48 protein-coding genes and 1 pseudogene (2 of these 49 running past the window's edge) are annotated in these 57,671 nt (G+C 63.9%); 12 read left to right on the top strand and 37 right to left on the bottom strand.

Translation table 11 applies throughout. The features are described from left to right. The 6 genes from AC1RU4_RS09765 to AC1RU4_RS09740 form a co-directional block, all read right to left on the bottom strand. On the bottom strand, positions 1-1,134 hold the 5' portion of the coding sequence (locus AC1RU4_RS09765) for a CaiB/BaiF CoA transferase family protein (RefSeq protein WP_492890880.1). The gene continues 78 nt to the left of window position 1, outside the view; 1,134 of the gene's 1,212 nt are visible here — the first part of the coding sequence; it begins with the start codon at positions 1,132-1,134; the stop codon falls past the left edge of the window. A 94-nt stretch (positions 1,135-1,228) separates the two neighbouring features. After that, positions 1,229-2,266 carry an amidohydrolase family protein gene (locus AC1RU4_RS09760; RefSeq protein ID WP_492890879.1) on the bottom strand — a complete coding sequence of 346 codons (1,038 nt, stop codon included), beginning with the start codon at positions 2,264-2,266 and terminating at the stop codon, positions 1,229-1,231. A gap of 50 nt (positions 2,267-2,316) precedes the next feature. Next, positions 2,317-3,783 carry an NAD-dependent succinate-semialdehyde dehydrogenase gene (locus AC1RU4_RS09755; protein WP_492890878.1) on the bottom strand — a complete coding sequence of 489 codons (1,467 nt, stop codon included), beginning with the start codon at positions 3,781-3,783 and terminating at the stop codon, positions 2,317-2,319. A 181-nt stretch (positions 3,784-3,964) separates the two neighbouring features. Continuing rightward, the gene (locus AC1RU4_RS09750; protein ID WP_492890877.1) at positions 3,965-5,686 is read right to left on the bottom strand and encodes a GMC family oxidoreductase; all 1,722 of its coding nucleotides are present in this window, start codon (positions 5,684-5,686) and stop codon (positions 3,965-3,967) included. Between the two features lie 204 nt (positions 5,687-5,890). Further along, entirely contained in the window at positions 5,891-7,378 is a 1,488-nt protein-coding gene (gene tcuA / locus AC1RU4_RS09745; RefSeq protein WP_492890876.1) for an FAD-dependent tricarballylate dehydrogenase TcuA, read from the bottom strand. A 37-nt stretch (positions 7,379-7,415) separates the two neighbouring features. Continuing rightward, positions 7,416-8,348 (bottom strand): NAD(P)-dependent oxidoreductase, encoded by a 933-nt coding sequence (locus AC1RU4_RS09740; protein ID WP_492890875.1) that lies wholly within the window; start codon positions 8,346-8,348, stop codon positions 7,416-7,418. Between the two features lie 142 nt (positions 8,349-8,490). Here AC1RU4_RS09740 and AC1RU4_RS09735 point away from each other — a divergent pair, with 142 nt between their 5' ends. Further along, positions 8,491-9,999: an aldehyde dehydrogenase family protein gene (locus tag AC1RU4_RS09735; protein WP_492890874.1), complete on the top strand. Its 1,509-nt coding sequence runs from the start codon at positions 8,491-8,493 to the stop codon at positions 9,997-9,999. A gap of 89 nt (positions 10,000-10,088) precedes the next feature. Continuing rightward, the gene (locus AC1RU4_RS09730; protein WP_492890873.1) at positions 10,089-10,877 is read left to right on the top strand and encodes a shikimate dehydrogenase family protein; all 789 of its coding nucleotides are present in this window, start codon (positions 10,089-10,091) and stop codon (positions 10,875-10,877) included. Between the two features lie 52 nt (positions 10,878-10,929). Here the strand turns inward: AC1RU4_RS09730 and AC1RU4_RS09725 are convergent, their stop codons facing one another. The 3 genes from AC1RU4_RS09725 to AC1RU4_RS09715 all read right to left on the bottom strand — a co-directional run bounded on the left by AC1RU4_RS09725 (position 10,930) and on the right by AC1RU4_RS09715 (position 14,524). After that, a complete protein-coding gene (locus tag AC1RU4_RS09725; RefSeq protein WP_492890872.1) occupies positions 10,930-11,766 on the bottom strand; it encodes an enoyl-CoA hydratase/isomerase family protein in 837 nt (278 codons plus the stop codon). A gap of 3 nt (positions 11,767-11,769) precedes the next feature. Next, complete coding sequence (locus AC1RU4_RS09720; RefSeq protein WP_492890871.1) at positions 11,770-12,588, bottom strand: SDR family oxidoreductase; 819 nt, start codon at positions 12,586-12,588, stop codon at positions 11,770-11,772. Between the two features lie 289 nt (positions 12,589-12,877). Then, positions 12,878-14,524, bottom strand: coding sequence for a sigma-54 interaction domain-containing protein (locus AC1RU4_RS09715; protein ID WP_492890870.1), 1,647 nt, complete (start codon positions 14,522-14,524; stop codon positions 12,878-12,880). 224 nt (positions 14,525-14,748) lie between these two features. Between AC1RU4_RS09715 and rpoN the strand changes: the two genes are divergently transcribed. Then, positions 14,749-16,314: an RNA polymerase factor sigma-54 gene (gene rpoN / locus AC1RU4_RS09710; protein WP_492890869.1), complete on the top strand. Its 1,566-nt coding sequence runs from the start codon at positions 14,749-14,751 to the stop codon at positions 16,312-16,314. Positions 16,315-16,724: 410 nt separating this feature from the next. Here rpoN and AC1RU4_RS09705 read toward each other — a convergent pair whose 3' ends face one another. The 9 genes and pseudogenes from AC1RU4_RS09705 to AC1RU4_RS09665 all read right to left on the bottom strand — a co-directional run. Continuing rightward, on the bottom strand, positions 16,725-18,197 hold the full coding sequence (locus AC1RU4_RS09705) for a 3-hydroxyacyl-CoA dehydrogenase NAD-binding domain-containing protein (protein ID WP_492890868.1): 1,473 nt from the start codon (positions 18,195-18,197) through the stop codon (positions 16,725-16,727). Then, the gene (locus AC1RU4_RS09700) at positions 18,190-19,692 is read right to left on the bottom strand and encodes a 3-hydroxyacyl-CoA dehydrogenase family protein (RefSeq protein WP_492890867.1); all 1,503 of its coding nucleotides are present in this window, start codon (positions 19,690-19,692) and stop codon (positions 18,190-18,192) included. The genes AC1RU4_RS09705 and AC1RU4_RS09700 overlap by 8 nt, the downstream gene beginning before the upstream one ends. Next, positions 19,689-20,855, bottom strand: a complete 1,167-nt coding sequence (locus tag AC1RU4_RS09695) for an acyl-CoA dehydrogenase family protein (protein WP_492890866.1) — start codon at positions 20,853-20,855, stop codon at positions 19,689-19,691. The genes AC1RU4_RS09700 and AC1RU4_RS09695 overlap by 4 nt, the downstream gene beginning before the upstream one ends. Continuing rightward, positions 20,855-21,559 (bottom strand): SDR family NAD(P)-dependent oxidoreductase, encoded by a 705-nt coding sequence (locus AC1RU4_RS09690; RefSeq protein ID WP_492890865.1) that lies wholly within the window; start codon positions 21,557-21,559, stop codon positions 20,855-20,857. The genes AC1RU4_RS09695 and AC1RU4_RS09690 overlap by 1 nt, the downstream gene beginning before the upstream one ends. Then, positions 21,552-22,325, bottom strand: a complete 774-nt coding sequence (locus AC1RU4_RS09685; RefSeq protein ID WP_492890864.1) for an enoyl-CoA hydratase/isomerase family protein — start codon at positions 22,323-22,325, stop codon at positions 21,552-21,554. Before AC1RU4_RS09685 ends, AC1RU4_RS09690 begins: the two co-directional genes overlap by 8 nt. Before the next feature lies 1 nt (position 22,326). After that, positions 22,327-23,943 carry a class I adenylate-forming enzyme family protein gene (locus AC1RU4_RS09680; RefSeq protein WP_492890863.1) on the bottom strand — a complete coding sequence of 539 codons (1,617 nt, stop codon included), beginning with the start codon at positions 23,941-23,943 and terminating at the stop codon, positions 22,327-22,329. A gap of 12 nt (positions 23,944-23,955) precedes the next feature. Further along, complete coding sequence (locus AC1RU4_RS09675) at positions 23,956-24,735, bottom strand: enoyl-CoA hydratase-related protein (protein WP_492890862.1); 780 nt, start codon at positions 24,733-24,735, stop codon at positions 23,956-23,958. A 45-nt stretch (positions 24,736-24,780) separates the two neighbouring features. Beyond that, entirely contained in the window at positions 24,781-26,016 is a 1,236-nt protein-coding gene (locus tag AC1RU4_RS09670; RefSeq protein ID WP_492890861.1) for a CaiB/BaiF CoA transferase family protein, read from the bottom strand. Positions 26,017-26,128: 112 nt separating this feature from the next. Beyond that, positions 26,129-27,034: pseudogene (locus AC1RU4_RS09665) on the bottom strand (acetyl-CoA C-acyltransferase); the annotation flags it as partial. 183 nt (positions 27,035-27,217) lie between these two features. Between AC1RU4_RS09665 and AC1RU4_RS09660 the strand changes: the two are divergent. Further along, positions 27,218-27,535: a carboxymuconolactone decarboxylase family protein gene (locus AC1RU4_RS09660; protein ID WP_492890860.1), complete on the top strand. Its 318-nt coding sequence runs from the start codon at positions 27,218-27,220 to the stop codon at positions 27,533-27,535. Between the two features lie 204 nt (positions 27,536-27,739). On the opposite strand, the gene AC1RU4_RS09655 is transcribed toward AC1RU4_RS09660, so the two are convergent. The 3 genes from AC1RU4_RS09655 to AC1RU4_RS09645 all read right to left on the bottom strand — a co-directional run bounded on the left by AC1RU4_RS09655 (position 27,740) and on the right by AC1RU4_RS09645 (position 30,389). Continuing rightward, entirely contained in the window at positions 27,740-28,291 is a 552-nt protein-coding gene (locus AC1RU4_RS09655; RefSeq protein WP_492890859.1) for a carboxymuconolactone decarboxylase family protein, read from the bottom strand. 63 nt (positions 28,292-28,354) lie between these two features. Next, positions 28,355-28,993, bottom strand: a complete 639-nt coding sequence (locus AC1RU4_RS09650; RefSeq protein ID WP_492890858.1) for a 3-isopropylmalate dehydratase small subunit — start codon at positions 28,991-28,993, stop codon at positions 28,355-28,357. Position 28,994: 1 nt separating this feature from the next. Beyond that, positions 28,995-30,389 carry a 3-isopropylmalate dehydratase large subunit gene (locus AC1RU4_RS09645; RefSeq protein ID WP_492890857.1) on the bottom strand — a complete coding sequence of 465 codons (1,395 nt, stop codon included), beginning with the start codon at positions 30,387-30,389 and terminating at the stop codon, positions 28,995-28,997. 188 nt (positions 30,390-30,577) lie between these two features. On the opposite strand from AC1RU4_RS09645, the gene AC1RU4_RS09640 reads away from it, so the two are divergent. Beyond that, positions 30,578-30,976, top strand: a complete 399-nt coding sequence (locus AC1RU4_RS09640; protein ID WP_492890856.1) for a Zn-ribbon domain-containing OB-fold protein — start codon at positions 30,578-30,580, stop codon at positions 30,974-30,976. Between the two features lie 52 nt (positions 30,977-31,028). Here AC1RU4_RS09640 and AC1RU4_RS09635 read toward each other — a convergent pair whose 3' ends face one another. From AC1RU4_RS09635 to AC1RU4_RS09610, 6 genes are read right to left on the bottom strand one after another with little or no spacing between them, the layout of a single operon-like run. Next, complete coding sequence (locus AC1RU4_RS09635; RefSeq protein WP_492890855.1) at positions 31,029-31,895, bottom strand: oxidoreductase; 867 nt, start codon at positions 31,893-31,895, stop codon at positions 31,029-31,031. A 41-nt stretch (positions 31,896-31,936) separates the two neighbouring features. Then, entirely contained in the window at positions 31,937-33,442 is a 1,506-nt protein-coding gene (locus AC1RU4_RS09630) for a sugar ABC transporter ATP-binding protein (protein ID WP_492890854.1), read from the bottom strand. Beyond that, positions 33,439-34,545 (bottom strand): strictosidine synthase, encoded by a 1,107-nt coding sequence (locus tag AC1RU4_RS09625; RefSeq protein ID WP_492890853.1) that lies wholly within the window; start codon positions 34,543-34,545, stop codon positions 33,439-33,441. The genes AC1RU4_RS09630 and AC1RU4_RS09625 overlap by 4 nt, the downstream gene beginning before the upstream one ends. Continuing rightward, on the bottom strand, positions 34,542-36,665 hold the full coding sequence (locus AC1RU4_RS09620) for an ABC transporter permease (RefSeq protein WP_492890852.1): 2,124 nt from the start codon (positions 36,663-36,665) through the stop codon (positions 34,542-34,544). The genes AC1RU4_RS09625 and AC1RU4_RS09620 overlap by 4 nt, the downstream gene beginning before the upstream one ends. Positions 36,666-36,674: 9 nt before the next feature. Continuing rightward, the gene (locus AC1RU4_RS09615) at positions 36,675-37,679 is read right to left on the bottom strand and encodes a sugar ABC transporter substrate-binding protein (protein ID WP_492890851.1); all 1,005 of its coding nucleotides are present in this window, start codon (positions 37,677-37,679) and stop codon (positions 36,675-36,677) included. A gap of 47 nt (positions 37,680-37,726) precedes the next feature. After that, positions 37,727-38,776 carry an ABC transporter permease gene (locus AC1RU4_RS09610; protein ID WP_492890850.1) on the bottom strand — a complete coding sequence of 350 codons (1,050 nt, stop codon included), beginning with the start codon at positions 38,774-38,776 and terminating at the stop codon, positions 37,727-37,729. Positions 38,777-39,645: 869 nt separating this feature from the next. Between AC1RU4_RS09610 and AC1RU4_RS09605 the strand changes: the two genes are divergently transcribed. Beyond that, positions 39,646-40,611 carry a Bug family tripartite tricarboxylate transporter substrate binding protein gene (locus tag AC1RU4_RS09605; protein ID WP_492890849.1) on the top strand — a complete coding sequence of 322 codons (966 nt, stop codon included), beginning with the start codon at positions 39,646-39,648 and terminating at the stop codon, positions 40,609-40,611. Positions 40,612-41,173: 562 nt separating this feature from the next. Here the strand turns inward: AC1RU4_RS09605 and AC1RU4_RS09600 are convergent. Next, positions 41,174-42,871, bottom strand: coding sequence for an aldehyde dehydrogenase family protein (locus AC1RU4_RS09600; RefSeq protein ID WP_492890848.1), 1,698 nt, complete (start codon positions 42,869-42,871; stop codon positions 41,174-41,176). Between the two features lie 78 nt (positions 42,872-42,949). Here AC1RU4_RS09600 and AC1RU4_RS09595 point away from each other — a divergent pair, with 78 nt between their 5' ends. From AC1RU4_RS09595 to AC1RU4_RS09570, 6 genes are all read left to right on the top strand, one after another. Beyond that, on the top strand, positions 42,950-43,708 hold the full coding sequence (locus AC1RU4_RS09595) for an SDR family oxidoreductase (RefSeq protein WP_492890847.1): 759 nt from the start codon (positions 42,950-42,952) through the stop codon (positions 43,706-43,708). A gap of 622 nt (positions 43,709-44,330) precedes the next feature. After that, complete coding sequence (locus tag AC1RU4_RS09590) at positions 44,331-45,845, top strand: malonate--CoA ligase (protein ID WP_492890846.1); 1,515 nt, start codon at positions 44,331-44,333, stop codon at positions 45,843-45,845. Next, positions 45,842-46,654, top strand: a complete 813-nt coding sequence (locus AC1RU4_RS09585) for an enoyl-CoA hydratase (protein ID WP_492890845.1) — start codon at positions 45,842-45,844, stop codon at positions 46,652-46,654. The genes AC1RU4_RS09590 and AC1RU4_RS09585 overlap by 4 nt, the downstream gene beginning before the upstream one ends. A 34-nt stretch (positions 46,655-46,688) precedes the next feature. Further along, entirely contained in the window at positions 46,689-47,435 is a 747-nt protein-coding gene (locus AC1RU4_RS09580; protein WP_492890844.1) for an SDR family NAD(P)-dependent oxidoreductase, read from the top strand. 94 nt (positions 47,436-47,529) lie between these two features. Further along, positions 47,530-48,396: an isocitrate lyase/PEP mutase family protein gene (locus AC1RU4_RS09575; RefSeq protein ID WP_492890843.1), complete on the top strand. Its 867-nt coding sequence runs from the start codon at positions 47,530-47,532 to the stop codon at positions 48,394-48,396. A gap of 304 nt (positions 48,397-48,700) precedes the next feature. Beyond that, complete coding sequence (locus AC1RU4_RS09570; RefSeq protein WP_492890842.1) at positions 48,701-49,144, top strand: PaaI family thioesterase; 444 nt, start codon at positions 48,701-48,703, stop codon at positions 49,142-49,144. Positions 49,145-49,192: 48 nt separating this feature from the next. Here the strand turns inward: AC1RU4_RS09570 and AC1RU4_RS09565 are convergent, their stop codons facing one another. The 9 genes from AC1RU4_RS09565 to AC1RU4_RS09525 all read right to left on the bottom strand — a co-directional run. Next, on the bottom strand, positions 49,193-50,353 hold the full coding sequence (locus AC1RU4_RS09565) for a CaiB/BaiF CoA transferase family protein (RefSeq protein WP_492890841.1): 1,161 nt from the start codon (positions 50,351-50,353) through the stop codon (positions 49,193-49,195). Between the two features lie 25 nt (positions 50,354-50,378). Further along, complete coding sequence (locus AC1RU4_RS09560) at positions 50,379-51,284, bottom strand: NAD(P)-dependent oxidoreductase (RefSeq protein WP_492890840.1); 906 nt, start codon at positions 51,282-51,284, stop codon at positions 50,379-50,381. Positions 51,285-51,371: 87 nt separating this feature from the next. After that, positions 51,372-52,337 carry a Bug family tripartite tricarboxylate transporter substrate binding protein gene (locus AC1RU4_RS09555; RefSeq protein ID WP_492890839.1) on the bottom strand — a complete coding sequence of 322 codons (966 nt, stop codon included), beginning with the start codon at positions 52,335-52,337 and terminating at the stop codon, positions 51,372-51,374. Between the two features lie 82 nt (positions 52,338-52,419). After that, positions 52,420-53,385, bottom strand: coding sequence for a Bug family tripartite tricarboxylate transporter substrate binding protein (locus AC1RU4_RS09550; protein ID WP_492890838.1), 966 nt, complete (start codon positions 53,383-53,385; stop codon positions 52,420-52,422). Positions 53,386-53,540: 155 nt separating this feature from the next. Continuing rightward, a complete protein-coding gene (locus tag AC1RU4_RS09545; RefSeq protein WP_492890837.1) occupies positions 53,541-54,500 on the bottom strand; it encodes a Bug family tripartite tricarboxylate transporter substrate binding protein in 960 nt (319 codons plus the stop codon). A gap of 333 nt (positions 54,501-54,833) precedes the next feature. Beyond that, positions 54,834-55,121, bottom strand: a complete 288-nt coding sequence (locus AC1RU4_RS09540) for a hypothetical protein (protein WP_492890836.1) — start codon at positions 55,119-55,121, stop codon at positions 54,834-54,836. Between the two features lie 301 nt (positions 55,122-55,422). Further along, positions 55,423-56,937, bottom strand: a complete 1,515-nt coding sequence (locus AC1RU4_RS09535; RefSeq protein ID WP_492890835.1) for a tripartite tricarboxylate transporter permease — start codon at positions 56,935-56,937, stop codon at positions 55,423-55,425. 2 nt (positions 56,938-56,939) lie between these two features. Beyond that, on the bottom strand, positions 56,940-57,398 hold the full coding sequence (locus tag AC1RU4_RS09530; protein WP_492890834.1) for a tripartite tricarboxylate transporter TctB family protein: 459 nt from the start codon (positions 57,396-57,398) through the stop codon (positions 56,940-56,942). A gap of 168 nt (positions 57,399-57,566) precedes the next feature. After that, on the bottom strand, positions 57,567-57,671 hold the final stretch of the coding sequence (locus tag AC1RU4_RS09525) for a hypothetical protein (protein ID WP_492890833.1). 267 nt of this gene lie beyond the right edge of the window; only the last 105 of its 372 coding nucleotides appear in the window; the start codon falls outside the window, past its right edge — the gene reads right to left on this strand; it ends in the stop codon at positions 57,567-57,569.

The raw sequence follows: 57,671 nt of genomic DNA, 5'->3' as shown, positions 1-57,671 counted from the left end.
GATCGTATCCGCTCCTATCGCACCGGCAGGCTTACCCATGGCCGCCGGAGATGCGGAGAAGGTGATCGGCGACCGGATCGATCGAATCTGGCCCTTGGTCGGATGTTCCACGTTCTGGATCAGTCCGACCTGCCGCAGATGCGGGTCATCGAAGATTTCGGAAAGCTGCAGGACCGGCGCGACCGGAACGCTGGCTTCCCGCAGTTTTTCAAGCCAGTAGGCCGTTTTCTGCTGTCCGATCAACTCGCCGAGCAGGCCGTAAAGAACCTCGTAATTCTGGCTCCGAGCGTTCTGGGTTATAAAGCGGGGATCGCTGGCCAGATCCGGGCGCCCGACGATGGCGAAAAAGTCGCGCCAATTCTTGTCGTTGTAAGGCAGGGCGCAGACATAGCCGTCCTGCGTCCGATGCGGCTTGCGTAGCTGCGACATCACGCGAGCATAGCCGATGCTCTCGTTGTCGCCAAACGTCCGGTCGGCGAGATGCTCGATCATGACGAACTGCACCATGCTCTCGAACATTGGCACTTCGACTTGCTGGCCCACGCCTGTACGCTGCCGGTGCAGGAGTGCTGCCAGCAGCGAATAGGCCATCACCAGACCGCAGACCTTGTCCGCGATCAGCGTCGGGAAGAAGCGCGGCTCGCCGACCATATGCGCCGCCAGATCGGCGACCCCCGACAGACCCTGGATCAGGTCGTCATAGGCGGGGTCATCGCCATAGGGACCGTCGGCTCCGAATCCGTATGCGCCGCAATAGACAATGTCCTTCTTGAGCGATTGCACGCGCTCGTAGCCGTAACCCAACCGCTCAATCGCCTTGGGGCGCATCGCATGAACGAAGGCATCGGCACCGCCGATCAGGGCGTCGAGGACGGCGCGCCCTTCGGGTTTCTTGAGGTCGAGGGCGATATGCGTTTTGCCGCGATTGAGCGTCAGATGGATCGGCCCCATGCCGTGATCGCCGTGCTTGCCGACGAAACGCATAATGTCACCCTGCGGCGTCTCGATCTTTAGGACCTCCGCACCGAAGTCTGCCATGATCTGCATCGCATAGGGTCCCATGACCACGGCGGTCAGGTCGATGATCCGAATGCCATGCAGCGGGCCCGGTCGGAAGGACGAGGTATCGTTCATTTTGATGCAACCCGTGTCGTAGGTAGCGTTTTTGCTGGTCTCGTGTCGATGTCCGCGATGCGGCGCAAGCCCTGTGCCACTGAGGACTGCGAGCTTATGCGATCGCAAGCAGGTTGTCGGACATGTCCAGTTCCGACAAGTCGATCGAGTACGCCTGCGCAGCCGTCCGGTAGAACAGGTTCGCCCTCTCCTCGTTTGAATATGGCTGTACAATGGATTTGAGAGCGTTCCAGAGGGGCACGAAACCGCAGGATCGGCTGTCCGGGGGATAGTTGCTCTCCAGCATGCAGCGCCTGGCTCCGAAGGCTTCGATCGCGACCTCCACCCATGGCCGCCAGGCCTGCGCCAATTCGCGATAGCCGATCGGATCGCCGCGCTCCTGGAAGCCGAACTGCCAGATGGGCATGCCCATGCCGCCGATCTTGCACAGGACATTCGGACGTCGCGCCGCCTCGCGGAGGCCGCAGGCCCAGGTCTCGAAAACCTCCTCTCGGGATTCTCCCTGCAAGCCCATCGGCACCGTCATGTGGTTCACGATGATCGGCATATCCGGGAAAGCGTCCGCAATACGGACAATTTCGGGAAGCTGGGCGTGGAAACCTGTCGCCTCGAAGGACAACCCTCGGGAGGAAAGCTCTGCGAGACCGTGGCGGAAGCCGGGATGCTCATAGATGCCGCTAGGGGGCCGGCCGGTAAAGAAATAGCGGTAAGCGCTCTCGTCCGGATGCTCCATGACGATCTGCCGCATGCCCCGGAAGCGCTCCGGAGCGGTCGCCATGGCGCGATCGAGCAGGGGCGCGACGTCGGTGCCGAGGCGCAGGTCTGCATAGCCGACAATCGCCGCACAGACCCGGATCGGTCCGTAGGCGCCGCTGGCGCTCATGGCCGCTACCCCGTTCGCGAACTCGATTTCACCTAGAGGCCGAAGGGCAACCGGTCCCGATTTTCGCATGAAGGCTTGCGTCTCAACGTAGACCGAGGCGACGATCCGGTGGCCGGCGCGCGCGTCCTCAAGATAGTCCTCGAACATGTATCGTACCGACGGCAGATCGAAGAGATGATGGTGCGAGTCGATGATGGGAATGCCGGGGTCCAGTATCGGCTCATCCCGCCCGTCCAGGCGCTTGTTCATAATCGCGTCGCTCCCTGTCCTTCTCTTTTGTGCCGGTCTCCGGCGCCCGGTCAGATCCGACCTCTCCGGGTCGTTACCGTCTTGAGGATGGTGTAGGAATCGAGGGATTCGTCGCCGCCTTCACGGCCGATCCCGCTTTCCTTGTAGCCGCCGAAGGGCGCGTCCGGCCCTGGGCTGCTGAAGACGTTGATCGCAACCGATCCGGCCTGGAGCTCGCGCGCCATCAAATCGGCGGCTTCCGAATCGTTCGTGAAGGCATAAGCGGCGAGACCGACCGGCAAGCTGTTCGCGAGATTGATCCCGGCATGGAGATCATCCATAGCTACGCAAGCAGCGATTGGACCGAAAGGCTCCACGCTCATGACGGCGGCGTCGAGCGGTACGTCGGCGAGGATGGTCGGCGCGAAGAAGAAGCCGTTGTTGCCGATGCGCGCGCCGCCCGCACGCAGCGAGGCGCCATGGGCGACGGCATCCTCGACGAGCGAGGCCATGGCGTCGAGGCGACGTCCGTTGGCCACCGGCCCCATTTCCACGCCGTCCTCGAAGCCGTCTCCAACCTTAATCGCGCGCGCGGCGCTGGCGAATTCCTCAATGAAGTCGCTATAGATCTCGCGATGGACGATAAAGCGCGTGGGCGAGACGCAGAGCTGTCCGGCCATGCGGAATTTCGATTGCGACGACAGGCGGGCGACGGCGACAGGATCAACGTCGCGGTCGATGAGGACCGGCGCGTGTCCGCCCAGTTCCATGAGGACGGGCTTCATGCCTTCGGCCGCGAGCTTGGTGAGATGCTTGCCGACCGCAACTGACCCGGTCAGCGTGATCATCCGGATCACCGGGGAGGCGATGAGCCGGCTCGAGACCTCGGCGGGATTGCCGAAGACGACGTTGATCGCCTCGGGCGGCACTCCGGCGTCGAGGAAGCACTGGACATAGAGGCAGGCCGTCGCCGGGGTTTCCTCCGCGGGTTTCACCACGATTGAGCAACCGGCGGCGAGAGCGCCGCTGATCTTGCGGGACAGGGCACTGATCGGCACGTTCCACGGCGTGAAGGCCGCCACGGGCCCGACAGGCTCGCGAACGACGAGTTGCTGCAGGGGCGGGGTGGTAGGAACGAAACGGCCATAGCTGCGCAGCAGCTGTTCACAGTCCCATTCGAGGAACGTCGCCGCGCGTTCGACCTCGCCCCGCGCATCCGGCAGCGGTTTGCCCTGCTCCAGGGTGATGACCCGGGCAATCTCCTCGGTACGAGCGCGCACCAGCTCCGCTACGGCACGGAGCAGGCGCGACCGTTCTGCGGGAGGAACCCGCCGCCAGATCTCGAAGCCCTTCTGCGCGGCGGCCAACGCCCGATCGATGTCTTCGGGCGTGGCCCCTGGGACATTGCCGAGCACGGCTTCCGAGCTCGGGTTGCGGGCCTGTGCACAGGCGGGCCGATCGTCGATCCACTTACCGTCTATCAGCAACGCCGGCTGTGGATAAATGGAAATACCTTCCAGCTGCAGGTTGTTCGACATAACTTTCCGAAATTCGCTCATCAATCTTGGCGTCCCTATCGCGGATCATCCGGCGCCGCCGCGTCATCGGCGACCAAGTGAAGGTGCGCAAGGCGCGTGCCATGACTGCCGCGGCGCGGGAGCGCCCGCGCAAGTATCGCGCGCAAGTATCGAGACCTGGGGGCGTGGGATCGTTCCCGTCCTAGGCGTTGGCCATTGACGCTGGCCTCGCGGCGATCACGTCCTGCCGGATCATGTCCGCACCCTTCTCACCAATCATGACGGTCGGCGCGTGGGTGTTACCCGAAGTGACGACCGGCATGATCGAGGCATCGATCACTCGAAGTCGGTCGATGCCGCGAACCCGCAGGCGGCTGTCGACCACCGCCATCGCATCGTTACCCATCTTGCATGTCCCCGCCGGATGGAAAGCGCAATGCCCCTCGCGCTCCATGTAGTCGAGCAGTTGCTCGTCGGTGGTGATGTCATCGCCGGGCAGAATTTCACCCCGCAAGCGTGGCGAGAGCGGTTCCGTAGCGAGAATCTTCCGCAGCAGCCGGACGCCGGTGATCGAGGCCTCCACGTCTTCCGGATGCTCCAGATAGCAGGGATGGAAGGCCGGGGCCTCGAACGGATCGGGCGAACGCAGGTCGATATGTCCGCGGGAAGCGGGACGCACGCGATAGACCGACGCACCGACGGCGTCGTAGTCATGGACCGCCACATCCCCCGACGCGGTGAAGGCAAAGGTCATCGGCCGGAAGCTGAGCTCCAGATCTCCATAGTCAAAGGCCGGGTTGCTCTTGACGAAGGCGGCTGCGGTCGAGGAACCGAGTGCGAGGTATCCTCTCTTGGCCGTCAGATATTTGACTCCCTGCCAATACTTCCGCCAGCCGAGGAGGTCGCGATTGTACGAGCTGTCCGGCGTCGCGCGCACCTGCATGCGGACGGAAAAATGGTCCTGGAGGTTCCGGCCAACCCCCGGAGAATGCATGACCGTGTCGATCCCATGCGTCTGCAGCGCCTTGCCGTCTCCGATCCCCGACAGCATCAGGATATGGGGAGAACTGAGTGCGCCGCCACACAACACGACCTCGCGCTCGGCAGCGATGCTCGACCGCCGGCCGTTCTGTATAACCTCCACGCCGCGCGCTTCCCGCCCCTCCAACAGGACGCGCGCCACATGCACGCCGCTGCGTACCGTCAGGTTGCGCCGGCTTTCCACGGGCCTGATGAAAGCGTCGTAGCTGGTCTGGCGGACGCCGTTGCGGATCGTGAACTGAAGCAGTCCGACGCCATCCTGGTCACCGGTATTCAGATCGTCGAGGCGCTTTATCCCAATACGCTCTGCCGCGGCGATGAAGTCCCCGATCGCGGGGTGGATCAGCACGGGGTCGCTGACCGTCACCGGGCCATCGACGCCATGGAAGGCATTCGCACCCCGCGTGTTGCGTTCGGACCGGATGAAATAGGGCAGTACCTCCTCCCAGCTCCAGCCGATATTGCCAAGCCGCGCCCACTGGTCGAAGTCGCGGCGGTCGCCGCGCACATAGACCATGCCGTTGATGGCGCTGCTTCCCCCGAGGACCTTGCCCCGCGGCCAGTAGAGCTTGCGGTCACGCAGGGTGGGGACCGGCTCGGTATAGAAATTCCAGTTGTAACGTTCGGACTTGAACATCCGGGCCATCCCGGCCGGCGCGCGGATCCAGAAATCGTTGGCTTCGGGACCAGCCTCCAGCAGCAGGACGCGCCTGCCGGGGTCGTCGCACAGCCGCCGGGCGACCGCGCACCCCGCCGATCCGGCGCCCACTACGATGTAGTCGTAACTCTCCAATCCACCCTCCATGCACGTCTCATCAGTCTTTCGCGCAAAGCTGACGGCTTCGATCTGGAGAGCAGCAACCGTCGTGCCAGCGACGACCAAGTAATTCCGAAGTTCATGTAAATTGATACCCCCAGCCTCATCAACGCATCGGCAACCGGGCGGTCGCGGTCGGCGACTGCGTTGGCCTTAGACGTCATGCGCCCCGCTTGGCATCGGCGCCCACCCAGACACGTCGGCGGCCGTCAAGGCAGGCTCCCAACGGCCGACTTTCGAGGGTCGAAGTGCCGATACGCCGTCCTATCTTCACCCGGCGGCGAAACGAGCTGCTCCCATGCCCGCACGGCGACCGAACACCGCTCCGGAGGTAAGGCCGGAGCCGCCGGGGTAGCCATTGAAGAAGACCCCCCCGACCATCTCACCGCAGGCGAAGAGACCGGGAATCGCACCCTCCTCTCCTTTAAGTACAGCACCGGTGGCGTCAACCCCAACCCCACCATACGTGAAAGTGATTCCGCCGGTAACTGGATAGGCGCGGAATGGCCCGTCGGTGATGGGTTGGGCCCAGTTCGATTTTGGGGGTACCAAACCTCGGGTAGAACAGCCATCCTTGATGGAGGGATCGAAGTTGACGCTGCCATCAATCGCTACATTATAGGTGTCTATCGTTCTGCGGAGCGCTCGCTTGTCTCGCACGCCTTCAATTTTCTCTATGAGTTCATCTAGTGAATCTTCCTCGATGAAATGTGCGTCGTAAAATGTATAATCTTTATGAAGTAGACTAATACATTTACTATCAAATATCTGCCAAGCACGATATTCTGGCTGGTTCATGATCTCACGGCCGAATTGCGCGTATGTATAATTTCGGAAATCCAATCCCTCGTCGACAAACCGCTCGCCATTCACGTTGACCATAATTCCGAGAAAATAGCATATCTTGCGATACAGCTTGCGATCTTTGTGAGGAAGATTGAGGTTTCCATATTCCGGTGCGTGGTAGTCCATGGGTGCAGAATGGCAGCCACCAAAGAATCCACACGGCTCGGCACCAAGATCGAACGCCATTCTCAAGCCGTCGCCGTTATTGTGTGGGGTACCGCGGACGCGGGCGTTCTCCCAGCCGGGGCCGATATATTTCGCTCGCATGGCCGGATCGGATTCGAACCCTCCGCAGGCGAGAATGACCGCTCCAGCAAGTATCTCTCCCTGATTTGTGCGAACTCCGACGATCCGCCCGCCGTCTACAATCAAGGCTTCGGCGGCGCAATTGAATCGGGTTTGCCCTCCGAGTTTTTGGAAGGCTCTCAGTTCGGCTTCCACCAGCCCCGGGCCTTCATCATGAGCCTGGAGAGTGAGCCCACCCCAAAAAACGTGCCTGCCATTCTTCACGGAGGACTGGTGCGAGTACATTGGCTCAAAATGAATCCCGTGCCCCGCAAGCCATGAAACCGTGCCGTAACTCTCCGCAACTAGAATTTTCTGCTCCGGGCTCTGCGGACAACCTCCGTTGAATGCCTCGAGGTCGGCTGAGAACTCTTCGGCAGTATAGGCTCCAAAATCCGTCACAGGCAGCCGATCATCATTGGAATTTCCCAGCAAAGGCAGAAGGTCACTGCCGCCATTGTAGACGAAGCGCATTGCGCCTGCGGTGTATTTGCTGTTTCCGCCGACCAAATCCCGCCCTGCCTTTTCAATGATAAGAACATTTTGACCGGCCTCCAACGCGGAAATACCGGCGCAGAGTGCTGCATTTCCCGAACCCACGACCACAATGTCCCATCGATGTTCCATACATCTTCCTCCTCAACGCTTCCCAATGGGTTATTTCCTATACGGCCGCCCGTGCCAGCGCTGCGCGCAGCCGCTCGGGTTCCACCGCCACCGACACGCCGGACCGCTCCAGCTGCAGCTTCAGATATGCACGCGAGTCCTGATCCCGCATTCCCTTGGCTATGGCTTCGGTCATCTCCGCAAAGGTCAGATCGCACAGACGCGTCGACACGCCGACCTCCCGCGCCAGCTCGGTCGCGAGCATCACATCCTTTCGCGCCAGATGAAGGGCGAAGGCGGGCGGTTCGTAGATTCCGGGAAGGAACTGCTTGGTCAGCATGTCAAGCGGCGACTGCTTGCCCACGACGCCGAGACGCAGTGCCTCCCACAGGTCGAGCGCGTCGACCCCGCATTTCGCGGCCATCGAGAAGACCTCGGCCTCGGCGAGCATGATCGTATAGCCCAGGACGTTATGGGCCAGCTTTATGACGGTGCCGGTCCCCACATCGCCGACATGGCGCGGGTGCTTCGAGAAGTCTTGGAGCAACGGCAGACAGCGGTCGAACGTCGCCTTGTCGCCGCCGACCCAGAGGACGAGTTCCCCGGACGCGGCGCCGGCCGGGCCCCCGCTTACCGGAGAGTCGAGGAACGCTCCCGATGCGCCGGCCAGGGCGTCCGCGAGGCGAAGCGCCAGCGCGCGCGAACTCGTCGAGAGGTCGAACACCGCGAGCCCGGGGCGCGCGTTCGCCAAGACGCCGCTCGGCCCCAGAAAGACATCCTCGATCTGCGGCGGCCCGGGAAGGGAGGTGAAGAGGACGTCGACGGACCGAACGACTTCGGCGATGCTCGGCGCGCCGCGCGCTCCGGCCTCCAGCAGAGGGCCCATGGCCTCGGGTTTGGCGTCGTGAACGAGAAGCGCTCCATGCGTCTTGAGAAGGTTGAGCGCCATTCCCGTTCCCATCCGGCCCAACCCGATGAAACCCGCCCTCATTTCGTATCCCCCCTTGGAAATTCACGTTCCGCATGAGCAATCGCGATGCCACCGTTGACCCGCCCGTTCGTCGGTTGTGGCACGAGGCTTGCGACCGCAGGCTCCGTGGGCACCCTAGGAGCCCGTCCCCGCGGCACGACACATGAAACACGCAGAGCAGGCTCCCATGCTTACAGTTCCCACCGAGATTCCTGGCGCCGCGCAGGCGTTCGACTGGCTCAAGGAGCCCAAGAAGTTGCTGATCGGGGGAGATTGGGTCGAGGCGTCGTCCGGCAGGCGGTCCGAGTCCGTGAACCCCGCCACCGAAGAGGTGTTGACCTCGGTGTCCTCGGCCGAGGCCGCGGATGTCGACGCCGCTGTCAGGACGGCCAGGGCGGCGTTCGAGGGCCGCGCCTGGGGTGCAGCGTCGCCCCATGCCAGGACGCGCTGGCTTTTGCGCATCGCCGATCTCATCGAGGCCAACGCCGTGCAGATCGCGGTTCTGGAGACGCTCGACAACGGCACGCCACTGTCCTCCGCTACGCGCTGGGTCGCCTCGGCGGCCGAGACCTTCCGCTACTATGCGGGCTGGACCACCAAGATTTATGGAACGACCAATCCCTCGGATCCGTCGAAGTTCATCTATATGCTGCGCGAGCCGATGGGGGTCTGTGCCCTCATCAACTCCTGGAACGCGCCCTTCACGATGGCCGCGACCAAGATCGCGCCCGCGCTCGCCTGCGGCAACACCGTGCTGATGAAGCCGGCCGAGCTCACCTCCCTGACCACGCTCAGGCTCGGCGAACTGATCCTCGAGGCGGGTCTGCCGCCTGGCGTCGTCAACATCCTGTCCGGAAGCGGGTCGAGGGTTGGCGCCGCCCTGGCCGAACATCCCGGCATCGACAAGATCGCCTTCACCGGATCGACCTCTGTCGGCCGGCAGATCCTTCAGGCCTCCACCGGCAACTTCAAGAAGGTCACGCTCGAGCTCGGCGGGAAGTCGCCGAACATTATTTTCCCGGACGCCGATCTCGACACGGCGGTCGCCGCCGCCGTGACGGCCTTCACGCGCAACTCCGGTCAGATCTGTTCGGCGGGCACCCGACTGTTCGTGCATGAGAGCCTGCGCGAGGAGATATCCGAGCGCGTGTGCGCGATCGCCGCGGGATTGCGCGTAGGGTCGCCCTTCGACCCGGCGAACCAGCTCGGGCCGCTCATCTCCAGGAAGCAGATGGAGGAGGTGCTCGGCTATGTCGATGTCGGCCGCGAAGAGGGCGCTAAACTGCGCCTCGGAGGCGAGCGACTGGGGGAGACCGGCTTCTTCGTCGAGCCGACCGTCTTCGACGAGGCGGCGAACGGCATGCGGATATCTCAAGAGGAAATCTTCGGGCCGGTGCTGTCCATCATTTCCTTTTCCGACGAGGAGGATCTGATCCGTACGGCCAACGATTCCCCTTATGGCCTTGCTGCCGCGATCTGGACCCGCGACGTCGGGCGGGCGATCCGGATGTCGCGCGCGCTCAAGTCCGGGCGGGTCTGGATCAACACCTACGCCGAGGTCGACCAAGTCATGTCAATGGGGGGCTACAAGCAATCCGGTGTCGGCCGGGAGATGGGCGCGGAGTCGATAGACGCGTTCACCCAGACGAAATCCGTTCTGATGCGCCTCTGAAAACCGGCGAGTCGCGCCGAGGGCAAGCCGACGCGAGGCGCGTTATGCGGCCGAGAAGCATACAAACGAGGAACTTGGAGAAAATCTGCATGAAGCTCAGCGGGGAAACGCGACTCTATCCGATCATCGGCGACCCGATCAAATTCGTGAAGTCACCCGAGTTCCTGAGTGAGAACTTCGCGGCCAGAGGACATGACGCCGTCTGCGTGCCGATGGAAGTGCCCGACGGCGCGCTGGAATCCGTGATGGGGGGACTTACGGCCACGGGCAATGTCGACGGCATCCTCGTCACCATGCCGCACAAGTTTACTGCCTACGCCTACTGCGCCAGCGGGTCGCAATGCGCGACGCTCCTCAAGGTCGTCAGCGTGATCCGGCGCAACCCGGACGGCACCTGGCATGGCGACATGCTCGACGGCCTCGCTTTCGTGAAGGCGCAGGTCGACCGGGGCGCGAAACCCGAGGGCGCGCGGACCCTGCTGCTAGGCGCCGGCGGAGCAGGCAGCGCGATTGCCATCGCCCTCCTCGAGGCGGGAGTCCGGGAGTTGATTATCCACGACACAAATGAGGCGCGCACTGCCCATCTGCTCGGAATCCTGGCCGGTATGGATGTTGCGGGTCGGGCAATCGCAGGCCCGCCGGATCCAACGGGATGCGATTTGGTGTGCAACGCCACCCCGATGGGCATGTCCCCCGACGATCCGCTGCCCGTCGCGCCCGAGCTCCTCACCGCCTCGATGTTCGTGGGCGATGTGATCAGCCATGAAGACACGCCTTTTCTGCAGGCGGCCGAGGCGGCGGGTTGCCGGGCGGCGAATGGCGTGCAGATGGTCGAGGCTGTTCAGGAGATGATGATCGACTTCATGCTCGGGAAGTAGTGACCGGGCAGGCGGCTCGCGCCGGCTGCCCGGCCGGCGCGAGCTTCAGCGCTTATTCAGAAGATGGCAGGCCATCCGAGATGGAACTTGCCTTCGCGGCGCCGATGTAATTGGCCGGACGCTTCTCGACCAGTGCGTCGAGCCCTTCCTTGAACTCCGCGCTTGACATGGCCAGCGACTGGCCGAGGTCCTCGTAGTCCATCATGTCGGCAAGGCTGCTTTCGAAGGACTTGAGCAGCAGCCGCTTGGCGAGACCCATCACCTCGGCTGGCCCAGCCGCGAGCTTTTCAGCCAGGGCGAGCCCGGCGGCGTCCAGCTCATCGTCCGACACGACGGACACGGCGACGCCGAGATCGACCGCTTCCCGCGCCGACCAGGTCTGTCCGCCGTAGATGAAGTTCCGCGCCCGCGCGAGCCCCACGAGGCGGGGCAGCGTGAACATGGTGAGGCAGTCCGGCACGACGCCAAGACGGAAGAATCCGGCACCAAACCGCGCACTCTCTCCGACAATGATTTGATCCGACATCAGTGCAAGGCCCATGCCGCCGCCGATCGCCATCCCGCGGACGCCGCAAACCACCGGACGTTCCAGGTTCAGCAAGGCTGGGAAGAGGCCCGCGGCATGGCGGAAGCGGCGATGCACGGCCCAAGGCTCCGACGCCTGGGTCAGCATGCGCAGATCGCCTCCGGAACAGAAGGTCTTGCCCTTCGCGCACAGATAGACCGCCCGGATCGAGTGGTCATCCTCGACTTCGCGCACCACCTCGCGGAGCGAGAAGCGCAGCTCACGAGTCAGCGAGTTGCGCGCCGCCTCGTTCGCAAGACGGACGACTAGGACGGATCCCCGCCGCTCCGTCTCGATATGGGGCAGTTGCCGGATCATCGCCATCCCTCACGCATCCGAGGTCGCCGGCAGTGCTACAGCCACCCCGGTGCTCGACCGGCTGCGATTGCGCCCGCCATCGACCACGATATCGGCGCCAGTGATGTACGCCCCCGCATCCGAGGCGAGGAAGACGGCGGCATTGGCGATGTCGGTCGTCCGACCGAATTCGCCGAGCGGGATCGAGGAGAGTTCGAGCGCTTTCCGGCCGGCATCCTCGTAAATGCGCTTGACGCCTTCGGTGTCGCCGATCGCGCCCGGCGCAATTGTGTTGCAGCGGATGCCGTCCTTGCCCCATTCGCCCGAGAGCGTCCGGATCAGCGACATGATGCCGGCCTTGGCGGCGCCGGCGTGAGCGCAGCCGGGCCATCCTTCCAGCGCCCGTGTCGTGGAGATCGCGATGAAACGGCCGCCGAATTTCGACCGGCGCAGATGGGGATAGGCGGCGCGGGCGCAGAAGAACGTGCCGTTGAGGTCGATCTCTATTACCGCCTTCCAGGCGTTTGTCGACATTTCGGCGGCCGGCACCACGAAGTTCCCCGCCGCATTGGCGATCATGACGTCGAGCTGACCATAGGTTTCCACGGCGGTCGCGACGGCCTTCTCAACGGCCTCCGGCGAGCGCACATCCACCTGTACCGCCGTCGCCTCGCCCCCAAGGGTGCGCAGTTGCGCTACCGCCGCCTCGAGGCGTACCAAATTGCGGCTCGCAAGGACGAGACGCGCGCCCTTGCTCGCGAAGGCGTTGGCGATGCCGAGCCCGATCCCGCTGCCACCACCTGTGATGACGGCGACACGCCCGCCAAGCGCATCCGAACAGAAGCTCATCGATCACTCCTCGCTTGTTTCGACGCACTACCCGCACACTCGATCGAGCACTCGCGTTGCGACCTACCCCGCAATCGCGGTGCCAAAAGGAACGAGCCTCTTACGGTGGCTTCAGTTTCGAGAGCAGAGATGAGGGTAATCGGATTAAGGAGCGCCATAGCTTGCCCCTCTGAGCAAGACGACACTGGGCCCTTCGAGCGACCGTGCAAGCCACGCCAACAGGGGTAACCAATCAAAGAGCTGTGATTGCGGTCGGGTGTAAGAGGCTGTTTGGAAAGTCTCAAATCCCTTACTTCAATGACTCGAGCTTCTTGTAGAGATAAGAGCGCGAGATCCCCAGATGTTCAGCGGCCCTTTTCTTGTTGCCCTTGAAGCGGATAATCGCGTCACTAATGAGCTTCGCCTCAAGCCCGCCAAGGGCCCCCTTGAGTTGCTCACCACCAGCTGAAGGAATGCTTCGCTCCCCCCCAGGGTGCGCAGCACGACCGAAAGACGATGCCTGCTCGAAATCTCCCACACCTAGATGGCCAAGCTCAGCGAAAACAAACGCGCGTTCAACGGCATGTCTTAGCTGACGGACATTTCCCGGCCATGCCCGCTCCATGAGATATTGCGGCACATCCAGCGAGATTTCCGGCAGTGGCCGGTTATATTGCCTGGCGAGATCGTTCACGAAATGCGTCAGGAGAAGGGGAATGTCTTCCGTGCGCTCGGAGAGCGGCGGCACGACGATCACCACCGGACTGATTCTGTAATACAGATCCAGTCTGAAGCGCCCCTGTGCGACGAAGCTCTCCAAATCGCGGTTCGTCGCGCTGCAAAGGCGGAAGTCGACCGACTTCGGTTTCTCGCCGCCGACCCTCTCGACCATCTTGTCCTGAAGGACGCGCAGGAGCTTCGATTGCGTGTCGAGGGGCATGTCGCCGATCTCGTCGAGAAAGATCGTACCCTTGTCGGCAAGCTCGAACTTGCCGGCGCGGCCATTCTTGTCAGCCCCCGTAAATGATCCCGGCGCATAGCCGAACAGCTCGCTCTCGACGAGAGAGTCGGGCAGCGCTGCCGCATTGATGGTGACCAGACGTGCGTCCTGGCGCGCGCTCAGCATGTGCAGCGCCTGCGCGACGAGCTCCTTTCCGGTGCCGCTCTCTCCCTGGATCAGCACGGGAATGTCGAGCGGCGCGATCTTGCGGATCTGCTGGCGCACCGACTCGATGGCAAGGCTCTGCCCGATGATGGCCTGGAGAAACTTGTCGCCCGAATCGGTCTCCCGCGCCTCCTGCTTATAGGTCGCGATCTGACGCTCAAGGGCGTTGATGCGGCGTGCCATCGCCTCGACCTGCTGGGGACCCTTGAACATCACACGGCCGATGGCACCGACGACCTTGCCATTGTGCCTGATGGGATGGCGCGAAACCACCCGTTCGCTTCCGCGCATGCGCTGGATTTGTCCGACTTCCGCCACGCCCGTTCGCAAGACATGGGGGAGTCGCGTATTCTCGATCACCTCCCGAACAGGACGTCCGATGGCCTCGCCCGCCTCAAGGCCAAAGAATTTTTCATGCACAGGGGAAATGAAGGCGACCTTCTCTTTCGCGTTCACGACGGCCATGGCGTCATATGGATCGGTCAGGATGTGATTCAGGATGTCGTATGCAAAATCGACATTCATGACGAAGCTCAGTACCGTATCGGTCGACGCTTGGCTCAGTAGGACCAAGTTGCCTTTGGCCACTTTCGTCACCAGAGCGATGAGTGTCGTATCCGCCAAAAGCAAGGGTTGCATTCGCCTCTCAAGGGCCTCCGCCATCCATTCCGGATCGGCCACCACCGCGAGCACGCGGCGATCCGCGCCGACGCCAAGCGACGTCATCACCTGATGGGCGTCGCTGATGACGACGAGACCGGCGATCCCTAGTTGGGTGTTGGCGCTGGACACGGCTCCCTCCCCGTTGTTTGCGACAAACACATGTCCACAATGCGAACACTTGGTCAAGCGTATTGTCGGTAATTTGGACTTTAATGCCGATTTCGTCTTGTAATGTGTCTCATGCTCAAGCAAGAGTCGCACGGTGGCGCTTGTTTCGAGGACTCTCGCTGACGAGTTGCACCGCTTGAGAGCCCACAAGGGCCGCAAAGAAGCCATTCCCAGGGAGGGAAGCCATGAAGCTGACGCCAAATGTCGGCGCTTTTCAAAGACAGTCGCTGGCGATCACTCAGCAGGCGATTCAGTCTCTGAATATGCTGCAGTATGGGCAGGACGAGTTGCTCGCGTATCTGACCCGCCAGGCCGAACGCAATCCGATGATCGAAGTCGTCGGTGCGGAGCCAGAGGCTGCAGCACCCGCTTCGACCAAGGCCGGGGCGCCGGAGGAGTCCTTGCGCTCCTACACGCCCGGCCCCGGAACGGGGGGCGTCGGAAAACTCCGTAGCGTAGGCGCGTCCACGAACGACGCCTGGGACATCGAGGATTACGGCGAGGCCAAGGTCTCGCTCAGGGAGCACCTGCACCAACAGATCGGGATGACCATCCGCGATCAGGCGGATCAGATCATCGCGGTGGAGATCGTCGGCTCAATCGAGCCTGACGGATATCTGCGGCGCAATCTCGTCGAGCTCGCCGGCTATTTGGGCACCGAGCAGGAGCGGGTCGAGGCCGTCCTGCGGACGGTCCAGACCTTCGACCCGCCCGGAATCGGCGCGCGGAACCTGGCCGAGTGCCTCCGCATCCAGCTAATCGAGCAGGGCCGCATGACGCCTGCGAAGGAGATACTGCTCCAGAACCTGTCCCTGCTCGCCGCCTACAACGTCTCGGAGCTCGCCAAGGCATGCCATGTGGACGCCAGCGAGGTCCTTGCAATGGCAAGGGAGATCCGTGCGCTCGATCCCAAGCCCGGCCGCGGGTTCGATGTGGAACCAGTGCTGCCGGCCCTTCCCGACATCCTCGTCAACACGCGCGAGGACGGCAGCAGTTCGGTCGAGCTAAATCCGAGCCTCCTACCGCGCGTTCTGGTCAACCGCCAGTATTATGCGGAGGTATGCGCGACAGGAGTGTCCGGCGCCGACCGGCAGTTCGTCGTTGACTGCATCCGAAACGGCGCCTGGATCGCGAAAAACCTCGATCAACGTGCCAGGACGATGCTGAAGGTCGCGACCGAAATCGTTGCCCGGCAAGCACGCTTTCTCAGGGACGGTGTGGAACATCTCAGGCCGCTTTCCCTTAAGGAAGTTGCGGATGCGATCGGAATGCATGAATCGACCGTATGTCGGGCCATAGCCAATAAGTACATGATGACCAGCCGTGGCATTTTCGAAGTAAGATATTTCTTTACGAACGCGGTCTCTTCAGTGGAGGGAAGCGACGGCTTTTCCGCGGAGGCGGTTCGACATCGTATAAGGCAGATGATCGAGGCCGAGACCGCCGCCACGATACTGTCGGACGACGCGATCGTCGCCCAGCTCCGCGAGGACGGTATAGAGATCGCACGCCGCACCGTCGCTAAATATCGGGAGATGATGAAGCTCCAGTCGTCCCTGCAGCGGAAGCGCCAGAAGGCCGCCATCGAGCAGTTCGCGGCTCCGGATCGGCCACGACCCGCGAAGCAGTCTCCAATGGCGTCCGAAGCGGCGGCGCGACGGCCCGCCCTCGCCTTGCGCCACGTTCCGCTCCTGGCGCAAAGCGGCGAGTACGGCATTCATGGAAGCGCCGGAGACATGCAGCCGGCATAGGAACGGCGCCTCCACCTGCCGATCCCGGCCTGCTGCAAGGGCCAGAGCCCTCGCGGCGCCGGACCTTCCGGGCCGGAGGGCCTCGAGACGTGCTTCCTGCGGGCCGCTTTGTCAGCTCGCCATGATGCCGTGGTCGCTGTTGATCATAAGGCCGGTGGCGTAGGAGACCATCCGAGAGCCGCCGGCAGGCGCGCGGCGCCAGCACCGCCCCCAGCCGCCCGATGGGGTCCGCGCCGTGATTTACTCCGCGTCGCGCGACATTTAATCCGGTGGGTCCATTCCCCAACGAGAGCTGCGTCCCCATCGACATGGCCCGACGTCGGCGACGCCCAGCTCCGTTCCGCCCCTCGAAGACATCCGAGCACCGAGCACTGTACGGATGCGACGGAACGCTCCTCATCGAGGGCCTGTCATTCGCGCGCGGCGATCCGAAGGCCAAGCGACGCCCGGTAGCGGGGATCTCCGGTGAGGGCGTACAGATTGTCGAGCACGGAGAGGATCAGCGACAGGCCGATCCGTCGCGCCCAGCCGATTGGTCCCTGCGGATAGTTCACACCGTGCCGCATCGCCGCATCAACGCCGTCCTCGTCTGCGATGCCGTTCAGGACCGCCTCGAAGCCTTCGTTTGTAAGCATGGCGAGGGTGCGCATCACCACGAGGCCCGGCCAGTCCGGCAGTTGCGTCGCACGGATTCCCTGCCGCGCGAGGGTTGCGACAAAGCGCGCCGCAGTATCCGCGGGAACTGTCGGCGAAGCGGCGAAGGCGAGCCGGGTGCCTCCCCCTCCGAACGACGCGAGGTCGTAGACGATGACAGGACCTCCGCGCGTCCGGGCGCGGTCGGCTGCCGTCGCGCCATCGGTTCGCACTATAGTCACGCCGTCGACATTGAACTCCCGGCCGATCTCGAAACCATCGATGACGGTCGCTGTGGGGTCGGGCATCAACGTGGCCGGCACGGGTCCGGCGGCCCCTTGGGTGTAGTCGTAGAAGCCGCGTCCCGTCTTTCTGCCGAGTCGTCCGGCGTTGATGAGCTCGAGCTGGGCGATCGAAGGACGGAACCTGGGCTCCTGATAATAGGCGTCGAAGACGGACTTGGTGACGGCATAGTTGATGTCATGGCCGATGAGATCCATCAGTTCGAACGGCCCCATCCGGAATCCCCCGCCCTCGGTGAGCAGCGCGTCGATCGTCGCCGGATCGGCTACCTGCTCGTCGTAGAGCCGGAGGGCTTCGGCGTAGTAGGGACGGGCGACGCGGTTCACGATGAACCCGGGGGTCGATTTCGCATGGACGGCAATCTTGCCCCACGCGGTCGCGGTCGCGAACACCCTGGCCGCCACCTCCGGGCTCGAAGCGATGCCGGAAACCACCTCGACGAGCTTCATCACCGGCGCCGGATTGAAGAAATGCATTCCGACGAGGCGTTCGGGATGGGACAGGTCGCGCCCGATCGCCGTGATCGAGATCGAGGAGGTATTGCTCGCGAGGATCGCCTCCGGCCCGACCAACGTCTCGAGCTCCCCGAAGAGCGCGCGCTTGACGTCGAGATTCTCGACGATGGCCTCGATGACCAAGCCCGCGTCGGCCAGCGCCACGATCTCCTTGGCCACTGCGATCCGGCCGATGAGCGCGTCGCGGTCGATGGCACCCGTCTTTCCTCGCGCGACGAGTCGGTCGAGGCCCTCGGCGATCCGCGCCAGTCCCCGCTCGGCGGCGCCCTCGAACGCGTCGAACAGGAGGACGCGATGGCCGGCGGCCGCAGCGAGCTGGGCGATGCCGGCGCCCATCGTGCCAGCGCCGATGACCCCCACGACCCTGGACGGATCAATCGCTCCGATGCCCGTCATCTGCTGTTCCTCGCGATCCGCCGCATCCTCAAGCATCGCGCATATGCGCAACGACCGCGCCTCGGGCCGGCGCGTAGCCGGGCTGACCTGTCTGATCATAGAGGGCCTTGGTGATCGTGAAATGTCGGGCAAGGTTTCCACGCGCCACCCGCTGGAGCAGCCCGTCCGGATAGCCGAGACCCATGCAGCAAGTCTTGTCCATGTCCCGGGCGCTCGCGAGACCCTCGTCGAGGAAGCGCAGGGCGTCGTTGTATTTCGGCCGTACGAGGCGATCGATGATCCGTCCAGGCTGGTCAGCGCACACCACCACGTCGAAGCCCGCAACCTCGAAGATCGCCCGCGCAGCGGCCAGCGCCGCTGGATCGGTCTGGGGTTGGCGCACCAGCTCCACCAGCCGCGAAGGCTGATCGTTGCCGTTACGGTAGCGGGCGAAGCCCACGGCGTTCGAGCCTTCGCGGCCCAGATCCTCGCCCGTGTGGACGCCGAGGCACTCGGTGTCGAGCTCCACCAGAACCGCCGCCTTGGCGGCGTCGGGCGCACAGCCTCCGCCCAGGTGGATGGTCACCTCGCCTTCGGCGGCAGCCGCCGACAGGAAGGGGTCGCCGACTGGGAAGGAGCGGCTCTCGCCTGCGACGACGATGGCGAAGGAGGGCGCCGTCGCGGCCTTCGGGGTCGCGGCACCGGTCAACAGGCCCTGGCCCGACTTGTTCCCGAGCTTTCCAGCGGCGACCATGCGGCGTAGCAGCGGCGGGACAGAGGCCCGCTTGTCCAAGGTGATCGGATAGAAGGCCTCGCCCAGCCGGAGCTGCGTGTCGAGGCCGATCAGGTCGAGCAGCGTGCAGGGGCCCATCTTGTAGCCGAGACCGGACCGGATCGCGATATCGATGTCCTCAGGCGTCGCAAGTCCGGCCTCAATCGCGCGGATGACGTCGTTGTTGAAGGGCACAAGGAGCGCGTTGAGGATGAAGCCCGGCTTGTCCTGTGTCTCGACCGAGAGCTGGCCGACGGCCTCGGTCCAGTCCCAGGCAGCACGGAACGTCTCGTCCGACGTATTGATCCCCCGCGACATCTCAATGAGCTTCATCAGCTGTGCAGGCAGGCAGAAATGCATGCCGACCACCCGATCCTCGCGGCCGCAGCCGGAAGCGATCTGGGTGATCGACAACGTCGAGGTGTTCGACGCGAAGATCGTGCGCGCGTCGCAAATGGTGTTCAGTCGCTTGAAGAGGTTCTGCTTGACCTCGAGATTTTCGTAGATCGCCTCGATAACGAGGTCGCAATCGGCGAGATCCGCGAGATCGCTAGTGTCGCTCATCCGGGCCAGAGCCAGATCCCGCTCCTCGACGGTCATCTTGCCGCGCTCGACGCCCTTTCCGAAGAACGTCTCGGCCGCCTTGCGCGAGCGCGCCAGGCCCTCGGGCGCCATATCGAAGCAGACGGTCTCCGCGCCGCCTCGGGCGGCAACGAGCGCGATCCCCGCGCCCATCGTGCCGCCGGCCCCGCAAATCGCGACTTTCCTGATACTGGTCATCTGCTTATGAAACTCCGTCCGATGAGCTGGCGATGCACCTGATTGGTGCCCTCCCAGATCTGGGTGATCTTGGCGTCGCGCATCAGCCGTTCGGCGCGGTAGTCCCGGCAATATCCGTAACCACCGTGGAACTGCACGCATTCCGTCGCCATGCGCATCGCCAGGTCGCTGGCACGGAGCTTGGCGACCGAAGCCTCCATCCCGAAATCGGTCTCGCCGCCATCGACGAGCGCGGCAACATAGTCGATCCATCGTTCGAGCAAGAGCAGTTCGCACGCCAGATCGGCCAGAGTGAACTGGTTGCCCTGGAAATCGAGCACCTTCCGGCCGCCTTGGCGACGCTCATTGGCATAGCTCACCATGTCCTTGAACGCCGCTCGCGCGATGCCGCGCGCATGGGCGGCCACCGAAGGGCGCGACTTGTTCAGGGAGGCAAGCAGAATGCGCAATCCATCGCCCGGCGCGCCGATCAGGTTCGCGCGCGGCACTCGGACAGCGTCGAAGGCAAGCGCGCAGGTCGACGAGCCGTTGTGGCCCATCTTCTTCTCCTTAGAGATCACGCTAAACCCCTCAGCGCCCTTCTCAAGGACCAGCACGGAGATCGCCTTTTTGGGGTCTTCGATCTCCGACCATTTGCCGAAGAGCAGGTAAAGATCGGCGACATCGCCGTTGGTGATGAAGATCTTCGATCCCTGAATGACTATATCGTCGCCGTCGGGCCTGAAGGCGGTCCGCATGCCGGTCGCATCCGATCCCGCGGTCGGCTCGGTGATAGCCAACGCGCCCAGTCCACCCTCAGCGATCCGAGGCAGCAGACGCTGCCGCTGCTCGTCATTCCCGAAGTCGATCACCGGCTTCATGCCGTGGTAGTTCGTCGCGTAGATGATCCCAGTCGATCCGCAGGCCTCGGAAATGATCGAGACGATCTCCAAATAGAGCGCGTAGGACATCTCCGTCCCGCCGAACGCCTCCGGCACGAAGATCGTGTTCAGTCCGAGCGCGTTCAGCGCCTCGACGTTCTTCCAGGGGAATTCGCCGCTCGCATCGACATGTTCGGCGTCCGGCGCTATCACCTCGTCGGCCACTCGCTGGACTTGGTCGAGGATCAGCCGCTCTTCGTCGTTCCAGTTTCGCGCGCGCGCGACCGCGTCATAGAGTTTCATCAGTGGTTCATTCCTTGCGCGCCGTCCAGATAGATGGTCTCGCCAGTCAGGAACCCGATCCTTTCGGAGAAGATCGCCGCGACCAGCTTTGCGACGTCGGCAGCGGCGCCCGGCTGGCCCACGGGAATGCGCTGCCGCATCCAGGCGCGAACCTTTTCGCGGGCGAGCCAATCGCGGTTGAGGTCAGTCTCGATATAGCCCGGCGCGACATTCATCACCCGGATGCCGTCACGCGCCCACTCCACTGCCATGCAGCGCGTCATCGCTGCTACCGCCGCCTTGGAAGCGCAATAGGCGAGGTTGTCGGGAACGCCGAGCTTGTCGAAGAAGGAGCCGATGTTGACGATCGTTCCGCCGGTGGAACGCAAATGCGGATACGCCTCGCGGGAGGCAACCATCACCGCGGTAGCGTTGAGGGCGATCGTCTGGTTGAATTCTTCCGTTGTCAGACTGGCGATCGGCCCGGCGATATGGACGCCAGCGTTGTTGACCAATCCCGCGATCGGACCTATTTCCGCGATCTCGGCGAAGACGCGGGCCACCGCGGCTTCGTCCGTCATGTTGCAGGCGAAGCCGCGCCCGACGCTCCCGCCGCCGGAGCGCGACAGACAGGAGACCTCGTATCCCCGCGCCGCGAGCTCCGTGGCGATGGCGGCGCCGATGCCTTTGGAGGCACCCGTGACGACGATCTGGCCCTCAGGCATCCTTGAACTCCGGCTTGCGCTTTTCCTCGAATGCGGCCATCCCCTCTTCGGCGTCACCCGTCCGATAGGCGAGCGTCGAGAGATCAGCCTCGATCCGCAGTCCGTCGTGCAGGGGCAGGTCGGTGGCACGCTGGACCGCCCGCCGGGCGAATTCGAGCGCGGGCAGGCTATAGCGGGTGAAGCGGTCCGCGAAGGCCAGCCCCGCCTCGATCAGGTCGCCCTCCACCACGGCGTTCACGAGACCGATGCGTTCGGCCTCCTCCGCCTTGACCGTGCGGCCCGTCATGATGATCTCGAGTGCCCGCCCCTCACCCACCAGGCGCGGAAGGCGCTGGGTGCCGCCATATCCGGGGATGAGCCCAAGCTTGATTTCGGGCAGACCGAAGGCAGCGTTCGGCGAAGCGAGCCGAAAGGTGCACGCCAGCGCCAGCTCCGATCCCCCGCCGAAGGCGTAGCCGTTCACGAGGGCGACCGAGGCGATCGGAATGGCGTCCAGGCGCGCGAAGACGGCTTGACCTCGCTCGGCTCCGCGCTTCTGGGCGATGAGGCCGCGGTTGCGCAGTTCCTTGATGTCGGCGCCCGCGCAGAAGGCCTTCTCGCCGGCGCCCGTTATCAAGAGAGCGCGGACGCCGGGCATGGCGGCCGCTGTATCAATCGCGACGCCGATCTGGTCGAGGATATCGAAGGACAGGGCGTTCAGGGTTGCGGGCCGATTGAGGGTGAGCAACGCGCAGGAGCCCCGCCGCGTCAGTTCGACAAATGACATGTCAGACTCTTTCAGTGACGAAGCGAACCGGCTTGGGCGCAAGCTCGCCGCGCCGGACCATCTCGGCCAGCTCCCGCTTCAGGATCTTGCCGCTCGCCGAAAGCGGCAGGCTGGCAACGGTTATGAACCATTCGGGCATGTCGAACTTCGACAGGCCCTCGGCGTCGAGATGCCGAAGCACGTCGTCGGCGGCGATGTCGCCGATGATCGCAAGGCAGACCTTCTCGCCCAAGCGCTCGTCGGGGACGCCGAAGGCCGCGGCCTTGACAACATCCGGATGAGTCAGCGCCAGGGCCTCGATCCGGGAGGGGAAAATGTTGTGGCCGCCGCGGATGATCAGGTCCTTCTTGCGACCCTCGATCCGCAGATTCCCGTCATGGTCAAAGGAACCGAGATCCCCCGACAGCAGGTAGCCATGCACGTTCATCGTGTTTTCGGTGGCTTCCTGGTTGCCAAAGTAGCCAAGCATCATCGCGGCGCCGCGGCCCCCGATCTCTCCGGTCCGACCTCGCGGCAGCTCCTGGTCCGGGTTCTCAGGATCCCAGATGCGCGCCTCATAAGCCGGCCCGCCCCGGCCGCATGTCGCGATCCAGACTTGAGGAGGGTCGGTCGGATGAGTGTACTGGTGCGAAGAGCACTCGGTCATGCCGTAGACGTTCTGCGGCGTAATCCCCTGGTTGACGAACTCCCTGGCGACGACGTGCGGGATCGGCGCCCCGGCCATGTAGAAGGTCTGCACCTGGCCGATCCGCGAAATCCCCCGCGCACGCTGCTCGGTCAGGATATCCATCGCATGGGTGGGGACGCCGAGAACATAGGTCGCCCCGGTCTCGATGATCCAGTCGAGCCTACTCATCCCCGCTGGAGGATCGTCGGTGATGAGTTGTCCGCCGCAGACGAGCCACTGACCGGCGGCAACCCAAGCGATGTGATGCGAGAGCGGCGACAGCGTGAGGATGACTGAGCGTCGGTCCAGGGCCCAGTCTCGCGCGAGGTCGCGCGCATTGGCGAGTAGCGTATTGCAGGAATGCATGACGCATTTCGGTCGGCCGGTCGTACCCGACGTGAAGGCGAGATAGGCGACGGTGTCAGGATTGTCGTGGGGCTCGCGATCAACGAGGGTGATGTGGCCGGGGAACCGATCTGGGTTGTAGACCTTCCGTAGGAAAGGGAGCTCGGCGAGCATCGCCTCGAAATCGCTCCGCGCCCGGTCCGCGCCCCAGCCCGTCTCCGCGACGAGGCCCCGCACTTTGAGCTCCGTCAGGAGCGTGACGATCTCCCCGCAGGTATAAGTTCTGTGAAGCGAGGGATTGCACGCCACCCCTTCCCGTGAGCATGCAAGGAAGGCGATGATCGCCTCGACCCTGTTGGACATCCACAGCGCCAGGCGGTCGCCGGCGACGAAGCCGTTCTCGACGAGACTGTCGGCCATCGCATCGACCCGCGCCTTGAAGCAACGCCAGTCAAGCTCCGTCCTGCCGTCGCGGAGCGCGGGGGCATCGGGATTGCACTCGGCGTGGCCCGCCAGCAGCGAATAGAACGTATCTCCAGTCCAGAGCCCCCTATCATAGTAGTCCCGGGCCGTGGGTGGATCGTGCAGGGTCAGAAATGGTCTCATGGCCCTTCCTTTCTAGTGACCAAACTTCGCCGGATCGGGCTTTCGGCGACCGGTGAAACTTTCGTTGAGTTCCTTCTGCTCGGCCGTCCCGAGGTACTGGCTCAGCAGCAGGTCGTGCGTGACCCGCGAGAGGCCGCCGACGCCGCCGTGACGAGCGTTGAATGCACCTTTGATCGCCGCCAGGGCAAATGCCCCTCTTTCAGCGATATCGAGCGCGTATTCCCGGGTCTTCGCGCGCAGTTGGTCGTCTGGGACGACGCGGTTGATGAGTCCCATCGCCAGGGCATCATCGGCGGAAATCTTCGGATTTGAATACCAGATGTCCTTGGCGCGCTTCTTGCCGACGATATCCTCGAGATACCAGGTGCCGTAGCCGGCGTCGAAGGAGCCCATCATCGGCCCAACCTGGCGGAAGACCGCGGTCTGCTTGGCGATCGTCACATCGCAGACCATCTGCAGCACGTTCCCGCCGCCGACCGCGAAGCCGTTCACGCTCGCGATCACCGGCTTCTGCAGCCGATCGATGGCCTCGTACATCTCCAGAGTCGGCAGGACGCCCGCATAGAGCTTGGTGTCCTCCATCCCGTCCTTTTGTCCGCCGATACAGAAGAACTTGTCCCCCGCGCCGGTCAACACCACCACCCGGGTCCTGGTTTCTCGTCGGATCGCCTCGATGCAGTCCCGGATCTCATGGCACATCGTCTCGGTGAACATATTGCCGTTGCTGGGACGGTTCAGGGTGATCCAGCCAATCGGGCCGTCTTCTTCGTAGAGAATCTCGCTGAAGGCCATGTCTTGATTCTTTCTTCCGATGAAAGGTCTCCTGGAAGGGACGCCTCACTTACCTTCCGCAGCCGCCAGGGTCGCGAAGACGGCGGCGGTGTCCTGGCCGAGCAGGGGCGGCGCGGAGCGCGGGATGCTAGCAGCGTCGTCGACCTGTATGCCCAGGCCTATCTGGGGGACCAGACGGCCGTCCGCGGCCTCAAGCGCGAAGAAGAGCCAGCGATCCTGCAGTGCGCGATCCGCGGTCACTTCATCGACGCGGTTGATCGGACCGGCCGGCACCCGGGCGGCGGCAAACACCTGCAGCCAGTGCTTGCGGCTGTGGGACAGGAGAATTTCCTGGATATGCGTAACGATCTCGGCGCGATGGTTCCGTCGATCGGCGTTGCTGTCGAACCCCTTGCGGCTTCCGAACTCCACATCTCCGACGGCGCGCCAAAACCGCTTCCAGATCGCATCCGACCCGAGCCCGAGATTGATCGGATGATCGGCAGTCTGGAACGGCTGGTAGATTGCAATCACGCTGTCCTTGCCGCCTGACCGTACCGGGACTTCTCCCGATCCGAGGTAGGAAGAGATGCGGCAGGTCAGAAAGCGCGTCATGCTCTCCACGAGGCTGACGTCAATTTTGCGTCCGCGCCCGGTCTTCTGGCGGTCGAACAGCGTCGCCATGGCGGCCATAGCCGCGTCCTGACCCGCCAGCATGTCTGCCGCAGGAGCCCCGATTTTCTGCGGAGCACCGCCGTCCTCTCCGGTGATGTCCATGATCCCCGAGTAGCCTTCGGCAATAAGATCGTAGCACGTCAGATCGGCCCGGGGCCCCTCAAGCCCGAAGCCGGAAATCGAAACGAAGATGATGCCCGGACGCTCGGCGCGGATCGTCTCGTAGTCGAGCGCCAACTTGCGCTGAACGTCGGGCGGCTGGTTCGTGACGAAGACGTCGGCGCTGCGGATCAGGCGGAGAAGGTCGGCGCGGCCGCCTTCGGTCTGAAGCTCGAGCACTATGCTCTTCTTGTTGCGATTGATCGCCGTGAACCACAGTGCCTGACCGTCGAGGAACGGCGGGCCCCATTGGCGCGCATCGTCGCCCTCGGGGCGCTCCACCTTGATGACCTCGGCGCCGAAGTCCGACAGCAACATGGTCGCATAGGGACCGGCGACCGATGTCGTTAGGTCCACAACCCGGACCCCCGAAAGAAGCGGGAAGCAAGAACCTGCACCTACTCGCGGCAGGGCGTGGAAGGGCAGACTTTCCTCTTGCCGGACTGTCGATATTTCGCCGACGTTCATCGCACACCCTTTCCAGGAATCCTCGGAAGACGAAGCCGCAATCTCCGTGCCAGCGACCGCCGGGCGCTCCGACCCAGCGGCGCTCATTGCTGAGACCGTCTCCAGAATGACCGCTGGCGGGAACGGGCCCGACCCCCATGACCCGAGGCGACACGCCCGCCGAGGCGACGGTCACGATGCGTGCGATCGGCTTCAGCGGCTGCGCCGCCGCGGCTTTTTCGCTCGCGAGGATCAGAGCGGCCGCCCCATCGTTGACGCCGAACGCATTGCCCGTGGTCACGCTGAGATCGGCGCCGTTCACGCCCTTCAGGCGCGACAGAGCCTCCACGTCCGTGTCCGGGCGCGCATGCTCGTCGACGTCGAAGATGATCGGATCCTCGTTGCGCTGAGGGATCGGTACCGAGACGATCTCGTCGCGAAAAACCCCCGCGTCCTGCGCCGCCTTCCGGCGGGCCTGCGAGCGCGCGGCGAAGGCGTCTTGGTCCTCGCGCGAGACATTGTAGTCTGCGGCGACATTGTCCGCTGTCTGTGGCATCGACTCCGTGCCACGGAGCTTGGTCATCTTTGGGTTGCCAAAGCGCCGGCCGATGGTGGTGTCCTGGAGCGGCGCGTCGCGGCTGAACGCGCCCGTCGCCTCGGGCGCCAGGAAGGGTGCCCGGCTCATGCTTTCTACGCCGCCCGCGATGACGAAGTCCTGGTCGCCCGCGCGGATGGCCCGGGCCGCGGCGCCGACCGCATCCATGCCGGAGGTGCAGGGGCGGTTGACGGTCACTCCGGCGACGTCCGCAGGCAGGCCCGCAAGCAGCGCCGCCATCCGCGCGACGTTCCTGTGATCTTCGCCCGCCTGATTGGCCGCGCCGAACGCCACTTCCTGCAGCCTGGACCAGTCCACGCCCGGATGGCGCGAGACCAGCGCCGCGATCGGCAGGGCTGCGAGATCATCCGCACGGATTGACGAGAGCTTTCCCCCGTAACGTCCGATCGGTGTGCGAACCCCATCGCAAAGGTATGCATCCATATCCTTGATCCGTCGTGACGCGAGTGACTGTCTCTTCGCGCCCCGCCATGCCGCGCCGCAGCCTGTCTGACGATCGAGCAACCCGCATGCCACCGCCGCGACGCGGCGTGCGGCTCATGGCACATCGCTTGCCAAACCTTGCGCGACGGCGCGACAAGGCCGGATGCTCTTGGCGAGGAAACAATGAAGAAATCGACGGAATCGGCGCGGATCTACGAGGCGATCCCCCAGCTATCGAGAATCCGCGAGCAAGTCCTTTTCGGTGACGTCTGGGTCCAGCCTGAAATGTCTCCGCGGGACAGGAGCCTCGTCACCTGTTCCGTCCTCGCGGCGCTCGGCCGGGACGAAGAGTTACGGGCACATATACGCAAGGCCGCCGAGAATGGCGTAACGCCGGACGAGCTGCGCGGCCTCGCCGTGCAACTGGCATTCTACGCCGGCTGGCCTGCCGGGCTCGCAGTCGGGCGGGCCGCGCTGGAAATCCTGGAGAGAGAAGGCTGAGCGCCGGCCAGTGGCCAATGGCCGCCTGCCTGGTGTCCTGATCCGATGCCCTGCGGACTTCGTTCTCCGGCCATCGGGCTTTGGTTTCAGCGGCCTGCCAATCCGCTTTGTTCGCTGGGTGATCCAGGGAACGTCGCGGGGAGGACACGGATTCTGAACGCATCAGCGGCGCGCGTTCAGGATCCTGCCCCGCGTCCGCGCCGGCTACTTCTTCTCCGCCCCTGCATAGAGCTGCACGTAGCCGAGTTCCTTGCGCTTCCGCGCCCGAGCGACCGCCGCTTCCCGGGTCAGGGGCGTGAAGCCGAATGCCTGGACCAGCCGTTGCATGAAGGCGGCACGCCCGGTGATCGCAGCCGCGTCATGCAGGGCCTTCTCGTCCCATCCCGCGGCTAGGACCGCGTCCACGTCAGCCTGGGCCACGTCGCTCGGCGTGACCGCGAGCTTGTACACGAAAGCCAGCAGAGGCTTGAGTTTTGCGCCGAGGGCGGCGGTGTCGGGGTCTTCGAGCAACTGTCGGATCGCACCGTCCGGGATGCCCCAGGCATAAGCGACCTGTTCATGTGCGACGAAAACGAACTCGCAGCCCACAGCCGCCGCGGCATAGGCGAGGATCAGCTCGCGTTCGCCCTCGCTGAGAGGCGAGTCGCCGTTCATCAGCGCCTGGCTCATTTCCGACCAGTGGGCGTAAATCTCGGGATAGCGGTTGAAGATCGCCGGCGGTCCGGCGTTTTCGGGCATTGACTTAAGGAATGGCAAGATTGTCCTCCATAAAGACATCTGTCTGGCGACACTGTGCGTCAACTCTTCCACCGCCAGGGATCATTCCCCTGACGCGTCCGGCCGAGGGCCATAAATCCAGGGAAATTGCGACTTGTACCGCACCTCGAAGCTTTCGATCCGGTCCGCAAACCCTCGGGTGATGTCGATCTCGCTGCGCCCTTCGATGATCATCTGCTTCACGAAGAAATCGAGATCAAAGGGGTAGGTCCGCCCGTCGGGTCCGACGATGCGTAGGCCGACGACATCCACCGTGACCGGAACACCGAGCGCGGCCTCCACGCTGTCGCGCAGCGACCGCGCCTCTGCAGGCTCCAGCCTGATCGTTAGAAGGCCGGACTTGTAGGCGACCGAAGAGAACACGGCGCCAAAGCTCTCGGCGATGACCACCCGGACGCCGAAATCGAGATGCGACTGGATCGCGCCGGGCCGGGCCGAGCCGATGCCGTAGTTGGTCGCCGCGACGATGATCCGCGCTTCCGCCAGCCTGGGATCGTCGAGGATACAGTCCGCGACCCGGGTGCCGTCCTCGCGAAACCGCAGGTCATGCAGGAAGTAATCGCCATAGCGCCCGTCGCTGCGCTTCTTGCTCATGAAGCGCGCAGGAAAGATCTGGTCGGTGTCGAGACTGTCAATGGCGAGCGGCACCGCCGGCGAGACCACCTTCGCAAGGCCGGTCATTTCAGCCTCCCTGAAATATCCGGGGATCGGCGAAGCGGCCGACCACGGCGGTGGCGGCGGCCGTTGCCGGGGAAACCAGGTGCGTCCGGCTCCCCCGCCCCTGCCGTCCGACATGGTTGCGGTTTGAGGTAGATGCGCAGCGCGCGCCCGAGGGGACCGCGTCGCCGTTCATCGACACGCACATCGAGCAGCCGGCCACGCCCCACTTCGCGCCCGCAGCCCGGAAGATATCGACGAGGCCCTCCTTCTCGGCGGCCTCGGCGACCGTCCCGGACCCAGGTACGACAAGTGTCGCGACACTGACCTTGCGTCCAGCCAGCATCGCCGCCGCCGCGCGCAGATCCTCTATCCGCGAATTGGTGCAGGACCCGATGAAGACCTGATCCACCGCGACGCTGGTCATCGCCATGCCGGGGCGCAGGCCCATGTACTCGAGAGACTGGAACATAAGCTCTCGGCGATCATCGCTCCCCTCCAGACCCGGATCGGGTATCGCCGCCGTGATCGGCACCGCGGTGTCGATGCTGTTGCCCCAGGTCACCATCGGCTCAACGGAGGACACGTCGAGGGAGACCACCCGGTCGAACGCGGCTTCTGCATCCGTCGCCAGATCGCGCCAGAGGGCGACCGCGGCCTCCCAGTGGTCGGGACTAGGGGCGAAGGGCCGGCCGCGCAGATAATCGAAGGTCCTGTCGTCAGGGGCAACGATCCCGACCCGGGCGCCCATCTCGATCGCGAGGTTGCACAGGGTCATACGGCCTTCGACCGACAGGTCGCTGACATAGTCGCCTCGGAACTCCAGCATCATGCCGGCGGCGAATCCGAGACCGACCCTTGCGATCAATGCAAGCGCAACATCCTTGGCTGAGACGCCCGGCCCGAGCGCGCCTTCCAGCCGCACCGCCATCTGGGCCGGCTCCTTGAGCCAGACGCATTGCGTGGCGAGACCATGCGCCAGGTCGGTGCCGATGCTGATCGCAAGGGCTCCGAGGCCGCCCATGGTGGAGGTATGCGAATCCGCCGCGGCCAGGACGAGCCCCGGCTGGGCGTATCCAAGTTCCGCCAGCACGACATGCTGAATGCCGCGGCGGGGATCCTCCATGCCGATGACCTCGACGCCCAGCTGCCGCGCACGGAGCTCGGTGTCCCGCACGAGGATGCGCTTCTCCACGTCGGTGAAGAAGGCCAAGCTCGGTCCCGACGAGGGCGTGTAGTGATCGGGAATATGCAGAATCTGATCGGGCCGATGGATCGCATAATTCCCATCGCGCAGCGTCTCGAACGCCCCCATCGCCGTGTCCGCGGCAACGAGCCTGTCGATGAAGATCAGGCTACGCCCACCCTCCTCGTGTATCCGGTGCAGGTCCAGGATTTTCTGGAAGATGGTTCTGGCCATGATCTCGCGGCCTTGATTCCTTCGGGGGCCTTGCGGCCGTCTCTCGTGAGCAGCTCGCAACGAGCGTGCCATCCGCAAGGAGGTCGCGGGTCGTGGCAAGGATATTGCGGGACTTTCGACAGACATATGGGGGAACGCTCCGTTCCTGCCAATGCACGGACTGTCCGGGATCAGGAGGATCGATCCATATGAACTCTGCCGGCCGTTTCGAGAACGCCGACAACGTTGAATACTGGAAGGGCGCGCGCAATGGACGCCTCCTGATCCAGCACTGCTCAACCTGCGGCCAGGCGCAGTTCCCGCCGCGGCAGCACTGCGCCTCGTGCTGGGAGGCAGAGCTTCAGTGGATAGAGAGCGGCGGCCAGGGCGTCGTCGAAAGCGTCACCGTGGTGCGACGCGCGCCCCTTCCCGCCTTCCGGGACCAAGTTCCCTATGTGATCGGCGCGATCACGCTCGCGGAAGGACCGCGGATGATCACCACCATCGTAGGCGAGCGCGCCCTCGAGACCCGGATCGGCGACCGGGTCACAGTCGAGTTCGCGCCGGACGCGGAGGGCAACGTCCTGCCGCGGTTCCGCGCGGCGTGAGCCGGCAGACCCGCCAGCCATGACGGCGGGTCTGCCATCTCGCCGGAGAGGATCACGCCCCTGGGCTGAACTCGGGATCGAAGCGCGTGGAGTGGGCCAAATCCAGCCACTGGTCGATATCGCCGGCGACCTGTTTCATCTCCGAGCGGATCCGTTCCACCGCCTCGACGCCCAGAGGCAGGCGCAGGGGCGGAGACACGGCGTCGACCAGCGTGCACAGCGCGGGGCCGAACTTAGCCGGATCATTGGGTTGCTTGCCGTGCTTGTCGTTCTGGTAGCTCCGAACGAAGGCGGCCGCAGCGGCATAGTCCTCGTTGGTCGTGATGACTGCGTCGAGCGACGACCCCGCGAAATCGCTGCGGAACGGGCCCGGCTCCACAATCGTGACCTTGACACCGATCGGCCGCACCTCCTGCTCGAGCGCCTCGGAGAAGCCCTCGACTGCAAATTTCGAAGCGCAGTACATCCCCAGCCCCGCGACCCCGTCGAACCCGCCGATTGAGGAAAGGTTGATGATGTGCCCCGACCGCTGCCGCCGCATGATCGGCAGGACCGCGCGAGTGATCTCCACCAACCCGAAGAAATTCACGTCGAACATCGGGCGATATTTCTCGGGCGGGGTTTCCTCCACCAAGCCGAGCAGCCCGTAGCCAGCGTTGTTCACAAGGACGTCAATCCGCAAGAACGCCGCTAGAGCTTGTTCGACCACCTCACCGACGCGCGCGGTGTCCTTCGCGTCGAGATGGGCCGAGCGAAACCGCTCGGGATACTCGGCCGAAAGCGGATGGCTGCCGTCGGGGGCCAGGACGGTGACAAAGACATTGTCGCCGCGCTCCAGTGCGGACTTGGCGGCTGCATATCCCAGCCCCTTGTCCGCGCCTGTGATGAGCCAAGTCTTAGGTTCCGTGTTCACGATCATTCCTTCATCTTCTAGATGACACTGCGCTGTGGCCCAGTGGTTCAGTGGACCGCGGCGTACATGATCCGCTCCTCGGTCGCATCGGCGGCGCTCATCTCCTCCACGACCTGACCCTTGCGCGCCACCAGTATGCGGTCGGATAAGGCCAGGATCTCGGGCAGGTAGGAGGAGATCAGGACGACCGCGATGCCTTCATCCGCTAGCCGATTGATAAGATTGTGAATCTCGACGATCGAACCGACATCGACCCCGCGGGTCGGCTCGTCGAAGATGATCAGCCGCGGTTTCTGCACCAGCGATTTGGCGATCACCACCTTTTGCTGGTTTCCGCCCGACAGCTCGATCACTTTCGCGGAAGAGTCGATCGCGCGGATCTGCAGCGCGCCCGTCCAGTAGTCCGCCAGCTTGCGCGCTTCGGTCCGGGACACCGTGGCGAAGGGGTTGGAGCCCTTCGCCAGATCGCCGATCTTGATGTTCTCGGCGACGGACATCGTCTCGAAGAATCCGTCGTGCTTGCGGTCCTCGGTGACGTAGACGATCCCGTCGCGAACGGCGGGCCTCGGGACGCGGTACCGGACAGGCCGTCCCATGAACCGAATCTCTCCCCCATGGAAGAAGTTGCGCTTCATCGCGCCCGCCACGACCTTCATCGTCTCGGTCCGCCCGGCGCCGACCAGCCCGAACATGCCCGTCACTTGGCCGTCATAGACATTGAACGAGGTGTTGCGGACGATGTTGACCATGGAGAGGTTGTTCACGCTCAAGATCTTGGATCGGGGCTTGCGGATCGGGATCTCGCGGCCCTTGCGGGCACCGTAGAGTTCGCCGGCCAGTTCCCGGCCGATCATCGCCTGGATGATCTTGTCGCGGGTGAAGATTGCCGTCGGCCCGCTCGCAACCTTCTCGCCGTCGCGCAGGATGGTGATGCTGTCGGAATGCTCCAGCGCCTCTTCCAGCGCGTGGCTAATGAAAACGATCGCGATGCCTTGCGCCTTCAGCCGGTGGACCAAGCCGAAGAAGTATCGCTTCTCTTCAGGCGTAAGCGTAGCTGTCGGCTCGTCGAAGATAATGATCTTGGCGGCATGATACACCGCGCGAGCTACTTCGACCATCTGCTTCTGGGCCGCCCCGAGCGAACTGACGAGCACAGTCGGGTCGACGTTGAATTTCATCGACAGCAAAAACGTCTGAGCCCGGATGTACAGTCCTCGCAATCGGTTCAGGAAGTTTTCCTCCCCGAGATAGATGTTCTGGGCCACGGTCATCGAGCCTACCAGGTTGGTTTCCTGGAACACCATGGCGATGCCTTGCTTCAGCGCGGCCGAGGGTGTCTCGAGAACCACAGGCTCGCCGTCGATCAGAATCTCCCCCGAGCTCAGCGGGTAGGCGCCCGCGAGGCATTTCATCAGGGTCGACTTGCCGGCGCCGTTCTCGCCGAGCACCGCATGAATTTCGCCGCGCCTCAGCGTCAGGTCGATGTTTTTGACCGCATAGACGCCGCGAAAGTGCTTCGTGGCGCCTTTGAGTTCCAGAAGGGGATCGGTCATGCGTAGTCTCCGAATACATCCCTGGTGTCGAGGATGAGACCAAGCCCGGCCCCCTTCGACCCGACGATTATTTCGCCCTTATGCATGGCGACGCTGGTAACACCGTGCCGGCTGCCGTCCGCCCGACTGTGCCAGCTGGTGACGGGATGAAAGTCGCTGCCGAGCAGGACGACGAGCCCATAGGACCAGGACGGGGCCCAGGGCTTCAGCACACCCATGTGCTTTACACCACCATATTGCAGCGGCTCCTTGAAGCTTGCACGGCTGGCGAGCGAGGGCGCGATCCAATAGGCGGGATCGATCGTGTCGACCATCTCGTCGCAATAGGCCCGCTCGCTCAGGATGAATTCCAGAAGCTGGTTGCGCGGGGCGAAGACAGTCAGCCAATAGCCGCCATGCGCGGCGGGAAGGAGCCGCGCGGGATAGCCGGGCAGGTCGTCCAGAACCACCTTCGCGGGCTTGGCCGGATCTTGGTCGAGGGCGATCAGCCGGTGGCCCCACGCTTCGCTGACCACGAGATTGTGCTCACCACCTGTCGCCAAGCCGTAGGGATAGGCGAGCCTGCTCCTCAGAAGGCGCTGGTCGCCGGTAGCGAGATCGACCTCCCAGACCGAGCCGGTCGCACCCCGCTTGATGAGGTCACGCTTCCACTGCGCGCCGGTATGCTCGGCCGAGCCCGATGCGACGACGAGCGTCTTCTCGTTCAGGAACAGAGCGGCTGTCGGGCAGATGAACGGGGATTGCCCGAGCGTCGGAATGGCGACCCCGTCGTGACGACCACCGCGAATCACGAGTCCGGCGCCATCGAGGCCGACGGCCACGGCGTCCGCGCCGTCCGTGGCGAGACAGGTGATCTCGTGGCGATAATCGGCGAGATCTTCCTGCTGCGCACCCTCGATGACCCGCAGGAGTTTCGAGCCACCACTGAAAAAGAGCGCATCGCCGGAGGACACGAGATTGTCGAGACCCGGAACCGTAAACCGCGCCGGCGCGCGTTCGAGCGCCTGGTTCGGTTGCAGCGGGCCGTCCATCACCGGCACGGACGTGCTGTATTTACCCATGCCCCGAAATGAATCGATCCTGTCGCGAATGGCGCCGATCATGCCTTCGCCCCCCAGTAGTCCACGGGTCCGGTCCAGGTCGGATCAGCGCCGGGGATCTTCCACTTGCCGACCCGGTTGTTGAAAACGCCTGCGATGAACAGGTGACCCTCATGCTCCTTGCAGGAGGTGATCATCGGATGGTTCTGCCCGCCCTTGTCCCAAAGACTTTCCAGGACCTGACCGTCCACGGTGATCTTCAGGATGCAGCCGGTGTTGATGTTCGGGAACATCCAGTTCGCCTGGGCGACGCGACGCGTCATGCGGCGGCGCAGGCCGGGCTTCGTAATGGCGAGATCGAGCGCCGGGCCCCGCATGCCGACGAGGCACAGCCAGAAGTTGCCGTCCGAGGCGCGATTGATGTTGTCCGGATAGCCGGGCAGGTTCTCGATCACCGTCTCGACGGTGCCCTTCTTCGGCCCGTCATACCAGAAGCGGCTGACCTTGCACTTCCAGCTCTCGGTGAAGAGGAGCGACTCGCCGTCCTTCAAGCAGGTGATGCCATTGGCGAAGATCAGGTTTCGCAGGACGGTACGGGTCGTCTGGGTCCGAGGATCGTAGCAGATCAGCCGCCCGTTTCCGCGGCTCTCGATCATGTCCACCGGCCAGTCCCAATCGTTGTAGCGGATACTCGCCTCGGAAAAGAACACGCGGCCGTCCGGAGCGATGTCTAGATCGTCCGCCAGCCGGATGCGCGAATCGTCGATGATCGAGAAGAGGCTGCGGTTGGTCTCGTCGGTCAGCTTGACGACCTCGGCTTCGGGCGTGACCATGTAGAGACCCATCCCTCCGACACAGACCACGAGATTGTCGTCCTTGTCGACGTTCATTCCCAGCGTCGCCCCGCCGACATGCGCGAAGATCTCGTGGCGCGTGTAGTCGGGTGCGAACCAGCGATGTATTTCTCCGTGGCGCGACCCGGAATAGAGATTGCCCTGCCGGTCGAGCAGGACGTCCTCCGGTCCTTCGACATCGCCAAGCCCCAGCGGGGCGGCGTCGCGCAAGGCATTGTTCACGGCGTAGACGCCCTTCGCCCCTTCATCGGCGTCCGGGCATTCGGGAAGCTTCAGATAGGCGGGCGAGACATAGGCACTGTCGATGATCTTGTGGCGGTTCTTGACCCAACGCACGTCAAGCCAGACGGCGAAAAGAAGTGCGATGCCGATGATCATCGCCGAGGTCGTGCCGATGACCCCGAGCTGCAGCAGCCCGTTCGCCACCAGCAGCACGATGATCGAGCCGAGAAGCGCCTTCGCGACCGATCCCCTGCCCCCGCCAAGGGTGCAACCGCCGAGGACGACGGCGGTCAGCACGGTGATTTCGAGGCCGACGCCGGTGTCCATGCCGACGCTGCCGAGACGCGCGCCGAACAGGATCGCGGCAACAGCCACCATCATGCCCGAATAGACATAGGTCAGGAACAAGACCGTCCGCACACGGATGCCGGCGTTGTAAGCGGACCGACGGGATCCCCCGACCGCGGCGATGTGCCAGCCCGGACGCGACCGGGACAGCACGATATGCCAGAAGATCGCGACCAGAGCCGCGATGTAGACCGAATAGGACATTCCGAAGATCGAGCCCGTGCCGAGCTCTGCCCAGACCTCCGAGCTTGACGTGCCAAGCACGATCGAGGTGGCGACGTTCGGAAGCAGAAGCTCGAAGGCCGACCGGAACAGGATCAGCGTGACCAGCGTCGTCAGGAAGGCGCGCAGGCGCAGAAAGCCGATAAGGAAGCCGTTGACGGCGCCGCAGGCCGCTCCGACGAGAAGCGTCAGTAGGACGGAGAGCGGCAGGGGAAGATCATAGACATTGAGACAGGTCAGTATGGTCAGCGCGGAGAGCGCGAAGACCGACCCCACGGAAAGATCGATCCCACCGGACAGCACCACGATCATCATCGCGATCGTGATGATGGCAAAATCCGCAAGCTGGGCCGAGAAATCGTAAAGGCTCGCCACCGTGAACAAGTTCGGTGTCAATTGCCCGAAGGTCAGAAGGACGATGAGGAGAGCGGCGAAAGGAATAGCGTTGTCGGTCCACCGTTTCGACAGTACTTCCCCGATCACATGATCGGGGAAGGCCGTGTACCGGAACCGCGTCAGTGCTTCGGCTGCGCGCATGGGGCGACCTCAGAAAAGGTTATCGAGAGACCAGCAGGAATCGGGTCTGAGATTCTCCTGGGTGACCAGCTTGTTGGGACCGAAATAGGTGATCGGGTCCGAGCCCGCCGCCGCCTTGGACTGCAGCGCCTGCGCCACCATGAAATTCAGCGCCGCACCCTGGTCGCGGGTGTCGTATTCGATGAACAGGCTGAACAGCCCTTGGCGGACTTTCTCGCAGGAGGTCTGGTTGCCGCCGCCCGAGGTCACGACGAAGATCTGCCCCTGCTTGCCGGCCTCCTTGACGGCCGCGCCCGCGCCCGCGGCCATGCCGTCCCACATGTCGAAGGTCGCGCAGAGATCGGGATGCTGCTGGAGAATGCTCGCGACGATGCCGCGCTCTTTCTCCGCGTCCCAGCCCGCGGCCTGTTGCGAGACGATCTCGATCTCGGGGGCGAATTCGGCCAGGCCCTGTTTGAAGCCATAGGTCTGATAGAGGTCGATTGACGAGGTCGGGACGGCATTGATCAGGGCGATCTTGGTGGACGGGCCCTTGCCTGTTCCGCATTTTTTTGCGATTTCGCGCGCCGCGGTGTAGCCGATGCCGACCCAGTCCGCGCCGATATAGGCGTCGCTCGCGCTGAGCGACTCCATGTTCACCTGAATGACCTTGATGCCCTGGTCCGTCGCGCGCTTTATCAGCTTGGCGTAGGACTGAACGTCGGGATTTTGCAGGACGACGACGTCCGCCTTCTCCGAGATCGCCGCCGTCAGGGCGCGCGCGCCCACTTCGGTGTTCCAGTTCGGGTCACGCACGTCGAGCGTATATCCCAGCTCGGCGGACTGATGCTCCAGGTACTTGTGCCAGGCCGCGGCGTTATCCCGCATCTCGAGCGGGATGAAAACCACCCGTTTGCCCTTGATGGAGTCGAGATATGCGGACCGCTTCGGGTTGTTAATTCCGTCTTGGGCGGCCACGCCGGTTGCCGTGAAAGCGATCGCAAGGAAGGTCGCGAGCAGTCGTCCGAACTTCATGGTTTCCTCCAGATTATTGAAAACGCCGGCGTTTTCGGCCGATCGCGTCAGATGTCACCTTGTTGCGAGGTTTGCTCGTCGCGAGGATTGGCGAAGGTCTCGGCGATCAGAGCAAGCAGCATCACGCAGCTCTTGATCAGGTTCTGGGCCGTATAGGACAAGTTCATGATGGTCATGCCGGTCAGCAGCGTGCCGACGAAGAGCGTGCCGACGACGACGTTTCGGACGCCCCCACGCCCGCCGCTCAAGCCGATGCCGCCGAGGACGACCACCAGCACCACGTCGTAGACCAGCGTTGTAAAGAAAAGCCGCGTGTTGAGCCCCGAGTTCGAAGCAACCATTACGAGACCGATGACATAGGCGAGCAGGGCGGTGAAGATGTATTTCCCGACGATCACGGGACGCACTGGCAGGCCGCTCAGCCGGGCCGCGAGGGGATTGTCTCCCATTGCATAGATGGTCCGGCCGAACCGCGTCATGCGCAGCATCACATAGACCAGGACGGCGAGGACGAAGAAGATCCAGACCGGCACCGGAACGCCCACGATCGAGCCGTAGCCGATGAACTGGAGCCAGCCGGCATCGGTCGGGGCGAGATGGGTTTCCTCGAAGAACAGAAAGGCGTTGCCGAACCCGAAGATCACCGGCCCCATGGCCAGGGTGGTGAAGACCGCCGGAATCTCGGCATAAGCGACGATCACGCCGACCAAGAGGCCGGTCACCATTGCGAATCCGGCCCCGACAAGCAAGGCGGCCCCGAACGGGTAGCCGAGACTTGTCAACTTGAGCGCCCAGCCCATGCTGATGACGAGTGTCGCGATCATCGATAGGTCGATGCCCCTGCCGATGACCGCGACGCTCATGCCGAGGCCAAGCATGCCCAGCACGGACACGCTCCGAAGAAGGGCGATCACGTTCCCCGAACTTAGGAAGTTCTGGAGCGTCGCGGAGAACACGCAGAACATCGCCACTGTCAGGAAAAATACAATCCGCTCCTGGGTCAGCTGGAAGCTCAATCGCGGCCATGTCCGCTTCGCTCTGGCCCCTGCCGAACGACCCGGGACCAGATCTTCCGACTTCGACGACAGATCGGTCACGTCCTTGCTCCTCCCATTTGCGGGGGCGGATCCGCGCCCTCCGCTCTTGGCGCCAACAGCCGCAAGCGGTGTGCCATTCGCGCGGCAAGCGAGGAAAGAGCCCGCATTCCCGGCCGGCGGAGCTTCCGCGCCTTCCCACCCGAGTTACGCTTGACAGGGACCCGCGGAGATCGGACCGGGATGCCCGGCGGCGAGTTCCACGATGCGCGAGAATGTCCCGGCCTGACACGATGTTCATGCCTGCGCCGAGGACAGCGCTCCCACGGCTGCGGGATCAACCCGCGCCGCATCGCCGACTTGGATACAGCCCCGCAGCTGCGACCCGTCGCCTGCGACGACCGGCGGCAGGCCGGCTCGGATGCGCTCTGGGCCTTGATCCATCCGTACCGCGTCCGCACCGCACGTGCGTTCGCGACAGTCGCAGTGTAGCGCAGCGTTACAGAATCCAGGCCGCAGTGTTCGGATAGCGGTCACCAAGACCTGCCCCATCGCCCCGGAGGAGTGGTCGAGGATATTTGCCGGCTTCAGATCCTTGAGGCCAAAGGAGAGCCGTTGGTGTTCGGCGTGTTCTGACCGGGCCCTGCATCCCGACCGGCGAGCTGAAAACGATCTTCATGCCCAGCTGTCGTGATGTCTCGGTGATGTTGCGCAGGTCGCCCGCTCCCGGACGGACAGCGATCCCCGCATTGTCGATGCCGCGGGTTACGAACTCCGCTCCGCAAGATAAGCCAGCATCAATCCGCTATCTCTTGGATCCGAGCTATCCCCAAGTGTGTGCTCCACGACGTTGTTGAGATTTCCCATGTCATCACTCCTTGGCACGGCGTTTGCGCACAAGACGGACACAGACAAACCAGATGGGGGAGTCCATGCTGAAGTCGCGCATATTGATTGTCGCAGGACTTTTCTGCGCCATCGCCGGTCTGCCTGCCGCAGCCCGGGAATTTCCGACGGAGCGCCCCATCAAGATCATCGTCGCCGTAAACGCCGGCGGGGTCACCGACGTCATCGCTCGGATCACCGCCGAAGCCCTCCAACAGCGTCTGGATCAGGCTGTCATCGTCGAGAACAGGCCCGGCGCTTCGGCCGCCATCGGCGGCGATTATGTCGCGAAATCCAAGCCGGACGGCTACACCCTGTTCTTGGCAGGCGCCGGTCTGCCGGTGCTGCCGGCCATCAGGAGCAACCTGCCTTATTCGCTTGAGGATTTCACCTATCTGACCCGACCGTTCACGACCTCGCCTCTGATGGTCGTCGGCCCGAACGTGCCCATTTCGACACCGGGCGAGTTGGTGGAATACATGAAGGCACATCCGGGTCGGCTGCGATACGGCACAGTCGGTGTGGGCTCGATCAACCATGTCGGAACCGCGCTGCTTGAATCCGCGATCGGCTTGAAGGGCTCGCATATCCCTTATACCGGCATCACGTCCGTCTATACCGCGCTGCTCGCAGGCGACATCGACTTCGCGATCGGGGCCGTGCCGCCTTTCCCCAAGGAGCTAAAGGTCCTGGGACCGGCGGGCAGGAAGCGCCATCCCTACTATCCCGATCTGAAGACCCTTGCGGAGCTCGGCTACGAGAATGCGAGCCATGACGTCTGGTTCGGCTTCGTCGCGCCGGCGAACCTGCCGCAGCCTGTCGCGGATCGTTTGATCTCCGAACTGTCCGAAGTGTACAAGGACCCGGCCGTCATCAAACAGTTGCAGGCGGCAGCTCAGATCGTCCCGGACGCCGATCCCCTGATCGGCGCCGCGTTCAAAGAAGAGACGCTCCGCGAGGCCGAGAGCTGGCGCAAGGTCGCCGAACGCGAGCACATCGCGGTGCAGCAATAGGCGATCCACTCGGTGGGCGTCGCCACAGGGCGACGCCGGCCAGAAACATCTCGAGCGGAGGGATGCAGGGAAACGACCTGCTCCATCCAGTCGGCGACTTTGCCATCCTCCGACTCTAAGAGACTGTTTGGAAATTCCTAATACCCGAGTCATCCCGGAACGGCCGGAGGCCGTATCCGGGATCGCGAAGGTCACGTGGTGAGCGATCCTCCACCGGACTTTCCAAACAGTCTCTAAATGGCAATGTGAGTTATGGCCGTGGCTGGAAAGGCGCCGCGCCAGCATTTCTCGCCGGGCGAGAACCAAACCACCTCACCGAGGCCGGTCTCTCCCCAACTCGCCCGAACGTCAGGTTGCGGTAAAGAGGATACCATAGGCCATCGGCCTGTCCCTTCAATGCTGCGCTCTTTCTGAATCTTGATCGCCCTGACACCCCAGAGGCTCCATTCGCTCGTATGGAACGCCTCCGAAGACCGGAAAGGCCCGCGGCGCCCGGGCTCCGTCAGGCCGCGTCGGGCACTTATGCCGGCAGTCGCGCTGGTCGGCGCGTCATTCCTGGGCGTCAGGCCATGTTGATGTAGACGCACTTCTCGTAGAGGAACGATTCGACATAGCCCGGGCCGCCCTTCGTTCCGTATCCGCTTCTCTTATAGCCGGCCATGCCAACGGCGGTGTCGAGCAGCCCATAGCAGTTCACCCACATGCTGCCGGCCTTGACCCCGTGAACCATTTTCATGGCCGTGGATATGTTGCGCGTCCAGACGGCGCCGCCCAGGCCGTATTCCGTCGCGTTCGCCATGCGAAGAACCTCGTCCTCGCTGTCGAAGGGCAGCACGGAGATCACCGGCCCGAAGATCTCTTCGCGCGCGACGGTCATTTCGCTGGTCACGTTCGAGAAGACGGTAGGCTCCACGAAGTAGCCGTTGGCGAGGGCGCCGCCCAGACGTCCGCCGCCCGCTGCGAGCGTCGCCCCTTCGGGGACCGCGCCCTGGATATAGCCCATGACGCGCTCGAGCTGAGTCCGGGAGATGACCGGCCCCATCTGCACCTGCGGATCGAGACCGTTGCCGACGCGCAGCGTCTTGGTGAACGCTGTCAGACGCTCCACGAACTCCTCATGGATGCCCCGCTGAACGAAGAGCCTTGTTCCTGCCGTGCAAATCTGACCGCTGTTGTTGAACACCGCCATGGCCGCGCCAGGCACGGCGAGATCGAGATCCGCATCGGCGAAGACAATGTCGGGCGACTTTCCGCCCAGTTCGACCTGGACGCGCTTCATGTTGCTCGCCGAGGCTTCGACGATACGCCGTCCCGTGCCAACGGAGCCCGTGAAGACGATGCGGTCGACACCGGGATGCGCGGCGAGCGCCGCGCCCGCGACCGGACCGTATCCCGTGACAACATTGACCACGCCTTCGGGAACACCCACCTCGTGCAGCAGGTTGACCATGTAGAGCACCGAGAGCGAGGCGACCTCACCCGGCTTGAGAACAACGGTGCAGCCCGTCGCAACCGCGCCCCCAACGAGAAACCACTGACCGACCAGCGGATTGTTCCATGCAAGGATGCCGCCGACGACGCCGAGCGGCGCCTTGACCGTCATGGTCATGACCGAACCTGGCAGGTTGTTCGGCAGCGTCTCGCCCGCAACGTTCATCGTCTGGGTCGCGAAATAGGCGATCGTCTGGAGGACGAACTTCTTCAGGTTCCGCGTGCGGGTGATCGGCGAGCCCATATCGAGCGTCTCGAGCAGGGCCATCTCTTCGAACCGTGCGTCCACGAGGTCGTGGATCCGCATGAGCAGGGACTGGCGCTCGTAAGGCGTCCATTTGGACCAAGGCCCTTCGAAGGCTTGGCGGGCCGCCTTGACCGCGCGGTCGACATCGATCGCGTCACCTTCCGCCAACGCCGCCAGAGCCTTCCCGGTGGCGGGGTTCAAACTTTCGAAGACCTTGCCGGAATCGGACCCGACGATGCGACCGCCAATGGCGTGGCCGAGCTTGGTGGCAAGGAAGGGATGCACTGCTTCGGTGATTTTCGCGGCCTGGTTCACGACGATCTCCTTGGGAAGTGGGTCGGTCTGGCGAGCCGTCACTGCGGCGGTCAGCGGCGTGGGGACGCTGCGCTTCGGAAATCGGCGCCGCAAAAAGCTTGCCAGCGGGTGGAATCCAAGAGCGGGAATACTCGCGAGCAGACCCCGGCCGCTTTCCGCCGCCAGCCAGGGAGCTCCCGCCGCTGGCACATCGCTTGCGAGCTCCATGCGCGGAACGTCTTCTCCGCACGAAGCCGTTCGGCCGCATGAAGCAATGCCTCAAGGGGAGAAATGTCTGTGCCTGGAATGCTCGAAGGAAAAGTCACGCTCGTCACAGGCGCTGCTGGCGGGATCGGGCGGGCCGCCGGGATGCTCTTCGCCCAGGAGGGCGCCAAGGTCGTGGTTTCGGATATCAATGCCGAAGGCCTCGCCGATACGCTTCTGCAGATCAAGGACGCTGGCGGCGAAGCAGTGTCCGTGACGGCGGACATGACCAGAACCGCGGACATCGACGCCATGGTCGGGGCCGCAGTCGACAGCTTCGGCCGACTCGACGGCGCGTTCAACAACGCCGGGATGACCGGGGGACAGATCGGGCAAGGCGGGCGTTTAACCGCCGACTGGGAGGAGGACGCCTTCGACCGGCTGGTGCAGATCAATCTCAAGGGCACCTGGCTCTGCATGCGCGCCGAAATCCGGCAGATGCTCGCTCAGGGCGGTGGCGGGGCCATCGTCAACACCGCCTCCCTGGCCGGGATCGCCGGCTTCCGGACCACGACCGGCTATGCAGCGGCCAAGCATGGCGTCGTCGGCATTACGAAGACCGCGGCGTTAGAATATGCGGAGCATATCCGCTTCAATGCCATCTGCCCCGGATATACCGACACCAACCTGATCAAGGACGCAATGTCGCGCGGCGCCGAGCAGATCATGGCGCGTATCCCCGCCAACCGTCTGGCAGCGCCGACGGAGCTGGCGCAGGCCGCCTGCTGGCTGCTCTCCGATCGGTCTTCATATGCCACCGGCGCCATCATCAATATCGATGGCGGCATCATGGCCGGCTGATATGACGGGCTCGACCCTTGCGCCGAGCTTCTCCGGCCGGGAGGGCTCGGCGCCGCGACGGATCCCGGCTGTTGCGGCCAGCTGGAATCCGCCGAACGGCCAATGGGACGAGGTCGAGATCGCGAGCGGCGTCCGAGCGATAAGCGAGCGGCGCCCACGGCCCGATCCGGGTTTGCACCGCGATTATCGGTAAGGCCGATTTCCAGCCTGACCAGGGTACGGCGCCGCTTCTCGACCACGCCATGGAAACCGCATCGAAATGATTTTGCGGCATGCGCCAGATCCTCGCGGAGGATCAGAACGAAGAAGCGTGCCGCTTCTTTTTCACCGGACGCCGATCGTTGACACGAGGCTTGTTGAAACACTGCGCCCACTCGTCCCGCCAGCCCGGTCAGGCGCCGCCGAGAAACAGCAAGACGAGATGAGCGACCTTTCACCAAGCAGCCCGGCCCGCTTCCCAGCGTCCGGTCCATCGACGCGCCCGCGGCTGCGAGTCGATTGGAGGCCCCTGCTCGATGGCACGGCGCTTGCTGAATTTCGTGGCGTAGGGCCAGGGCGCATGCATGGCATTGGGCGTATGAGCAAGCCGCCGTATCCGGTCCATCGACCTCGAGGGGAAGGCATGAGCGGCAACTTGTTCGAGGTATTCCTGGGCGCCACCGAAGTGCGGCGCACTGTTATCCGGCGGAGCGGGGGCGCCAGCCTTAGCTATGGCGAGCTCTTCGCCCAGAGCGGGCGCATCGCGCATGCCCTCGTTGTGCTCGGCGTCGCACCGGGCGATCGCGTGGCGGTCCAAGTGGAAAAGTCGGTGGCCGCGCTCGCCCTCTATCTCGCCGTACTGCGGGCGGGCGCGGTCTTTCTGCCGTTGAACTCCGCCTATACGCTGAACGAGCTGAGCTATTTCCTTGCCGATGCCGAGCCGTCCCTAGTCGTCGTCGAGCCGTCCAAGGTAAAGCAGGTCGAGGCGCTTCGTCCGGGCGCCACGGTCCTGGGTCTCGACGTCGCCGGGGAGGGCTCGCTCATACGGGCGGCCGAGGGTCGGGAAGAGGCGTTCGACACGGTCGCGCGATCTGGCGACGACATTGCGGCAATCCTCTACACGTCGGGCACCACGGGTCGCTCCAAAGGGGCGATGCTGAGTCATGACAACCTGCGCGCCAATGCCGAGGTTCTGCGCGACATCTGGGGGTTTCGACCGGACGACGTTCTGCTGCACGCCTTGCCCATCTATCATGCGCACGGACTTTTCGTCGCGGGCAACGTTACCTTTCTGACAGGATCGTCACTGCATTTTCTGCCCGCCTTCGACCCGGAGACGATGATCGATCTCATGCCGGTTGCCACTGTGATGATGGGCGTGCCCACCTTCTATGTCCGCCTCCTGCGCCATCCCCGCCTGCGTGATGCGGCACGCAAGATGCGGCTCTTCATCTCGGGCTCGGCTCCCCTTCTGCCGGAAACGCACCGGGCCTGGGAGTCAGTCACCGGCCACCGCATCCTCGAGCGCTACGGCATGACCGAGACGACGATGCTCACTTCGAACCCGCTTTCGGGTGAGCGGGTGCCGGGCTCGGTGGGCTTGCCGTTGCCCGGTGTGGATCTACGCATAACCGACCCCGAGACGGGCCATGAACGGCCGCGTGGCGAAGTTGGCATGATCGAGGTCGCCGGGCCCAACGTCTTCCAGGGCTACTGGCGCCTGCCGGAGAAGACCGCAGCTGAATTTCGCCTGGACGGCTATTTCATCACGGGCGATCTGGGCTTCATCGACGAGCAGGGCTATGTCCACATCGTCGGGCGCGGCAAAGATCTGATCATCACCGGAGGGCTCAACGTCTATCCGCGCGAGGTCGAGGACCAGATCGACGCTATCCCCGGTGTGGCTGAAAGCGCAGTCATCGGCCTCGATCACCCCGATTTCGGCGAGGGCGTGACCGCCGTCGTCATCCGCTCGGGAAACTCGGGAATTACCGAGGCCGAAATCCTGTCCGCGCTGCGCGACCGGCTTTCGAAATTCAAGCAACCCAAGCGCGTTTTCTTTGCCGAAGAGTTGCCGCGCAATACGATGGGCAAGGTGCAGAAGACGGTCCTGCGTGATCGCTACGCCGGGACCTATGCCGAGCCGGCCGAGACATGACGGCGGCATGTCCCGGGGAAGCCTCGCCGCGCCGGGTGGGTGTGAGCGTGGACGAGAGGATCGGCTGGATCACCCTCGACAATCAGGCGCGACACAATGCGATGTCGCTAAGCATGTGGCGGACGCTAGCCGAAGAGGCCGCACGGCTCGACGCGGACGCGGGCGTACGTTGCATCGTGCTGCGTGGCGCGGGCGGGCAGGCCTTCTGCGCCGGCGCCGACATTTCGGAGTTCGAGGAGAAACGTGCCGACGCTCAGGCCAATGAGGAGTACGATCGCGCGGCCAAGGGAGCGCTTGCCACACTTCAGGGCATGACGACGCCGACGATCGCCATGATCGAGGGCTACTGCATCGGGGGCGGCGTGGCCTTGGCCATCTCCTGCGACCTGCGGATTGGCTCGACGGAGTCGCGCTATAGTATCCCGGCCGCCAGGCTGGGCCTGGGCTACGACTATCCGGGCGTCCGACGTCTCGTCGATCTGGTGGGTGCCTCGGCAACCAAGCGGATGCTCTTCACCGCGGCGCTTATCCCGGCCGAGACTGCCCTACGTACCGGCCTGATCGATGAGATCGCCGCGCCAGAGGAGTTGAATGCGGCGGTCGAGCGGCCGGCGAGGCAGATCGCAGCAAACGCACCGCTGACCATTGCCGCCGCGAAATACTGCGCCGATCTGGCCCTACGTGAGCCCACTTCAGACGAGATCGCCGGGGCCAAGCAGCGCGTTGACCTGTGCTTTGCCAGTGTTGATTTTATTGAGGGTCGCCGGGCCTTCATGGAAAAACGCCGGCCGGTCTTCATCGGCGCCTGACGCCGGCGACGCCCGTCACGGAAGGGGAGGAACCATGCGACTGACGGGAAAGATCGCCTTCGTGACGGGCGCCGGTGGTGGAATCGGACGGGCCATCTGCGCGCGCTTTCTCGAGGAAGGCGCGCGTGTCGTCGCCGTGGACATAGATGTCCTCGCGGCTGCCGAGGCTATCGCATCGCGCGCGCGCGAGGAGGATGCCATTGCCCTCTCCTGTGATGCCGGCGACAGTGACGATGTGTGCGCGGCGATCGCGCGGGCGGCCGAGACCTTTGGCGGGCTCACCACGCTCTGCCATGTGGCGGGCGGCTCGACGCCCGCCGACGGCCCTGTGACCGAAGCGTCGGAGGACGAGTTCTGGCGCGCAATCCGGCTCGACCTCTTCGGGACCTTCTTGACCTGCAAGTACGGCATTCCTCAACTGATCGCGGCAGGCGGCGGGTCGGTCATCAACATGGCCTCGATGGTGGCGCTGATGGCGGTGACAGGACGCGACTGCTATACGGCGGCCAAGGGCGGGGTGGTGACGCTGACGCGCTCCATGGCCGCCGAATACGCGAAACATGCGATCCGCGTGAACGCCATCGCGCCGGGCGTCACCCGAACGGCGCGGGTCATGTCGATCCTCGCCGAGAATGCCGACGCCAAGCGGTTCGCAGATCAGCACCTGCTGGGCATCGCCGAGCCGACCGACATCGCGCATATGGCCGTCTATCTCGCCTCGGACGAGTCCCGCGTAGTTACCGGGCAGATCATGGCCGTGGACGGCGGCGTGACCATTTAGGCAAATCGGGACCTGTCGCCATGGCGCCGGAGTGGCTTGAAAATCGGCGCAGCTTGGGCTGACTCTCAGCCACCTTCAATGGATCGGGACGGACATGAAGACAGCAGCGCGAGCGCTCAGAGAACTCATCGACCGATCCACTCCGGCGATGGTTCCCTTGGCGCTCGATCCGTTGAGCGCCCGCCTGGCTCACGCCGCCGGCTTTGAGGCGCTCTATCTCGGGGGCGGCACGCTGGGCTACGTCAAGACTGCAACCGAGGCCAACCTGTCGTTGACAGAGATGGCGCAGGCAGCGGTCGAGATCCGCGCCGCCTGCCCGCTTCCCCTCGTTCTCGACGCACAGTGCGGTTGGGGCGACGCGATGCATGTGCGCCGCACGGTCAACTTGGCCGAGGCGGCCGGCGTGGCTGGGCTGGAAATCGAGGACCAGATGATGCCCAAGCGGGCGCATCATCACGTCGGCATCGAACATCTCATTCCGGCCGAGCACATGGTCGAGAAGATCAGGGTCGCTGTGACCTCCCGCCGCGACCCCGACCTGGTCATCATAGGGCGTACCAATGCCTGCCGTGGCGAGGGCCTGGACGAGGCGCTACGCCGCGCCGAGGCCTATCGGCGGGCGGGCGCTGACCTCCTCCTCATCCTGCCCAAGACCGCTGAGGAGGCCATCGCGATCGGCGAGCGGATCGGGGGGCCACTTTGCTATATGCTTGTGGGCGCCATCCCCTCGATCGGCGCTTCTCTGGAAGAGTTGGGCGGGCTGGGGTACCGGTTGGTGATTGATGCGCAAACGCCTTTCTACGCCCGCCATCGGGCGTTGCGGCAATGCTACGAAGCGATGGCTCAGTTTCGCGCCGATCCAATCGCCGGCACCGATTTCGGCGACTCCACTCGGCATGTGCATAAGATTATTGACCTCGAGCCGCTCCTTGAGATCGAGCGCCGCACGGTTGAGCGCTGAGAGACTATTTGGAAAGTTCCGTGGAGGATCGTCATCCCGGCCGGAGGCGAAGCCGGAGAGCCCGGACCGCTCACCACGTGACCTTCGCGATCCCGGATACGGCCCTCCGGCTGTTCCGGGATGACGCCGGTGCAGGACTTTCCAGACAGTCTCTGAGACGAAGCGCCCACGGATCGCCTTCGCCTCATGCGCCTGGGAAGGCTGTCGTCGTGACGCGGGTTCCCGCGTACGTCGCTCAGTGCGACCGAGGACAACTGGCTGCTGCCGGTTCCGCGCTCCCCGGGATAAAACGAAGGATAGCCGCATGACCATCGACCCCTCCAACCTTTCCGACCCGCATGACCGCGGCAGCGACATGGCCGGCTGGGCGCTCTATGACGCGGCGAACCCGTTCATCCTCCATATCGGCCCGTTCTGGAGCCGGGTGGTGGACGGCCGGTACGAATACGCTTTTCGCGGCACGACACGGCACGGCAACCTGAACGGCATGGTCCATGGCGGGGCGTTGAATGCCTATGCCGACCATGCGCTCGGCCAGACCGCCTGGTGGGACAACGGCAGCAAGCCTGTGGTGACGGCCCAGCTTGCCGTCAACTTCGTCGCCGCCGCGCGGCTCGGTGAGTTGGTCATCTGCCAGGTCGAGATTGTGCGGCGAACCCGGTCGCTCTATTTCGTGCGGGGGGACATGACGGTGGGGGACCGCATCGTGGCGACCGCGAGCGGGATCTGGAAAATCCTCGCCCGCTGACCACATCGTCCGGTCCCGGAGCATGTGCGGCACCGGAGCATATCGTGGTCAGGCTGGACTGACCTTGGCACGCGCCGAGAGTTCGGCGCGAATTTCCTCTGAATGCTCGCCCAGCAACGGCGCGCCATGACGCAGTGTCCCTGGCGTATCGGAGAGTTTGATGGGGATGCCGAGCGTCTTCTGGGGGCCGGCCGTCCTGTGCTCGATCGTCATCACCATCTCGCGGTGCAGAATCTGCGGATGCGCGAAGAGTTCGTCGTGGGTGAGCACCGGTCCGCAGGGAATGCCGAGCCGCTCGAGTTCAGCGATCCAGTGCTCGGTGGTCCTCTGGCGCAACTCTCCAGACAGGATCTCGACCAGAGCATCGTTGTTCGCCACCCGATCCGCCGGTGTGACGAAGCGCGGATCCGAGACCAGATCCTCGCGCCCCAGCAGCGTGCAGAGCGCGGAATAGAAATGCGGCAGGCCCGCGCCAATAGTCACATAGCCATCACTGGCCGGAAAGATCTGATAGGGCGAGGATCCCCGATGCGCCTGCCCCATGCGCGGCGGGTTTGAGCCATGGGCGAAGTAGTGCACCGCTTCATAGACCTGGAGCGCCGTGCTCGCCTCGAGGAGCGAGGTGTCGACATGTTGCCCCCGCCCCGTTCGATGCCGGGCCTGCACTGCGGCGAGAATACCGATGGCCAGGTAGAGCCCGCCCGCGAGGTCGCAGAACGGAATCGGCAGCCGAAGGGGCGAACCGTCGCGCTCGCCGGTGATCGACATGAGGCCGGTGACCCCCTGAAGCATCACGTCGAACCCTCCGCGCGAGGCAAAGGGGCCGGTTTGACCATAGCCGGAGAGCGAGGCGTAGATGAGCCGGGGAAACCGCTCCCTCAAATTGCCGAAATCGAGCCCCAGCCGAGCCATGGCCCCGGGTCGGCTGCTTTCCAACAAGACGTCGGTGCCCGCGATCAGCTCGAAGAGCGTCGCACGGTCGCCCTCGTCCTTGAGGTCGAGAATTATGCTGCGTTTGTTGCGGTTCCACATCATAAAGGCTGCGCTCTCGCCGCCGGCGAAGGGCGGCGAGAAGCGCGTCATGTCGCCCGAAGGCGGCTCGACCTTTACGACATCGGCGCCGTGGTCGGCCAGTATCATCGCGCAGAGTGGACCGGCCAACATCTGGCTCAGATCCAGGACGCGTAGCCCGTCAAGTGATCCCGTCATCATTTTCTTCCCTAGCGCTTGCCGCTCAAGTTCCGGCCGTTGTCGCGCCGTCCTTTGCGATTCCGCGCCATGTGGCGAAGGTTTCCTCGCCCAGCCCGTCGATCAAGGCAGCGACGCCACGGATCATCGGCGAAGGGCTGGACAGGCGGCCGGCTAGATCGCTTGCGATGCCCATGTCCTTCTTGAGGATCGCGAGGATGCCATCGAAGGTCTCGCGGTCGCTCGTCTGGCAGGCGAGCCCCTCGATCACGCCACGCGACGAGGCGGTCATGTAGTTGCGCCCGGTACTGACCTCGAGCACCTGCGTCATCAGTTCGGGTTGAAGCCCGTGCGCCATACCCATGCGAAAGGCCTCGGCTGTCAGCGTGGTGTTGGCGTGGCAGAGAATGTTGTTGACGATCTTCGCCATCTGGCCCGCGCCCAGAGGCCCGCAGAAGAAGACGTTCGAGGCGAGGCGATCGAAGATCGGGCGGATGCCGTCGATCGCGGCGCATGCGCCCGCCGCCATAATGGTCAGCGTTCCGGCCAGCGCCCGCTGCCCCCCGCCGCTGACAGGCGCATCGATCAATTCGATGCCCAAGGGCGACAGCCGCTCGTCCAGGCGGATCAGCGCTTCGGGCCGCACCGTGCTCATTACGGCGACGCGGCGCAGGCGCGAGGACGCCCCCCCGGCCGCCAACCCTTCGGGTCCTGCCACCACGTCATGCAGCTGATGCTCGGAGGCCACGACGACGAGGGCCGTCTCCGCCTCTACGCAGTCGGCGGCCAGACGGGTGATCGCTGCCCCCGCCTCTTCCAGCGGGTGCAGCTTCTCGTCGTCCCGATCACAGGCCAGAACTGCGACACCCGACGCCAGGAGGCGCCGGACGAGGGGGCCGCCCATTGAGCCCGTCCCGATGACGGCGACTTTCTCTTGGAATGGTGCGCTCACGCCGAACTGTTCCTTGTCGCGAACCGTCGTCCCGCGCACGGGACCGCGACTGGCGGGCCCCGTGCGGAGAGCATCGCCGGGGTTTTCCTACTGCTGGACCACGATGTGCTGTTCGTCGGCCACGCGCTTCCAGTTCGCGCTCTCCTCTACGGCCAGATCGCGAATGGCCGTGCCGATCAGCGGATCGGTCTCGGGTGTGAACTTGGCCTTGGTGGTGAACGCCTCGATCACCTTGGGATCCTTGAACATCTCGCTCAATACCTCGATCAGCCGATCCGTGATCGCCTGGGGCAGGTTCGGCGGCGCCGCAAAGGCCCACCAGGCGTCGTGGCTCGCGTTCAGGTGACCCAGCTCGGCCAGCGTGGGCAGGTCCGGATACAGCGGATGGCGGCGGCTGCCTGCAGGTCCCAGCACCTTGAGTTCGGCTGGAAAGGGCGGGATTGCACCCATGGCGAAGTCGATATTTCCGGCCAGCAGGTCGTTGTAGACCGGAGCGATGCCGTTGTAGGGCACATGCACGCCTTGAACGCCGGTCACGCTCAGGAACATCGCTGTGCCCACGTGGTTCAGCGAGCCCACGCCGGGCGTTCCGTAACGGACCCGTCCTGGGCGAGCCTTCATCTCGGCGATGAGTTCGTCCGGCGTCGAGACCTGCATGTGCGGTCCGACGACGATCAGCGGCGTGGTGACGAAGGGCCGAATGAGGTAGGTGAATCGCGCTATATCGTATGGCACCGGCCGCGTGGCGGGCGCGACCGTGATGTTGGGATCGGCCAGCCACAGAGTGTAGCCGTCCGCCGGTGCGTTGTAGACATAGTCGGCTCCGATCGAGCCGGCCGCACCGGCGCGGTTCTCGACGACCACAGCCTGGCCCAGTCTGCGCTGCAGGAACTCGGCAGAGACGCGCGCCAGAACGTCGGTCGCTCCGCCCGCGGCGGCAGCGACCACGAGCTTGATAGGCATGGCGCTCGGATAGTCCTGAGCGGCCGCGGGGATCGCGATCTGGGATACACTGAAGAGCAGTGTCCCCATCAAGGCCAGTCTCTTGAACATGGTATCCTCCCTGAAGATCCGGTCGCCGGCCCTGACGCACGCAGCCTGGCGCATACGCCGGGGTGTGAGCAGGTGGACCTGATTACGGGGCGATGATTCTTTCCCGTGTGATGACCTCCTTCCAGACCCGGTTCTGCTCGAGCGCCATGTTCCTGAACGCCTCGCCGGTCAGCGGATTTTCCTCGGGCACCGAAAGCGTCACCTCGCGGAACTTCGCGATCGCCTCCGGGTCCTTGAGCATCGCGCTTAGCTCCTTGATCAGCCGGTCGGCGAGCGGCTGGGGAAGGTTGGGCGGAGCGAGGAAGCCCCACCAGGCGTCATGGCTCGCGTTCGGATGGCCGAGCTCCGCCAGCGTAGGCAGGTCCGGGTAGACCGGATTACGCCGCGTCCCTGCCGGGCCCAGCACCTTGAGTCCCGCCGGGAAGGGCACCACTGCCCCCATGGCGAAGTCGATATTGCCGGCCAGAAGGTCGTTGTAGACCGGGGCGATGCCCGTGTAGGGCACGTGGACCACCTTCACGCCCACTGCCGAGGCAAACATTGTAGTCCCGACATGGTTGAGCGACCCCACCCCCGGCGTGCCATAGCGGTAACGTCCGGGATTGGCCTTCATGAGGGCGATCAGTTCGTCCGGCGTGGAGGCAGGCACGTTCGGGCCGACCACCATGAGGGGGACGGTAAAGAACGGCTGGATCAGATAGGTGAAGTCTTCGAACTTGTAGGGCAGATTGCTGCGCAGGGCCGGCAGTACCGACAGTTCGGCGCCGGCGAGATAGAGCGTATAGCCATCCGCCGGTGACTTGGCCACATAGTCAGCGCCGACCGCCGAAGCGGCGCCCGTCCTGTTTTCGACGACGACCACCTGGCCCAGACGGCGCTGGAGAAACTCGGCCGAGACCCGCGCCAGGCTGTCGGTATAGCCGCCTGCGGCGCTGGCGACGACCAGCTTGATCGGTTGCCGCTTGGGATAGTCCTGCGCGCTGGCAGGGGCCGCGCTCTGGAGCGCTCCGAACAGAAGCGCGCCTATCAGAATTTGAATTCTGGACATATTCTCCTCCCAATAAATTTTTTGCGTTTGAAGCGGCTAGGCGCTCTGCTACCTGGGCTCTCGACTGGCTGCCGGCTCCTTCTTCCCAGACGCCGATCGGCCGGATCTTCGTCGCCGGGGACATACCCCGACGTCCCGGGCAGGGACCGCCTGGACTACTGCACGGCGATGTTCTCCTGCCGGACAGCCTCGCTCCAGATCTTGTTCTGCTCTAACGCCATGGCCTTGAAGTCAGCGCCGACCAAAGGCGCCTCATCAAGCGCCGAGGCCGAAATGGCGCGGAACCGCACGATCGCCTCGGGATCCTTGAAGACCGCGCCGAGCTCGGCCGTCAGCCGGTCCGCGATGGCCGGCGGCAGATTCGGCGGCGCCAGGAACCCGGCCCACCAGGCGTCGTGGCTGGTGACCTCATAGCCGAATTCGTCCGCGAGGGTCGGCATGTCGGGATAGAGTGGGTGCGGCCGGGTCCCCGCCGGTCCCAGCACCTTGAGCCCGTCCGGGAAGGGCACGACAGCGCCCATCGCGAAATCGATATTGCCGGCCAGAAGGTCGGCGTAGATGGGCGTAATACCCGGGTAGGGCACGAGAACCGCCTTGGCCCCGACGAAGCGCAGGAACATAGCCGTGCCCAGATGGTTGAACGAGCCGACCCCCGGCGCACCGTAGCGCAGCGTGCCCGGGTGGGCCTTCATGTAATCGACAAGCTCTTTCGCAGTGGACGCCTGCACGCGCGGTCCGACCACGATCAGCGGTACGGCCGAAAATGGCTGTATCAGATAGGTGAATTCTTTGAAGTCGTAGGGAAGATTATGCCGCACGGCCGGCACGATGGTCAGTTCCGTCCCCGCCAGATACAGTGTGTAACCGTCAGCTGGCGATTTCGCGACATAGTCCGCCCCGATGGCCGAAGCCGCCCCGGGCTTGTTCTCGACGATGACCGCCTGCCCCATCCTGCGCTGCAGAAACTCCGCCGTGACGCGGGCGAGCGCATCGGCGAAACCGCCGGCGGTCGAGGCAACGACGATCTTGATGGGCTGACGGGTGGGGAAGTCCTGTGCGTTCGCCGAAACCACACCCGAAGTGATCACCAAAAAAACCGTGCCCAGCAAGGCCATAATTCTATACACACCATCCTCCCCTAATTATATTTATTTAGGTGTCGTGCCGAAGCAACTTCCACGACCCGCAAGACCTATGCCAGACATCGAGCTTCCGCCGTCAGCAGACGACAACATTGTCTGCTGCCAGCCACTACCCTCTGTACGCGGCGCGCCGCTGACCGGACTCGCCGAGCAACTATGGTGGAGCGTCCGCTCGCCTACCTTCGCGTGCCGGGTCACCCGTCAGTTGGCCGGAGCACTTTCCGGCAGGCTGACTGCCGGGGGACGATGCGCAGCACTCGACCCGAGCTCCGCAGTCTCGTCGTCCATGGAAGGCGGCTCCGACCGTCATTCATCGCCGGAGAGGATCACTCTCCCGAGGCTGAGTTCCGCCCGAGGCAGTGGCGGCAGAGACCGGGGAGAGCAGGCTCTCAGGCACTGGTCGACGGTGCCGCCTTCGGCGGACATGTCCGCCCCGCCAGCGTGAGGGAGGAGCACGTCGATGGCCGTCTGCTCGGGAACCGCAGTGGCAAGCGGCGTGTGGTCGTCGATCTTCGTCAGCGTCGCGCCCGGACGTTGACGCGGACCTTCCTGCGCGAGGCCAAAGGCGTACGACCTCGCGCGCGTCGCGTGCACATCGCTGTTCCTCGATATGCGATCATAGGAGGACTGCCCCTACTGCGTGTCTTCGCCAGATAATTGAGGCGCTTCAGCCTCCCAAGTTGTTTTTCTGATGAGCACGGAGGACTTCCAGCATGTCGGAGACCGTTTGGAAAGTCCTGCACCGGCGTCATCCCGGAACGGCCGGAGGCCGTGTCCGGGATCGCGAAGGTCACGTGGCGAGCGATCCCGGCTCTCCGGCTTCGCCTCCAGTCGGGATGACGATCCTCCACGGGACTTTCCAGACAGTCTCTCAGCTCGCCGTGCTTTGAAGTAATCACTCTACTTCTTCGAAAGCATCGTGCCGTTTGTGCCGAATGAACGGGAGTATCATCAGCCCAAGGAACAAGACGGCCAGCAGTAGGAGGCCGAGGCTGATCGGCCGCGTCACGAACACGAATGGATCTCCGTAGGAAATCTGCAGGGCGCGTTTGAAGTTTTGCTCGATGATCGGCGACAGCACGAAGGCAAGAAGGAGTGGTGCTGGTTCGCATTTCCATTTGATGAAGAGATAGCTCACAAAGCCGAATACAAGCATGACGATGACGTCCATGCCGCTGTTGTTGACCGTATAGGCGCCAATACACATGAAGGCGAGGATCATAGGATAGAACAGATGGTAGGGTATCTTCAGGAGTTTCACCCAGATGCCGACCAAGGGCAGGTTGATGACCAGAAGCATCACGTTGCCGATCAGCATTGACGCGATCAGACCCCAGAACAGATCCGGCCGCTCGGTCATCACGTTCGGGCCCGGAGTGATGCCCTGGATCATCATCGCCCCGGCCAGCAGCGCGATGACCGCATTGGACGGAATGCCGAGGGTCAGAAGCGGAATGAACGAGGTCTGCGCTCCGGCATTGTTCGCCGCCTCGGGCGCGGCCACGCCCTCGACCGCCCCGTTTCCGAACCGCGACGGATCCGACGAGATCTTCTTTTCGAGCGCATAGGCGGCGAAGGACGAAAGCATCGCGCCGCCGCCGGGAAGCAGACCGAGAACCGAGCCGAGGCCCGTGCCCCGCAGCGCCGCAGGCCAGCAGCGCCGGACGTCGTCCAGGGACGGCCAGAGGTGTTGAATCTTGCCCTTTACCACAATGTGGCGGTCCTTGTGCTCCAGATTGGCGATAATCTCACCGATGCCAAACAGCCCCATGGCGACGGGAACGATGCCGACCCCATCGGCCAATTGCGGGATGCCGAGCGTCATCCGGAAAGCGCCCGTCTCAATATCGACGCCGACGGTACCGAGGAGGAGGCCGAGGACGAGCATGCCGAGCGCGCTGAGAATGGAGCCGCGCGCCAGAACGACCGCCACGATCAGCCCCAGAAGCATGAGCGATACATACTCGGCAGGACCGAAGAGCAGCGCTACCTTGGCGAGCGGCGGCGCGAAGAGCGCAATGAAGAACGTGGCGACGATGCCCGCGAAGACCGAGGAAAGTGCAGCGATTGCGAGCGCGGGACCTGCTCGGCCTTGACGCGCCATCTGATGACCATCGAGACAGGTCACGATGGAGGCGGCCTCGCCGGGCATGTTGACGAGAATGGAGGTCGTCGAGCCCCCGTACTGCGCGCCATAGTAGATGCCCGCGAGCATGATAATGGCGGCCTCCGGCGTCAGATAGTAGCTGATGGGCAGGAGCATCGCCATCGCGTTCAGCGGCCCGAGACCCGGCAGGACGCCAATCATCGTTCCAAGCAGAGCCCCCACCAAACAGAACAGCAGATTCGTGGGAGCGGCCGCCACGGACAGCCCGTGCGCGAGACCCGCCAAGCCGGCAATTATATCCATTGTCAGAATCCCCACCCGGACTGCGGCCACATTTGTATGGAAAGACCTAGCAGCCTCATGAAAACCACGTCCGCAAACACCACCGAGCCGACCGCCACCGCCAGGGCCTCGCGGAACTTCGTCCCGCGATGTGCGGCGCAGGAAATCAGCACCAGCCCGGTCAGGGCGATCGCCAGGCCCAACGGTTCGACCGTCAGTCCGAAGAAGGCGATGGACGCCAGGACCAGCAACGGCCGCAGATGCCACCGCTCCGGTTCCTCGCCTTCTTTCGTGAAGCCTTCAGCGATCAGGAGCGCCCCGAACATGAACTGAACGGCTGCCAGCATATTTGGTATGAACCCAGGCCCTATTCCTACGTCGGTTATGTTGCTTAGGGGATAGGCGAGATAGAAGGCAAAAGCTGACACTGCTATCAAGAACAGCCCAGTAAATAATTGGTTCGTGTCTTTTATTCTATACATCAACCCTAACCTCCCTGTGGCTTTATTTGTTTTCTTTCCCGCGGCGGAACGACGACGCGCTGTCGTTCGGCGTGACCTTCTAGGTTTCCCGCTCCCTGCGCACCTGCGCCTTGAGGGGCTCGCCGATGAGCGGCCCCGCGTCCGACGTCAGCTTCGCGCATCCTAGAACTACTTGATCGCTTCGGGGCCTACGAAGACAGCGCGCAATTCCGCGACCAGCCGATTCGCGATCGGCTGCGGCAGGCCCGCGGGTGCTTCGACGCCGAACCAGAC

This window comes from Ancylobacter sp. GW821-FHT10E12 (assembly GCF_058809335.1).
This window is presented reverse-complemented; position numbering and strand designations above follow the sequence as displayed.

Bases quoted from the DNA above. Each gene is read 5' to 3' on its own strand.
- AC1RU4_RS09760 (WP_492890879.1), bottom strand. From the start codon at position 2,266: ATGAACAAGCGCCTGGACGGGCGGGATGAGCCGATACTGGACCCCGGC.
- AC1RU4_RS09755 (WP_492890878.1), bottom strand. From the start codon at position 3,783: ATGTCGAACAACCTGCAGCTGGAAGGTATTTCCATTTATCCACAGCCG.
- tcuA (WP_492890876.1), bottom strand. From the start codon at position 7,378: ATGGAACATCGATGGGACATTGTGGTCGTGGGTTCGGGAAATGCAGCA.
- AC1RU4_RS09740 (WP_492890875.1), bottom strand. From the start codon at position 8,348: ATGAGGGCGGGTTTCATCGGGTTGGGCCGGATGGGAACGGGAATGGCG.
- AC1RU4_RS09735 (WP_492890874.1), top strand. From the start codon at position 8,491: ATGAAACACGCAGAGCAGGCTCCCATGCTTACAGTTCCCACCGAGATT.
- AC1RU4_RS09730 (WP_492890873.1), top strand. From the start codon at position 10,089: ATGAAGCTCAGCGGGGAAACGCGACTCTATCCGATCATCGGCGACCCG.
- AC1RU4_RS09725 (WP_492890872.1), bottom strand. From the start codon at position 11,766: ATGGCGATGATCCGGCAACTGCCCCATATCGAGACGGAGCGGCGGGGA.
- AC1RU4_RS09720 (WP_492890871.1), bottom strand. From the start codon at position 12,588: ATGAGCTTCTGTTCGGATGCGCTTGGCGGGCGTGTCGCCGTCATCACA.
- rpoN (WP_492890869.1), top strand. From the start codon at position 14,749: ATGAAGCTGACGCCAAATGTCGGCGCTTTTCAAAGACAGTCGCTGGCG.
- AC1RU4_RS09705 (WP_492890868.1), bottom strand. From the start codon at position 18,197: ATGCTTGAGGATGCGGCGGATCGCGAGGAACAGCAGATGACGGGCATC.
- AC1RU4_RS09700 (WP_492890867.1), bottom strand. From the start codon at position 19,692: ATGACCAGTATCAGGAAAGTCGCGATTTGCGGGGCCGGCGGCACGATG.
- AC1RU4_RS09695 (WP_492890866.1), bottom strand. From the start codon at position 20,855: ATGAAACTCTATGACGCGGTCGCGCGCGCGCGAAACTGGAACGACGAA.
- AC1RU4_RS09690 (WP_492890865.1), bottom strand. From the start codon at position 21,559: ATGCCTGAGGGCCAGATCGTCGTCACGGGTGCCTCCAAAGGCATCGGC.
- AC1RU4_RS09685 (WP_492890864.1), bottom strand. From the start codon at position 22,325: ATGTCATTTGTCGAACTGACGCGGCGGGGCTCCTGCGCGTTGCTCACC.
- AC1RU4_RS09680 (WP_492890863.1), bottom strand. From the start codon at position 23,943: ATGAGACCATTTCTGACCCTGCACGATCCACCCACGGCCCGGGACTAC.
- AC1RU4_RS09675 (WP_492890862.1), bottom strand. From the start codon at position 24,735: ATGGCCTTCAGCGAGATTCTCTACGAAGAAGACGGCCCGATTGGCTGG.
- AC1RU4_RS09670 (WP_492890861.1), bottom strand. From the start codon at position 26,016: ATGAACGTCGGCGAAATATCGACAGTCCGGCAAGAGGAAAGTCTGCCC.
- AC1RU4_RS09660 (WP_492890860.1), top strand. From the start codon at position 27,218: ATGAAGAAATCGACGGAATCGGCGCGGATCTACGAGGCGATCCCCCAG.
- AC1RU4_RS09650 (WP_492890858.1), bottom strand. From the start codon at position 28,993: ATGACCGGCCTTGCGAAGGTGGTCTCGCCGGCGGTGCCGCTCGCCATT.
- AC1RU4_RS09645 (WP_492890857.1), bottom strand. From the start codon at position 30,389: ATGGCCAGAACCATCTTCCAGAAAATCCTGGACCTGCACCGGATACAC.
- AC1RU4_RS09640 (WP_492890856.1), top strand. From the start codon at position 30,578: ATGAACTCTGCCGGCCGTTTCGAGAACGCCGACAACGTTGAATACTGG.
- AC1RU4_RS09635 (WP_492890855.1), bottom strand. From the start codon at position 31,895: ATGATCGTGAACACGGAACCTAAGACTTGGCTCATCACAGGCGCGGAC.
- AC1RU4_RS09630 (WP_492890854.1), bottom strand. From the start codon at position 33,442: ATGACCGATCCCCTTCTGGAACTCAAAGGCGCCACGAAGCACTTTCGC.
- AC1RU4_RS09625 (WP_492890853.1), bottom strand. From the start codon at position 34,545: ATGATCGGCGCCATTCGCGACAGGATCGATTCATTTCGGGGCATGGGT.
- AC1RU4_RS09620 (WP_492890852.1), bottom strand. From the start codon at position 36,665: ATGCGCGCAGCCGAAGCACTGACGCGGTTCCGGTACACGGCCTTCCCC.
- AC1RU4_RS09615 (WP_492890851.1), bottom strand. From the start codon at position 37,679: ATGAAGTTCGGACGACTGCTCGCGACCTTCCTTGCGATCGCTTTCACG.
- AC1RU4_RS09605 (WP_492890849.1), top strand. From the start codon at position 39,646: ATGCTGAAGTCGCGCATATTGATTGTCGCAGGACTTTTCTGCGCCATC.
- AC1RU4_RS09600 (WP_492890848.1), bottom strand. From the start codon at position 42,871: ATGGAGCTCGCAAGCGATGTGCCAGCGGCGGGAGCTCCCTGGCTGGCG.
- AC1RU4_RS09595 (WP_492890847.1), top strand. From the start codon at position 42,950: ATGCTCGAAGGAAAAGTCACGCTCGTCACAGGCGCTGCTGGCGGGATC.
- AC1RU4_RS09590 (WP_492890846.1), top strand. From the start codon at position 44,331: ATGAGCGGCAACTTGTTCGAGGTATTCCTGGGCGCCACCGAAGTGCGG.
- AC1RU4_RS09585 (WP_492890845.1), top strand. From the start codon at position 45,842: ATGACGGCGGCATGTCCCGGGGAAGCCTCGCCGCGCCGGGTGGGTGTG.
- AC1RU4_RS09580 (WP_492890844.1), top strand. From the start codon at position 46,689: ATGCGACTGACGGGAAAGATCGCCTTCGTGACGGGCGCCGGTGGTGGA.
- AC1RU4_RS09575 (WP_492890843.1), top strand. From the start codon at position 47,530: ATGAAGACAGCAGCGCGAGCGCTCAGAGAACTCATCGACCGATCCACT.
- AC1RU4_RS09570 (WP_492890842.1), top strand. From the start codon at position 48,701: ATGACCATCGACCCCTCCAACCTTTCCGACCCGCATGACCGCGGCAGC.
- AC1RU4_RS09565 (WP_492890841.1), bottom strand. From the start codon at position 50,353: ATGACGGGATCACTTGACGGGCTACGCGTCCTGGATCTGAGCCAGATG.
- AC1RU4_RS09555 (WP_492890839.1), bottom strand. From the start codon at position 52,337: ATGTTCAAGAGACTGGCCTTGATGGGGACACTGCTCTTCAGTGTATCC.
- AC1RU4_RS09550 (WP_492890838.1), bottom strand. From the start codon at position 53,385: ATGTCCAGAATTCAAATTCTGATAGGCGCGCTTCTGTTCGGAGCGCTC.
- AC1RU4_RS09545 (WP_492890837.1), bottom strand. From the start codon at position 54,500: ATGGCCTTGCTGGGCACGGTTTTTTTGGTGATCACTTCGGGTGTGGTT.
- AC1RU4_RS09535 (WP_492890835.1), bottom strand. From the start codon at position 56,937: ATGGATATAATTGCCGGCTTGGCGGGTCTCGCGCACGGGCTGTCCGTG.
- AC1RU4_RS09530 (WP_492890834.1), bottom strand. From the start codon at position 57,398: ATGTATAGAATAAAAGACACGAACCAATTATTTACTGGGCTGTTCTTG.